Here is a 56,661-nt window from a genome sequence, read left to right as displayed (position 1 = left end):
GGTGACGCCCGAGCCCGGCGCCTGGACCATGCTGGAGGGCCAGCGGATCAAGCTCGAGCCGGTGCTGCCCGCGCCGGAAGCTTCCGCGCTCCCGCCCGGACAGCTGGCCCTGGACGGCAAACGCGTCGTGGTGGGCACGGGCTCGCACCCGGTGGAATTGACCCGGATCCAGCCTGCGGGCAAGAAAATGATGGCCGCCGCTGATTGGGCGCGCGGACAGGCAACACTTGAAAGCGTGGTATTCGAATGAGCGAGTCCGGAACCAGCGGCAGCGGCCGCGGCAGAGGCCACCAGCCCGGCTCCCAGCCAGGCGGCCAGGGTGGTGCCCGCGGCGGCAGCCGGCGGAACGCCCAAGGCCGGGAACGCAACCGCGGCCCGCAGCGCGGCTTCACCGAGAGTGCCCCCTCGCAGCGCACCCGCCGGGCCGATCCGGCGCGGCTAGTAGCCTTCGAAGTGCTCCGTGCCGTGGAAGCCGAGGACGCCTACGCGAACCTCGTGCTGCCCGCCCGGATCCGGCACCACGGACTGGATAAGCGCGACGCCGGTTTTGCCACCGAGCTCAGCTACGGCGCTCTCCGCGGCCAGGGTACCTACGACGCCATCCTGGCGCGCTGCGTCGACCGGCCGCTGGACCAGTTGGACCCGGCAATCCTGGATGCCCTGCGGATTGGCGCGCACCAGCTGCTCGCGATGCGGGTGCCCGCCCACGCCGCCCTGGACCAGACCGTGGGGCTGGCCCGCGCCGTGATCGGGGCCGGCCCGTCGGCCCTGATCAATGCGGTGCTGCGCAAGGTCTCGGCCCGCACGCTGGAAGAATGGCTCGACCTGCTGCTCAGTACCGAGACCGATCCCACCACGATCGCGTCCATCCGCTACGCCCACCCGGAGTGGATCGTGCGCGCACTGCGCCAATCGCTCGTGGCCCACGGCCGGCCGGCCGCTGAGATCGATGAGCTCCTCGAAGCCGACAACGCCGCGCCCGTGGTGAACCTCGTGGCGCTGCCCGGCGTCGGCAGCCTGGACGAGGCCCTGGAAGGCGGGGCCACCCCGGGCGAGCTCGTGGAGGGATCGGCGCTGTCCAGCGGCGGTGACCTCGGCCGGCTCGCCTCCGTGCGGGACGGGAGTACCCGCGTCCAGGACGTCGGTTCGCAGCTCGTGGCCCGCGCCATGGCCGCTGTCGATCTCGGCGCGGAAGCCGCGCCGGGTAGCGAAGGCGCGGGGGAGCGCTGGCTCGATCTGTGCGCCGGCCCCGGCGGCAAGGCTGCCCTTCTCGGTGCCCTCGCGCGGCAGCGGGGTGCCCACCTGCTGGCCAACGAATTTGCTCCGCACCGGGCCAAGCTGGTCCGCCAGGCCCTGTCTGCTGTGCCACGGGACGCCTGGGAGGTCAGGACCGGAGATGGCCGGGACCTCGGCACCGAGCAGCCGGAGTCCTTCGACCGGGTCCTCGTCGACGTCCCGTGCACCGGTCTGGGGGCCCTGCGCCGCCGCCCGGAGTCGCGATGGCGGCGCACGCCCAAGGACCTCGTGGACTTGGGCCCGCTGCAGCGCCAGCTGCTCAACTCCGCAATCGACGCCGTCAAGCCCGGCGGCGTGGTGGCGTACGTGACGTGTTCGCCGCACCCGGCGGAGACGACCGCCGTCGTCAGTGATGCCCTGCGTAAGCGGGAGGACCTCGAACTCCTCGACGCCGGCGCCGCGCTGGACAGCGTCAGCCTCACCGGCCACCTTGAGGCCGGGCACGAGCTCACCGCCCAGCTCTGGCCCCACGTGCACCACACAGACGCCATGTTCCTGGCCCTCATCCACAAGAAAGCCTGAACACGGGCGATACTTGCCCATAGCCCCGTTCCGCAGGACATGCCCGCTGGACTGAATTTTGGCAGGACCGATTTTCAGCAGAACGGCATGTCCGCACAGCGACTTTCCATCCGACCGATAGACCGACAAGGAATCCCGCATGACCAAGTGCTGCATCAACCCGAGCATCCTGTCCGCCGACTTCGCCAACCTCGAGGCGGAGCTGAGCCGGATCAGCAACGCGGATGCCGTGCACGTCGATGTCATGGACAACCACTTCGTGCCCAACCTCTCGCTGGGCCTGCCCGTGGTGCAGCGCCTGCAGGAAATCAGCCCCATCCCGCTGGACGCGCACCTGATGATCGAGCACGCCGACCGCTGGGCCCCGGCCTACGCCGACGCCGGCGTGGCGTCCGTGACGTTCCACGCCGAGGCCTCGATTGCCCCCATCAAGCTGGCGCGCGAACTGCGGGCACGCGGGTCCAAGGCGGGGCTTGCGCTCCGGCCGGGGACCGGCGTCGAACCGTTCCTGGACATGCTCGGCGAACTCGACATGCTGCTGATCATGACAGTGGAGCCGGGCTTCGGCGGCCAGGAGTTCTTGGACCTGACCCTGCCGAAAATCCGGCGTGCCAGGGCCGCGATCGACCGCTCGGGCCTCAAGGTGGCTTTGCAGGTGGACGGCGGCATCACCGCGGACACGATTTTCCGGGCCGCCGAGGCCGGCGCAGACGTCTTCGTGGCCGGCTCGGCCGTGTACGGCGCAACTGACCCCGCGGACGCAATTGAACGGCTCAGGGTTGCCGGCAGCCGCTGAGGACGGCGCGGGCCGGGCAGCGGCGCGGGGGCGGTACGGGGTCGGACTGCCGCAAAGATTACTCGGACCGTAATGTACGCGGCCGGGAATAGCCGGAGACCAGCCCGGGTTGTGTCAGAATAACAACACACATACGTGCTCCGGGGTCGGTGTAAGTCCGAACCGGCGGTGATAGTCCGCGACCCGCGCGCCAGTGCCTCTCTTCGGAAAGGTGCCGGCAGACGGTTGAATCGGTGAAATTCCGATACCGACAGTTAAAGTCTGGATGAGAGAAGCACGTACAGCTGTTACTGCGGCGCCCAGACGGCGCCGCATAATTGTGCTGTCGTATACCCCCGGAGCCATCGCGGTTCTAGAGGGAAGGAACGACACACATGAACTTTCTGCGATGGCTCTTCCAAGCACAGGTCCCGGTAATCGGATCTGTCCTGATTCTTTGTGAAGTGCCTGGCAACATCTCTGGGCTGGCCCCGGCCCTCGGCGGCATGCGCCGCCGGGTATGGGCAGCCTCTAAGATGACCGTCTCCACTGTGGCCGTCCCCGACGTGGGGGTGATGGCATGAGCGGCAGTCACCTGGCCACCACAGCTCCTTTGGGCGAGCCCGACGCCGGAGCCCCCTTCAGCGCCGCGGAACGTGCGGCCATGCAAGCTGCCCTCGCTGCCGCGGGGCAGGGTCCGCGGGGCGCCAACCCGCTCGTGGGCGCCGTCGTCCTCGGAACGGACGGGTCGCCTCTCGTCACCGGGTACCACCGCGGGGCAGGGACTGCCCACGCCGAAGCTGACGCGATTGCCCAGGCGCAGGCGGCGGGTTTGGATCTCCGCGGTGCTTCGATGGTGGTGACCCTGGAACCGTGCAACCACTGCGGACGCACCGGCCCCTGCGCCCGGGCGATCATCAACGCCGGCATCACCGACGTCATCTACGCCATCGATGACCCCCATGACCCGGCCGCCGGCGGCGCCGTGACGCTCCGCGCCGCGGGTGTCCGCGTCCGGTCCGGGCTGGCGGCCGACGCCGCGCTGGATTTAAACCGGCGCTGGTTCGACGCCGTCGCCGCCAAACGGCCCTTCGTCACGCTGCATATCGCACAGACCCTCGACAGCCGCATTGCTGCCGACGACGGCACCAGCCAGTGGATCTCCAGCCCGGAGTCCCTCGCCGACAACCATGCGCTCCGGGGCCGGATTGACGCCATCCTGGTCGGCACGCAGACGGTGCTGGTCGACAACCCCCGGCTCACGGCCCGGAATTCTGACGGCGAGGAGTCCGGCAAGCAGCCGCTGCGCGCCGTGATGGGCTACCGAGGCATACCCGAGGACGCGGCCATCCACGGCGCGGACGGCAACGTCCTGCATCTGGCGACCCGTGATCCGCGCGAGGCCCTGGACCAGCTGTTCCAGAGCGGCGTCCGGCACCTCATGGTGGAAGGCGGTTCCCGGATCCTGAGCGCATTCCTTACCGCCGGTCTGGTCGATGAACTCATCGTCTACCTGGCGCCGACGCTGCTCGGCTCCGGAACGCCCGCGCTCGACGACCTGGGCATCACCACCCTGGCCGATGCCCAACCGTGGGAATGGGACTCCGCGTCCGGGGGCGCCGTCCAGATGCTCGGCCGCGACCTCCGGCTGCATCTTCGCCCGGCGGGCCCCGCGAGCCCCGCCAGCGCGCCCGGCGTGGAGAGCCCGGCCGCCACCTCTACTTCATCCGATACAACCCCGCAACGCAATGGCGCGGACACCGCCGCAGGAGGCAATTGATGTTTACCGGAATTATCGCCGAGCAGGGAAAGGTGCTTTCCGTTGAGCGCAACGGCGACGTCAGCGCCACCGTTCGGCTCCACGCGCCCGGCACCACGGACGGCCTCGCCCTGGGTGGTTCCATCGCGGTCAACGGCGTCTGCCTCACGGCCACGCAAATCGACGGCAAAGACTTCAGCGTCGACGTCATGGGCGAAACCCTCAACCGCAGCACCATCGGTGAACTCACTGCCGGCGATCCCGTCAACCTGGAGCGCTGCGTCCCGGCCGGGGGACGGCTGGACGGTCACGTTGTCCAGGGGCATGTCGACGGCGTCGGGCAGCTTCTGGAACGCGAGGGCCTCGGCAACTGGGACCGGCTCCGGTTCGGTGTGCCGGCCGGACTGGCACGGTACATCGCCGAAAAGGGGTCCATCGCCGTCGACGGCGTCTCCCTCACGGTCACTGCCGTGAGCCCCGCGAACGATCCGGCGCCCTGGTTTGAAGTCGGGCTGATCCCCACGACCCTCACGGAGACCGGCCTGGGCGGCAAGCCCCTCGGCGGCCGGGTGAACCTTGAAGTTGACGTGCTGGCGAAATACACCGAACGCCTGCTGTCCTTTGCCAGCGGAACGTCGCCCGCAGCGCACCGGGCGTCCGCGGCGCCCGCCGAAGAAGCAGCCCAAGAAGCAGCACTCACGGACGGGGCAGCGAAATGAGCCGCGTCAAGGACCAGGCAGGCCATGTCCTGGCTGAAGAACTCCGCCCCGCCGCGGCGGACTCAGCCGCAGACTCACCTGCACACCCGGCTGCAGACCCCGTTGCAGACTCAGGCAGGACGGGCCTCGATCCGATCGAGGACGCCATTGCCGCCATGGCCGCCGGGCGTCCCGTCCTCGTAGTGGATAACGAGGACCGCGAGAACGAAGGCGACATCATTTTCGCCGCCCAGCACGCGACGCCGGCACTGATGGGCTGGACGGTCCGCTACAGCTCCGGCGTGATCTGCGTACCGCTGGCCGCCGACCGGGCCGACGCCCTCGCGCTGCCGCCGATGGTGGCCGTCAACGAAGACGCCAAGGGCACCGCCTACACCGTGTCCTGTGATGCCGCCGTCGGAGTCAGCACCGGAATTTCTGCCACGGACCGCGCCCTGACAGCCCGGATCCTGGCCGACCCGCAAAGCCAGCCGAAATCCCTGACGCGTCCCGGGCATGTTTTTCCCCTCCGCGCCGTTAAGGGGGGAGTACGGGAACGTCCCGGCCACACCGAAGCGGCCGTGGACCTGTGCCGGCTGGCGGGACTGGAACCCGTGGGAGTGATTGCAGAGCTGGTGTATGACAACGGAGAAATGATGCGGCTGGACGGACTACGCGGCTTCGCCATTGAGCATGGCTGCCCCCTGATTTCGATTGCGGATCTGGTGGCCTACCTCGAAGCAGGGCAGCACGACAGCTACGCAGCGGATCCCGTCTGATGGAGGAGAAATAGTGACGACTTCTAAGACACGAGAAGAAACGGCCATGGCAGGTCAGCCGCATCCGGTCAGCGCAGGACCCATCGTCCAACTGCCCACCGCATTTGGCGATTTCGTGGCCCAGGCCTGGACCGATCTGGCCACCGGCGCCGAACACCTGGCGGTCAGTTCACCGATGCAACCTGTGGATGGGATGGCCCCGCTGGTCCGCTTGCATTCGGAGTGCCTCACCGGGGACGTGTTCGGCTCCTACCGGTGCGACTGCGGCGAACAGCTGGCCTATGCCCTCGAGATGATCAACGAGTTCGGCGGTACGCTGCTCTACCTGCGCGGCCAGGAGGGCCGCGGGATCGGCTTGGCGAACAAGATGAAGGCCTATGCCCTGCAGGAGGCCGGATTCGACACTGTGGAGGCCAACGAGCAGCTCGGGTTGCCCGTCGATGCGCGCTGCTACAAGGCGGCGGCCCAGATCCTCGCCGATATGGGCCTCCACGAGATCCGGCTCCTGAGCAACAACCCGGACAAACAGGACCGGCTCGCCCAGGCAGGCGTCACGGTGGTGGAGATGGTCCCCACTGAGGTTCCTTCCAGGGAACAGAACATCCGCTACCTGCAGACGAAAAAGGACCGGATGGACCACCGCCTGGTTCTGGACGTTGAACCGGCTCCGGCCGGATTCGAGCACGACCAGGACTGACCCGGCGGCCCTCCGGGCCGTTCCGCCCCGCTTCACCCGCCAGCCCGCCGTGCCCGGCAGCCTAAGCTGCCCGGCAGGGCGGACTGGCGGCGGACCAACCACCAGACTCAACAGCAAGGAATTCCCATGAGTGGCCACGGCGCCCCCCAGATCGACCTCAGCACGTTCAAGCCGGAGGAAACCTCGCGGCTCAAACTGGCCATCGTGGCCGCGAGCTGGCACACCCAGATCATGGACGGGCTCCTTGACGGCGCCCTGCGTGCCGCGAAGGACGCCGGCATCAGCGAGCCGACCGTCCTGCGGGTGCCGGGCACGTTTGAGCTCCCCGTCGCGGCTGCCCGGCTGGCACCGCACTTCGACGCCGTCGTGGCGCTCGGCGTCGTCATCCGTGGCGGGACGCCGCACTTCGAATATGTCTGCGAGGCAGCCACCCTGGGCCTGACCGAGGTCAGCGTCCGCACCGGCGTCCCCGTGGGCTTCGGCGTGCTGACGTGCGATACCGAACAGCAGGGCATCGACCGGGCCGGCCTGCCGGGTTCCACCGAGGACAAGGGGCACGAGGCCGTCACCGCCGCCCTGGCCACGGCAGTGACCCTCAAGCAGTTCGGCTAAGTACCGCTTCACCCAGACAATTCGCTCCAGACAATTCGCCCCGGACAACCGGAGCCCGCACAACTGCAGCTCCAGGCGGGGCGGCCGGCAGCCCGCCGGCCGCCCCGCCTGTGATTGACATGGTGTGCAATGCCTCACATCCCGTTCGTCATGCAAGGGCCCGGCAGGCGTTCCCGCGCCGGGAGCAAGTAGGCTTGGGGGCGTGAAGAATTTCGAGTCGCTGTTCGCAGAACTGAGTGAAAAGGCAGCCGTCCGCCCGGAAGGCTCCCGCACCGTCGCCGAACTGGATTCCGGAGTCCATGGCATCGGCAAGAAGGTCGTGGAGGAAGCAGCCGAGGTCTGGATGGCTGCCGAGTATGAATCCGATGAAGCCGCCGCTGAGGAAATTTCGCAGCTGCTGTACCACCTGCAGGTTCTGATGCTCGCCAAAGGACTCACCCTGGAAGACGTCTACAAGCATCTGTAGCCGCGCCCGCACGGAAAACGCCAGGACTCATCCGGCGGAACCCGCGCACCGCGTGGCCGACGTGCCCAACAGAGACCTTCCACACCCAAGAGAGACTTTCCCATGCTTAGAGTTGCCGTCCCGAACAAGGGATCCCTGTCCGAAGCCGCCTCCGCCATGCTTGCTGAGGCTGGCTACCGCCAGCGCCGCGACACCCGCGAACTGGTCATGGTGGACCCGGACAACGACATTGAGTTCTTCTTCCTGCGTCCGCGCGACATCGCCGTGTACGTGGGCCAGGGAACACTCGACGTCGGCATCACCGGCCGTGACCTGCTGCTCGACGCCGAGGTCGAGGCCGAGGAACTGCTGCCGCTGGGCTTCGCCGCGTCCACCTTCCGCTTCGCCGGCCCCGTGGGCGACTTCACCACCATCGAACAGCTCGAGGGCAAGCGCCTCGCCACGAGCTATGACGGTCTGCTGCGCGGCTACCTGGCCGAGCGCGGCATCAAAGCGAAGGTGGTCCGCCTCGACGGCGCCGTAGAATCCTCCGTACGCCTCGGCGTCGCGGACGCAATTGCCGACGTCGTCGAGACCGGCACCACGCTCAAGGCCGCCGGCATGGAGATTTTCGGCGAGCCGATCCTGAACTCCGAGTCGGTGCTGATCGGCCGCAAGGGCGAGCAGAACCCGGCCACCGAGGTACTGATCCGCCGGCTTCAGGGCGTGCTCGTGGCCCGGCAGTACGTGCTGATGGACTACGACATCCGTAAGGAGCTCGTAGAGCAGGCCGCCGGACTCACCCCGGGCCTGGAGTCGCCGACCGTCTCGCCGCTGCGCGATTCGGACTGGGTGGCCGTCCGCTCGATGGTGCCCAAGCGGGAAACCAACCGGATCATGGACGAGCTCTACGACCTCGGCGCCCGCGCCATCCTGGTCAGCAGCATCCACGCCTGCCGCATCTGAGCGCCCACCTGCCGAGTCCCTCCAGCAAACATCAGGAGAAGTCATGACTGTTGCCGTGCGCGTCATCCCGTGCCTCGACGTCGATGCCGGCCGCGTGGTCAAAGGCATCAACTTTGAAGGGCTCCGCGACGCCGGTGACCCGGTGGAACTGGCGCACCGCTACGACAACAGCGGCGCCGACGAGCTGACCTTCCTTGACGTCACGGCGTCGTCCGGCAACCGGGAGACCACGTTCGACGTCGTCCGCCGCACCGCCGAGGAAGTTTTCATCCCGCTCACGGTCGGCGGCGGTGTCCGCGGCGTGGCCGAGGTGGACAAGCTCCTGCGCTGCGGCGCGGACAAAGCCGCCATCAACACTGCCGCCGTGGCCCGGCCGGACGTGATCGACGAGATCACCCGGCACTTTGGGTCCCAGGTCCTGGTGCTTTCCCTCGACGCCCGGCGCACCCGCCCGGGTTCGAAGCCCACCCCGTCCGGCTTCGAAGTCACCACCCACGGCGGACGCCAGGGGACCGGGATCGACGCCATCGCGTGGGCCCGGGAAGCTGCCGACCGCGGCGTTGGGGAGATCCTGCTCAACTCGATCGACGCCGACGGCACCAAGGACGGCTTTGACCTGGAATTGATCCGGCTCGCCCGTGCGGGGGTCAAGGTGCCGCTCATCGCCTCCGGCGGCGCCGGCAAACCCGAGCACTTCCCGCCGGCCGTGGCAGCGGGCGCCGACGCCGTTCTCGCGGCGTCGGTCTTCCACTTCGGGCCCCTCGACATGATCGCCCAGGTCAAGGCCGCGATCCGGCAGGCAGGCTTCGAGGTCCGCTAGTCCCCACCCGCCCCCTATCCTCGCAAGCTCGGACAGGGAACCCTGCGGGCGTGGGCCCACCGCCCGCCCCCTATCCTCGCAAGTCCACACCGGCTCCCTGCCCTCGCAAGCTCGGGCTGGGGCCCTCGCCGGAGCGGCTCCACGGACAGGGAACCCTGCGGGCGTCGGCCCACCGCCCGCTTACAACAACGCGGGGTCGCTTGTCGCCCATCCCGGAGGGGAATATGGGCGGTAGGTGACCCCGCGTTGCTTTGTTGTGGGGGAGTTAGAGGCCGACTTCGGCGGACTGCAGGAGCGCGACAGCATCCGGCTGGCCTTCGAAGGTCACGAGGGCGTGGCGTGTGCGGCCGTGGGCGTGCATGAGGAGTTCCCCGGGCTCGCCGACGATGGCCACCGACACGGGGGCTCGCTTGGCCACGTGCCGCGGGCCGGAAGGGCTCACCAGCACAATGCCCAGGTCCACGCCGCGGTACAGGATGGCCGCCCGCTTGACGAGTTCGTCCCACAGAGCGTCCGAGTAGGCCTCGTCCAGGGCCCGCGGTGCCCAGCGGTCCACGGCGCGGCGCACGTCTTCGGTGTGCACAAAGTATTCGATCAGGTTGGAGCTCTCGTCCAGTGCCTTGATCCGCAGCGGCGACAGCGCCGGGGGACCGGCCCGGAAGGCGTTGACCAATTTGGCGTAGTCCTCGTGGGTCTTCAGCGTGCCGGCGAGTTCGGCCGTGGCCTGGTCCGAGGCCTTGGAAAGGCGTTTGATCAGCAGGCCAAGTCCGACGGCGATTTTCCGCTCGCGCAGGTATAGGTGCGCGGCAAGGTCGCGGGTGAGCCACCCCGTGCAGAGCGTGGCGGCATCAGGGCCGGCTGCCAGCAGGGTTTCGGCCAGGACTTCTCGGGACGGTTCGACGAAATGCATCACTTGTGAAACTAGCACGAGACGGCCGCGCGTGGGCACAGGAATCGCCGCCGCAGGGGTGCGTGACGGCTTCATCCGGTGGGGGAGCGGCGGGGGAACGCGGAAGGCGCGTCGAAGAGCGGCCAAGTGTTAGGCGGGAGTGTTAAGCGACGGCGTGGACCCGCAGGCCAGCGGCCTGCCCGGAGGCACTAGACTTGATCTGATGTCTGAGCAGCCCGCCCCCGCCACCAGCCCCGCCAACGCTGTCCCCGGCGACGCCGTCGACACCGACGCCGTCGTATCCGGCGACGCCGCATCCAATGCAGCGCCGTCGGCCCCGGATTCCGCGGCCAGCCCCCTGCCGGCCGGACTGGCGGACGCCCTGAAGCGCGACAGCGCCGGCCTGGTGGCCGCGATCGTCCAGCAGTTCGACACCCACGAGGTGCTCATGCTGGGCTGGATGGACGACGAGGCGTTGCACCGCACCATGACGAGCGGCCGTGTGACTTTCTATTCACGGTCCCGCCAGGAGTATTGGCGCAAGGGCGACACCTCCGGGCACGTCCAATGGGTCAAGTCGCTCGCGATGGACTGCGACGGCGATGCCCTGCTGGTGCGGGTCGACCAGGTGGGCGCGGCCTGCCACACCGGAACCCGGACCTGCTTCGATGGCCGCGAGATCGACGCCGTCGTCGGCCATGGCGGCTAAGCGCCCCCGGCGCGGAAACCCGGCACAGCACTCCGGCACCCCCACAGCTTCACTGACCGGACCACCGGCAGGATCCCACGACCGGATCCGCTACGGGTCCCACTAAAGAACAGGCGGAAAGCACAGCCATGCAGGACCTTGGAATCATCAGCCCTGGCCTTGAAGAGTTCCGTGAACTCGCAGGCCACAGCCGCGTCATCCCCGTCCGGCTCAAGGTGCTCGCTGACGCCGAAACTCCCATCGGGCTCTACCGCAAGCTCGCCCACGGCCAGCCCGGAACGTTCCTGATGGAATCGGCGGCGGTCGGCGGATCCTGGTCCCGCTACTCCTTCATCGGCTCCCGCTCCCGCGCCACCCTGACCACCAAGGACGGCCAGGCGTACTGGCTCGGCGAGCCCCCGGTCGGCGTGCCGCTGGACGGCAACCCCGTGGACGCCATCCGCGACACGGTGGCGGCGCTCCGCACCGACCGTTTCGACGGCCTCCCGCCGTTCACCTCCGGCCTGGTCGGATTCCTGGGCTGGGAAACCGTCCGGCACTGGGAGAAACTGACCAGCCCTCCGGAGGACGACCTCGAACTGCCGGAGCTGGCCCTCAACCTCGTCACGGACATGGCGGTCCACGACAACATGGACGGCACAGTCCTGCTGATCGCCAACGCCATCAACTTCGACAACAGCTCCGAGCGCGTCGACGACGCCTGGCATGACGCCGTCGCCCGCGTAAAGGCCTTGCTGGAAAAGATCAGCAGCCCCGTCAAGCAGCCCGTCTCCGTCCTGGAAACCGCCGCGCTCGACTTTGCCTCGAGCGTGCAGGAACGCTGGGACGAGGCCGACTACCTCGCCGCCCTGGACCGCGGCAAGGAGGCGATCGTGGACGGGGAGGTCTTCCAGGTGGTGATCTCGCGCCGCTTCGAAATGGAATGCGGCGCGGACCCCCTCGATGTGTACCGGGTCCTGCGGAACACCAATCCCAGCCCGTACATGTACCTCTTCAGCTTCGAAGATGCCGCGGGCCGCGAGTACACGATCGTCGGCTCCTCGCCGGAGGCCCTCGTCACCGTGACCGGGGACGAGGTCATCACCCACCCGATCGCCGGATCACGCCCGCGGGGCAAAACGGTGGAAGCGGACAAGGCGCTGGCCGAAGAACTGCTGGCGGACCAGAAAGAGCGTGCCGAGCACCTGATGCTGGTCGACCTGTCCCGCAATGACCTCTCCAAGGTCTGCGTTGCAGGATCGGTCGATGTCACGCAGTTCATGGAAGTGGAACGCTTCAGCCACATCATGCACCTCGTGTCCACGGTGGTCGGCAAGCTGGCTCCGGAGGCCAAGGCCTACGACGTCCTCAAGGCCACGTTCCCGGCAGGCACCCTCTCCGGGGCCCCGAAGCCGCGGGCACTGCGCCTCCTGGACGAGCTCGAACCGCACCGGCGCGGAATCTACGGCGGCGTGGTGGGGTACCTGGACTTCGCCGGCGACATGGACATGGCGATCGCGATCCGTTCGGCCCTGCTCCGGGAAGGCCGCGCGTACGTCCAGGCCGGTGGCGGGATCGTTGCCGATTCGGTGAACCCCACCGAGGCCCAGGAAACCGTCAACAAGGCCGCCGCGCCGCTGCGCGCCGTCCACACCGCCGGTTCGCTGCACAACATCACCGCCGACCAGGTGCCCGACGCCGCTGCTGTGACCGACGCCGCGTCTGTGACCGACGCCGGGGCGGACAACTGATGGGGGAGCCGGGAGCCATCGTCAAGACCACCGCAAGGCCGGCCGTTCCTCGCTGGGCCCGCAAGTCCACCCTTGTCCTGGTGATCGCCGCCCTGGCGCTGGCCGTCTTCGGGACCACCACGCAGACCTGGCTGACGGTGCACCTCGATCCCGCCCAGCTCGGCGGCGCCGTGGCCAGCCAGAACGGCCTGCAGGTCCAGGGCAGCAAGGCCGCCACGACCGTCACGGCCCTGGCCCTCGTTGCCCTCGCCGGGGGTCTCGCGGCCTCCATCGCCGGGCGCGTGGCGCGCTGGGTCATCACGGTCATCATCGTCCTGGCCGCCGCGGGCATCGTCGCCGCGGCTGCCGTCGTCCTGGCGGACCCGCTGGCCGCGGCCCAGGGATCCATCGCGGCCGCCACCGGAATCAGCGGCAGTAACGTCCAGGTGGACGTCACCGTCTTCCCCGTCCTGGCCGTCGTCGCCGGGTCCCTGCTGGGGATCTGCGCCCTCGCGATCGTGCCGGCCGGCCGGTACTGGAAGAGCCGCACCAAATATGACGCGGCAGCCGCCACGCGCGCCGACGGCGGGACCGCAGTTGGTGGTACTACCGCCGCAGCGCCCGCGGACGAGATTGACAGCTGGGACCGGTTGTCCCGAGGTGACGACCCCACCTGAGCCGATGCCGCGGGCGCGCCCAGCAGCGCCGCCAGTAACGCGACCAGCAAGGCGGCCAAAACACACAGCCAAAAAATGGCAGAATGTAAGCAGTATTCATCCTGAGGAGATTTCAATGAGCAAAGCCACTGTTTCCGCATCCACGTCCGCTGCTTCGAAGGGCGTCTACGACGACGTCGATCACAGCGAAGCGCCGGGGCACGGCAACAGCCCGGCCGCGTGGACCTGCGTGATCGTGATGCTGATCGGCGCCCTCATTGCGTCCATCGCCTTCGTCATCGCCAACACGCCCGTCTTTATTGCCGGCGCCGTCGTCATGGTGATCGGCCTGCTGGCCGGCTGGGTCATGCGCAAGGCCGGCTACGGCGTCGGCGGCAGCAAGCTGAAGAACTCCGGCCACTGAGCGTGAGCGTTCTCGACGACATCAATGCCGGTGTCAGGGAGGATATGGAGACGCGCCAGCGCCTCGTCACGCTCGCGGAACTGAGGGAGCGCGCCGCAGCGGCGCCACCTGCCCGCGATGCCTGGGCAGCCCTGGGCGGGAACTCAAGCCCGCGGGACCAGCTCAAAGTGATTGCCGAGGTCAAGCGCCGGAGCCCGTCCAAGGGCCGGCTCGCGGAAATTGCCGATCCCGCTGCCCTCGCCGCGCAATACGCAGACGGCGGGGCCGCCGTCATCAGCGTCCTGACCGAGGAACGCCGCTTCGGCGGCTCGCTGGCCGACCTCGACGCCGTCCGGGCGGCCGTGGACATTCCGCTGCTGCGCAAGGACTTCATGCTCGACGAGTACCAGATCTGGGAAGCCCGTGCCCACGGCGCCGACCTGATCCTGCTGATCGTGGCCTCGCTCTCGGACGCCCAGCTGCGCGAGTTTACGGCCCTCAGCCGCGAACTCGGCATGAACGTGTTGGTGGAGACCCACACGGCTGAGGAAATCGAGCGCGCCGTGGCCGCCGAGGCCCGGATCATCGGCGTCAACGTGCGCAACCTCAAGACGCTCGACGTCGACCGTTCCGTCTTCGCGGAGCTGGCCGGCGGGATTCCCGCCGGTGCGCTCGTGATCGCCGAGTCCGGGGTGCGCGATGTCCAGGACGTCAGCCACTACGCAGCCCGCGGCGCCAACGCGGTCCTGGTGGGCGAGGCGCTGGTCAGCGACACGACCCCCCGCGAACGGATCGCAGAATTCATGGCCGCCGGCGCAACGGCAATCGCCGCCCGCGCCTGAGGCAGGCCGGTCCGGGCGTTTGCGTCCGGGCCGCGAGCGGTTCCGGGCCCGCAGTTGCCCGGACAACGAGCGGATCTCATGTGCAGATCCCCGAAGCTAGCAGTGGAACAGGATGGTGAGACTGATGGTCGATGCGCCAGCAACCGGCTCAGACGAAAGTGCCGTGGACGCGTTCCTGCAGGGCGACCGCCCCCAGGAACATCCCACGCAGGGCGAACCGTCCCTGCGGCACGCCCCGGGACCCTACTTCGGGAACTACGGCGGCCGATGGATGCCGGAGTCGCTCATCGCAGCCCTGGACGAACTCGAGGACACCTTCGAGAAGGCCAAGGCCGATCCTGAGTTCACCGCCCAGATCGCGGACCTGAACAAGAACTACTCGGGCCGGCCCTCACTGCTGACCGAGGCCAAGCGCTTCGCCGAGCACGCCGGCGGAGTCCGGATTTTCCTCAAGCGCGAAGACCTCAACCACACGGGCTCGCACAAGATCAACAACGTCCTGGGCCAGGCGCTGCTGGCCAAGCGGATGGGCAAGACCCGCGTCATCGCCGAAACCGGCGCCGGGCAGCACGGCGTGGCCAGCGCCACCGCGGCAGCCCTGCTGGGCTTGGAATGCGTTGTCTACATGGGCGCCGAGGACTGCCGCAGGCAGTCCCTCAACGTGGCCCGCATGGAGCTCCTGGGCGCGACGGTCATTCCGGTGACCAACGGCTCCCAGACCCTCAAGGACGCCATCAACGAGGCCCTGCGCGACTGGGTCGCGAACGTGGGCACCACCCACTACCTGCTGGGGACCGCCGCCGGCGCGCACCCGTTCCCGGCGATGGTCCGCTACTTCCACGAAGTCATCGGCGAGGAAGCCCGGGCCCAGATCCTGGACCAGACGGGCCGGCTTCCGGACGCCGTCTGTGCCTGCATCGGCGGCGGCTCCAATGCCATCGGCATCTTCCACGGCTTCCTCGATGACCCCTCGGTCAAGATCTACGGCTTCGAAGCCGGGGGCGAGGGCGTCGAAACCGGACGCCACGCAGCCACCATCACCCTCGGCAAGCCGGGCGTGCTGCACGGCGCACGGTCCTACCTCATGCAGGACGACGACGGCCAGACCATCGAATCGCACTCCATCTCGGCGGGCCTGGACTACCCCGGGGTCGGCCCCGAGCACTCCTACCTGGCCGACATCGGGCGGGTCAGCTACGAGCCCATCACGGACAGCGAAGCCATGGAGGCCTTCCGGCTCCTCTGCCGCACCGAGGGCATCATCCCCGCCATCGAGTCCGCGCACGCCCTCGCCGGCGCCATCAAGGTGGGCCAGCGGCTCGCGGCCGAGGCCGGCCCCGAGGGCAAAGCAACAGACAAGATCGTGATCGTCAACCTCTCCGGCCGCGGCGACAAGGACGTGGCCACCGCCGCGGAATGGTTCGACCTGCTGGACAAGGACTCACCCGAAGCCGAAATCGCCAAAGAGGGGGAACAGCTGTGAGCACCATCCACGACGGCGCCAACCAGGCCGCCGCACAGCACGCCAGCAAGTCGGCGGCCGCCATTGACCGCGCCCGGGCCCAGGGCCGGGCAGCTCTGATCGGCTACCTGCCGGCCGGCTACCCGAGCGTCGAAGACACCATTGCCGCCGGCATCGCCCTGGCCGAGAACGGCGCCGACCTCATCGAAATCGGCATCCCGTACTCGGATCCGGTCATGGACGGCCAGGTCATCCAGGCGGCCACCACGGAGGCCCTCGCGAAGGGCTTCCACGTCCGGCAGGTCTTCGACGTCGTCCGCGGCATCACGAGCAAGACTGACGCCGCCGTCCTGGTCATGACCTACTGGAACCCCGTGGTCCGGATGGGCGTGGACGAGTTCTCCCGCAGCCTTGCCGAGGCCGGGGGAGCCGGACTCATCACTCCGGACCTGATCCCCGACGAAGCCTCCGAATGGATGGCGGCTTCGGACAAGTACGGACTGGACCGCGTGTTCCTCGTGGCGCCCTCGTCCTCCCCGGAACGCATGAAGCGTACCGTCGAGGCCAGCCGCGGCTTCGTATACGCCGTCTCCATCATGGGCGTCACTGGCGCCCGGACCTCGGTCAGCTCCGCGGCCAAGGACGTTGTGGCCGCCGCGCACGCCGCGGGCGCCGAACGCGTCTGCGTGGGCCTGGGCGTCTCCAATGCGGACCACGTCCGCGAGATCGCCGAGTACGCCGACGGCGTGATCGTGGGCACCGCCCTCGTCGCGGCCATCCGGGACGGCGGCGTGGATGCGGTAGCCGCCTTGACGAAAGACCTCAGCACTGGCCTTACCAAGGAAGAAGCGTAAGCAATGCAGTCAGTCCTCCACGCGGCGGCGATGATTCCCGCGAGCATTCCGAGCCCTAGCTGGTCCGGATTCGACATCCCGCTGCCGTGGGGGTCACTGCGCATCCACGCCTACGCCCTCTGCATCCTCGCCGGCATCGTTGCCGGCCTCTGGCTCACCTCCGTCCGCTGGGCGCGCCGCGGCGCGCCTGAGGGCAGCGTGTGGGACATCGCCATCTGGGCCATTCCGTTCGGCATCATCGGCGGACGGCTCTACCACGTGTTCTCCTCACCGGATGCCTACTTCGGCCCCGGCTTCAACGGCACCGGAGACCTCTCCCTGATTCCGCAGATCCAGCGCGGCGGCCTGGGCATCTGGGGCGCCGTCGTCCTCGGCGCGGTGGGCGCCTGGATCGGGTGCCGGCGGGCCGGGGTGAAGCTGAGCGCCTTCATGGATGCCGCGGCCCCCGGGCTTCTGCTGGCCCAGGCAATTGGCCGGTGGGGGAACTACTTCAACCAGGAGCTCTTCGGCGGCCCCACCACGCTGCCGTGGGGGCTCCAGATCGACCCCAACAGCCCTAATTTCCCGGCCGGTATGCCCGCCGACACACTCTTCCACCCAACGTTCCTCTACGAGTCCCTGTGGAACCTGGCCGGCGTCGTGATCCTGCTGGCCCTGGACCGGAGGTTCAACTTCCGCCGCGGCCGTCTCTTCTGCCTCTACGCCGTCTACTACACCCTGGGCCGGGTGTGGATCGAAGCCATGCGGATCGACGACGCCGAGCAGATCAGCCTGTTCGGCATTACCACCCGGCTCAACGTCTGGACCAGCATCTTCGTCCTCATCGGTGCCCTGATCGCCTTCATCCTCCTCGGGCTGCGCAAGCCCTCAGGACCGGACACCCCGTTCCTCCCGGGCCGGGAACCGGCAGCCGAAACCGCCGACGTCGAAACCGCCGGGACGGCCGGGAAGCCTGACGCCGAAGCGGTTCCCGCGGCGGTCTCCGCCGTCGAAACCGGTGCTGCCGCCACTGCCGATAAAGGCACTGCTGACGCTGTTCCCACCGGCGCAACATCTATCCGCCATGCGGACACACTTGTCTCAGATAGTGAATCCCGTGGTAATCTCCGAGATAACCAAAGCGGACCAGGTCCCGCACCCGCGTCTGTCTCCGCACCTGCGGACGAAGATGCTGGCGCGAGCAAGGACTCCACCGGCGGCACCAAGCCCGCCACCGGAGATCCGGCAGCCGGAGTATCCGGCCGCCAGGCAACCGAAACCGCGCCGGAGGCCGAGGGCACCAAGTAACTCGGCACCGGCAACTCGGGTTGCGGAGCCACCGCTCGCAGGACCCGACACCACAGCGTCGTGGCAAGAGGGAATGTTGTGGACAGCAGATAGGCGCTGTCCACGCAAGCCCTGGCCAGTACCTGCGTAACTGTTACTACAGAAGGCCGGGCTGGCCTACAATTCCAGTTAGAAAAACACTCTGTTGCGCCCATCACACCGGCGTGCCGAGTGGGGCCAATGTTGTCCCTCCCATACGCACGATCAGGAGGAAGGACGTCTCCAATGACCCAAACTCTTCACAGCCCCAGCTGGTCCGATCCGGACCAGCCGACGGCCGCAACGTCACCCTTCGCCCGTTTTGCGTCGATGCCGGCCGCGGCCGGGCTCTACAACCCGGAGAACGAGAAGGACGCCTGCGGCCTGGCCATCATCGCCACGCTGCGCGGTGAGCCGGGCTACGACATCGTCGACGCGGCCCTGACCGCCCTGCGCAACCTTGAGCACCGCGGCGCCGTGGGCGCCGATGAGGGCACCGGCGACGGCGCCGGCCTCCTCATGCAGGTCCCGGACGAATTCTTCCGCGCAGTCACCGACTTCGAGCTTCCCGCCCCCGGCCAGTACGTCGTGGGAACCGCCTTCCTGCCGGCCGAGCAGCGCGAATCCGACGCCGCCCGGGCCGGAATCGAAAGCCTCGCCGCCGATGAGGGCCTGACGGTCCTCGGCTGGCGCGAAGTCCCGATCGTGGCGGACCTCGTCGGGGCGATGGCCCGGGCCTGCATGCCGCACTTCTCCCAGCCGTTCTTCGCCTCCAGCACCGGGGAAACCCTCGAACGCAACGAGCTCGATTCCCGCGCTTGGCGGATCCGCAAGCGCGCCCAGAACAAGTTCGGCGTGTACTTCCCGTCGCTGTCCTCGCGGACGATCGTCTACAAGGGCATGCTCACCACCGCGCAGCTGGAACCGTTCTACCCGGACCTTTCGGACAAGCGCTTCAAGACCAAGCTCGCGATCGTCCACTCGCGCTTCTCCACCAACACGTTCCCTTCCTGGCCGCTGGCCCAGCCGTTCCGCACGATCGCGCACAACGGCGAGATCAACACCGTCAAGGGCAACCGCAACTGGATGCGGGCGCGGCAGTCGCAGCTCGCCAGCCCGCTGCTGGGCGACTCGCCCGAAGAGCTGTTCCCGATCTGCACCCCCGGCGCCTCGGACTCCGCCTCCTTTGACGAGGTTGCGGAGCTGCTCTGGCTCTCCGGCCGGCCCATCACCCACTCGATCATGATGATGATCCCGGAGGCGTGGGAGAACCACGCCACCATGGATCCGGCGCGCCGCGCCTTCTACGAGTACCACTCCATGCTCATGGAGCCGTGGGACGGCCCCGCCGCTGTTTCCTTCACGGACGGCAACCTGGTCGGCGCCACGCTGGACCGCAACGGGCTGCGCCCGGGCCGGTACTGGATCACCGAAGACGGACTCATCGTCTTCGCCTCCGAAGTCGGCGTGATCGACGTCGAACCCTCCAAAGTGGTCAAGAAGGGCCGCGTCTCACCAGGCAAGATGTTCCTGGTGGACACCGGGGCCGGACGGATCATTGACGACGCCGAGGTCAAGGCCGAGGTCGCCGCGGCGAACCCCTGGGCCGAATGGCTCAAGGACAACCTGATCGACCTCAAGAACCTCCCCGAGCGCGAGCACGTTGTCCACACGGCCGCGTCGGTCAACATCCGCCAGCGGACCTTCGGCTACACCACCGAGGAACTGAAGATCCTGCTCGGCCCGATGGCGCGCACCGGCGCCGAACCGCTGGGTGCCATGGGCTCCGACACCCCCGTGGCCGTGCTGTCCAAGCGCCCGCGGCTGCTCTTCGACTACTTCGTACAGTCCTTCGCGCAGGTCACCAACCCGCCGCTGGATGCCATCCGTGAAGAGCTCGTCACGTCCCTGACGTGCGCGATCGGCCCGAACGGCAACCTGCTGGACACCAAGCAGGTCCGGCAGCCGCAGGTCTCGCTGCCGTTCCCCGTGATCAACAATGACCAGCTCGCCAAGATCGCGAACATCGAGAGCGCCGACGGCGACAAGGTCGCCATGAAGGTCCGCGGACTCTACCGCCCCGAAGGCGGCGAGCACGCCCTCCGCGCCCGCCTCACCGAAATCTGCGAGCAGGTCTCCGGCGCGATCAACCGCGGCGTCCAGTACGTGGTGCTCTCGGACCGCGACTCGAACGCCCAGTGGGCGCCGATCCCGTCGCTGCTGCTTGTCAGCGCCGTGCACCACCACCTGCTGCGCAGCGCCAACCGCACCAAGACCGCCCTCGTGGTGGAGGCCGGAGACGTCCGCGAGACGCACCACGTCGCCGTGCTCATCGGCTACGGCGCCTCGGCCGTGAACCCCTACCTGGCCATGGAATCCGTGGAACAGCTCATCGCCTCTGGCGACGTCGTCGGCGTCACCCCGCAGGACGGCGTGTACAACCTGATCAAGGGCCTCGGCAAGGGCGTCCTGAAGATCATGTCCAAGATGGGCATCTCCACTGTGGCCTCCTACACCGGTGCCCAGACCTTCGAAGCGCTCGGCCTCGGCCAGGATCTGGTGGACGAGTACTTCTCCGGCACGCATTCCCAGCTCGGCGGCGTGGGCCTCGATGTCATCGCCGCCGAAGTCCTGGCGCGCCACCGGATGGCCTACCCCGAGAACGGGATCGAACTGCCGCACCAGCCGCTGCTCGGCGGCGGCGAATACCAGTGGCGCCGCGACGGCGAACCCCACCTGTTCAACCCGGAGACCGTCTTCCGGCTGCAGCACGCCACGCGTGAACGCCGCTACGACATCTTCAAGGCCTACACCCGCGGCGTGGACGACCAGTCCGAGAACCTCATGACCCTGCGCGGCCTGCTGAAGTTCAAGGCCGGCCTCCGTCCCGCGGTGCCGCTTGAAGAAGTGGAGCCCGTCTCCAGCGTCGTCAAGCGGTTCTCCACCGGTGCCATGAGCTACGGCTCCATCTCCCAGGAAGCCCACGAGACCCTCGCGATCGCCATGAACCGGCTGGGCGGCAAGTCCAACACCGGTGAGGGCGGGGAGGACGTGGACCGCCTGCTCGATCCCACCCGCCGTTCCGCTGTCAAGCAGATCGCCTCCGGACGCTTCGGCGTCACGAGCCTGTACCTGTCCAACGCGGACGACATCCAGATCAAGATGGCGCAGGGTGCCAAGCCCGGCGAAGGCGGCCAGCTGATGGCGCAGAAGGTCTACCCCTGGGTGGCCCGGACGCGGCACTCGACGCCCGGCGTCGGCCTCATCTCGCCGCCCCCGCACCACGACATCTACTCGATCGAGGACCTCGCACAGCTGATCTACGATGCCAAGCGCGCCAACCCCTCGGCCCGCGTGCACGTCAAGCTCGTCTCCGAGGTCGGGATCGGCACCGTGGCGGCCGGCGTCACCAAGGCGAAGGCCGACGTCGTGCTCGTATCCGGACACGACGGCGGTACCGGCGCCTCGCCGCTGAACTCGCTCAAGCACGCCGGTGTCCCGTGGGAACTCGGCCTGGCCGAGACACAGCAGACGCTCATGCTCAACGGCCTGCGCGACCGCGTGGTGGTGCAGGTGGACGGTCAGCTCAAGACCGGCCGCGACGTCGTGATCGCCGCGCTGCTTGGCGGCGAGGAGTTCGGCTTTGCCACCGCCCCGCTGGTGGTTTCCGGCTGCATCATGATGCGCGTCTGCCACCTGGACACCTGCCCGGTGGGCGTCGCGACCCAGAACCCCGAGCTCCGCTCACGGTTCAGCGGCAAGCCGGAATTCGTGGTGAACTTCTTCGAATTCCTGGCCGAGGAGGTCCGTGAAATTCTCGCGGAGCTCGGTTTCCGCAGCATCGAGGAGGCCATCGGCCACGCCGAGATGCTCGACTCCCGCGACGCGATCAACCACTGGAAGGCCGAAGGGCTGGACCTGGATCCGATCCTGCACGGCCTCGAGTTCGACGACGACGCCCCGCTGCGGAACCTCACCGGACAGAACCACGAGCTCGACAAGCACTTCGACCAGCGCCTGATCGCCATGGCGGCCGAAGCCCTCAGCGACCGCACCCCGGTGAAGATCTCGGTGAACGTCATCAACACGGACCGCTCGGTCGGCACCATGCTCGGCCACGTGGTCACGAAGACGTTCAGCACCGACGTGCTGGCGACCGACACCATTGACATCACGCTCAACGGCACCGCTGGCCAGTCCCTCGGGGCCTTCCTGCCGGCCGGCATCACGCTGCGCATGTTCGGCGACTCGAACGACTACGTCGGCAAGGGTCTTTCCGGCGGCCGCATCATCGTCCGGCCGGACCGCACCAACGTGTTCCCGGCCGAACGCAACGTGATCGCGGGCAACGTGATCGGCTACGGCGCCACGAGCGGCGAGATGTTCCTGCGCGGCCAGGTGGGCGAACGCTTCCTGGTCCGCAACTCCGGCGCCACCGCGGTGGTCGAAGGAATCGGCGACCACGGCTGCGAGTACATGACCGGTGGCCAGACGCTGATCATCGGCCGCACCGGGCGCAACTTCGGCGCCGGCATGTCCGGCGGTACGGCCTACGTGCTGGACCTGCAGACCGAACGCGTCAACAAGCAGGCCCTCGAGTCCGGCGAGCTGCAGCTGCGTGAGCTCGACGCCGAGGACCGTGACATTGTCCATGGACTGCTGGTCAAGCACGTCGAGGAAACAGAATCGCTCAACGCGGCCCGGCTCCTCGAGAACTTCGACGACACCGCAGCCCGCATTACCAAGGTGCTGCCGCGCGACTACGCGGCCGTCCTGCAAACCCGTCTTGACGCCATCGAAGAGGGCCTTGACCCCGATGGCGAAGAAGTTTGGTCTCGAATCCTGGAGGTGACCGGTGGCTGATCCACGCGGATTTCTGAAAGTACGTCAGCGTGAAACCCAGCCGCGCCGTCCCGTTCCGGTCCGCATCATGGACTGGAAAGAGGTCTACGAAGCCCAGGAGAAGGGCGTCCTGAAGGCCCAGGCCGGCCGCTGCATGGACTGCGGCGTGCCGTTCTGCCACCAGGGCTGCCCGCTGGGCAACCTCATCCCGGAATGGAACGACCTCATCTGGCGGGACAAGGGCGAGGAAGCGATGGAGCGGCTGCACGCCACCAACAACTTCCCCGAGTTCACCGGCCGGCTCTGCCCGGCCCCCTGCGAGGCGTCGTGCGTGCTGGGCATCAACCAGCCCGCGGTGACCATCAAGCAGGTCGAGGTATCGATCGTGGACCAGGCCTTCGAGAACGGCTGGGTCAACCCGCTGCCGCCGGCCCGACTGACCGGCAAGACGGTCGCCGTCGTCGGCTCCGGCCCGGCCGGACTCGCCGTCGCGCAGCAGCTGACCCGCGTGGGCCACACCGTTGCTGTGTACGAGCGTGACGACAAGATCGGCGGGCTCCTGCGCTACGGCATCCCCGACTTCAAGATGGAAAAAGAGCAGGTGGACCGCCGGCTGGAGCAGATGAAGGCCGAGGGCACCCGGTTCCGCACCGGCGTGGCCGTCGGCACCGACGTCACGTGGGAGCAGCTGCGCCGCCGGTACGACGCCGTCGTGATCGCCACCGGCGCCACCGTCCCGCGTGACCTGCCGATCCCGGGCCGCGAGCTCGAGGGCGTGCACTTCGCCATGGACTACCTTGTCCCGGCCAACCGGGTGGTGGCGGGGGAGACCGTGGAGAACCAGATCAACGCCGCCGGCAAACACGTGGTGATCCTGGGCGGCGGCGACACCGGCGCGGACTGCCTCGGCACCGCGCACCGGCACCAGGCCGCCTCCGTGACCACCCTGGCCATCGGCAAGCAGCCGCCCCTCGAGCGTGCCGGCCACCAGCCGTGGCCGACGTTCCCCACCCTGTTCGAGGTCGCCAGCGCGCACGAGGAAGGCGGCGAACGCACCTACCTCGCCTCCACCGTCGAGTTCGTCGGGGAAAACGGCAAGCTCACGGGCGTCAAGGTCGCGGAGACCGAATTCGTGGACGGCAAGCGCCTCCCGAAGGCCGGCACCGAGCGGATCATTCCGGCGGACCTCGTCTTCCTGTCCCTCGGCTTCACGGGGGCCGAGCCGGCGGGGATCACCGAGCAGGTCAGCGCCGACTTCGACGGCCGCGGCAACGTGGCCCGCGACGGCTACTACATGACCAACACCGAGGGCATCTTCGTTGCCGGGGACGCCGGCCGCGGGCAGTCGCTCATCGTCTGGGCCATCGCCGAGGGGCGCGCCTGCGCCGCCGCGGTGGACAAGTTCCTGATGGGCAGCACCATCCTGCCGGCCCCGGTGGCACCGACCGACAGGGCGATGGCCGTCCTGTAGCCCTTCCGGTCACTGGATTTCGGTCATCAGGGATTCACACTCGCTTCAACTTCATCCATGCAACAGACCACTAGGGTAGGTATATGAGACGCGCTAAAATCGTGGCCACGTTCGGACCGGCAATCGCAAGCTTCGAGAACACGCTTGCCGTGCTGGAAGCCGGCGTCGACGTGGCACGCATGAACATGAGCCACGGTGATTACTCCGTGCACGACAACACCTACGAGAACGTCCGCAAGGCTGCCGGGCAGCTGGGCAAGGCCGTGGGCATCATGGCCGACCTGCAGGGCCCGAAGATCCGCCTGGGCCGCTTCGTGGACGGACCGCACCTCCTGGAGGTCGGTGACACGTTCACGATCACCACCGAGGACGTTCCGGGCACCAAGGACATCTGCTCCACGACGCTCAAGAGCCTCACCGAGGACGTCCAGCCGGGCGATGCCCTGCTGATCGACGACGGCAAGGTTGCCCTGCGCGCCATCGAGGTCGACGCCGTCAAGGTCGTTGCCCAGGTGGTTGTCGGCGGCTGGGTTTCGAACAACAAGGGCATCAACCTGCCCGGCGTGGCCGTCAACGTGCCGGCGCTGAGCGAAAAGGACGAGGACGATCTGCGCTGGGCGATGCGCCGTGGCGTGGACATGGTTGCCCTGTCCTTCGTTCGCGATGCCTCGGACATCGTCCGGGTCCACGAGATCATGGACGAGGAAGGCCGCCGCGTGCCGGTCATCGCCAAGATCGAGAAGCCGCAGGCCGTGGAGCAGCTGCCCGAGATCATCGACGCCTTCGACGCCATCATGGTGGCCCGTGGCGACCTCGGTGTGGAGCTTCCGCTGGAGGAAGTGCCGATCGTCCAGAAGCGCGCCGTAGAACTGGCCCGCCGCTGGGCTAAGCCGGTCATCGTGGCCACCCAGGTCCTCGAGTCCATGATCGACAACCCGCGCCCGACCCGCGCCGAGGCCTCCGACTGCGCCAACGCAGTGCTCGACGGCGCCGACGCGGTGATGCTCTCCGGCGAGACCAGCGTGGGCAAGTACCCGATCGAGACCGTTAAGGTCATGGCCCGGATCATCGAATCCACCGAGGTCCACGGCCTGGAGCGCGTCCCCCCGCTGGGTACCAAGCCCAGGACCCGCGGCGGCGCCATCACCCGTGCCGCCGTCGAGATCGCCGACCAGCTGGAAGCGAAGTACATCTGTACCTTCACCCAGTCCGGCGACTCCGCCCGCCGCCTCTCCCGGCTGCGCCCGATCCGGCCGGTCTTCGCCTTCACTCCGGTGGAGCACGTCTGGAACCAGCTCGCGCTGACCTGGGGCATCCAGCCGGTCCTGGTCCCGATGGTGGGCCACACCGACGAGATGACCGCCCAGGTTGACCGCAGCCTTCTGGAACTGGGCTTGGTGGAGGACGGTGACATGGTGGTTATCGCCGCCGGTTCGCCTCCCGGAAAGGCCGGTTCCACGAACCTGCTGAAGGTCCATAAGGTGGGCGACCTCGCCGACGCCGGCAGCCACGGTGCAGCGGCCGTGACCAAGGACAAGCTCGGCCCCTGGCCGGAAAAGAAGAAGAAGAACCGCGGCCAGGGCTAGTCCTGAACGCTTGAGCGCAAAAGGGAGGATCCCCGCCGGTTGGCGGGGATCCTCCCTTTTTGGTGCTTTGTAGATTCGCAGCTTGCGGCCGCGGTTGTGCGGCCGGGCTGCGGCTAGTTGACCTGGTTGATGATGGTTTCGGCGACCTCGCGCATGCTCAGGCGGCGGTCCATCGAGGTCTTCTGGATCCAGCGGAAGGCTTCAGGCTCCGTCAAGCCCATCTTGGTGGTCAGGAGGCTCTTGGCGCGCTCCACGAGCTTGCGGGTGGCGAACTGCTCCTGCAGGTCGGTGACTTCGCTTTCGAGGGCCTTGATCTCCTCGTGGCGGGAGAGCGCGATCTCCAGCGCCGGGATGAGGTCCGCCGGGGTGAACGGCTTGACCACGTAGGCCATGGCGCCGGCGTCACGGGCCCGCTCCACAAGTTCCTTCTGGCTGAACGCGGTGAGCAGGACCACGGGGGCGATCCGGGCCTTGACGATCTTCTCTGCGGCCGAGATGCCGTCCATGACAGGCATCTTGACGTCCATCAGGACGAGGTCGGGCTTGAGCTCCTCGGCAAGTTGCACGGCCTTTTCGCCGTTGTCTGCCTCGCCGACGACGTCGTAGCCTTCACCGCGCAGGATCTCGATGATGTCCAGGCGGATGAGAGTCTCATCCTCGGCGACAACAACGCGGCGCGCCGGCTGGGAAGTGGGTGTTGACTCCGTCTGTTCTGACACGGGAACTCCTTGGAAAGGTACGGCGGGAACTACACCATCATAGGTTTCGTCCGCCGATGTACTTGGACCGGATTGGTTCGATGCGGCGTCACTGGCGCGATTCCGGAATTCAGCCTATCTGCATGTAGAGTAATTTCGCGCACTGGAAGCGATCGCGTTGCTCACAGCACTGTGGTTGAGTGATTGTTACACTGGTGTACTCCGCGCCCGAGTGGCGGAATTGGCAGACGCGCCGCACTCAAAATGCGGTATCGAAAGGTGTGTGGGTTCGAGTCCCACCTCGGGCACAGTGTTTCCTCAGGTCAAAGGCCTGTTTTCGCTTTGGGTGTTGACAAAACCGCCCAAAGTGTTGACGGCGGCGTACCGTTTTTTGTGTGGCAAGCATTCGAAAACGCACCAAAAAGGACGGTACGTCGTCCTACATGGTGCTCTGGCGGGACCCGAAGAGCCGCGAACAGCAGGGCCTGACCGTCGCCACTCTCGTCGAAGCTGAGACTCTGAAGAGGCTTCTGGACGCCAACGGACAATCCTTCGAGATTGCGCAGCATGCCATCCTCTCCAATGCCAAGCGCACACCGACCGTTGCTGAAGTCATCCAGGAGCACATCGATCTTCTGATCCGACCATCCAGTGGAACCACCAAGACGTACCAGACCATGTTGGATCTCCATGTGCGTAATGTCATCGGCCATGTTCCGGTGGACAAGCTCGATTATCGCCTCCTCGCCCATTGGGTGAAGTCGATGGCTGCGAAGGGGCTTGCGCCGAAGACGATCCATAACATCCATGGCCTGATCTCGGCAGCAATGAACACGGCAGAGATGCTGGGCTACATTTCACGCAATCCCTGCCGGGGCGTGCAGCTGCCGGCGATGGAGAAGGCCGAGGACGAGGCCATGTTCCTTACCCATGCTGAGTTCAGCCTCATCATGGAAGGGATGGGGGAGCGGTACAAGCCCTTCACCAATTTCCTGGTCATGACCGGTACACGGTTCGGAAAGGCCACTGCGCTCACTGTGGCGGACGTGGACCTGCTTTCCAAGCCGCCGACAGCGCGGATCAACAAGGCCTGGAAGCGGGACGGGCAGTCGAAGTTCTACGTGGGTGCCACGAAGACAGGTGCCGGCAAGCGCACCATCGGGCTTAACCCGGCGCTCGTGGAGCTGCTGATCCCGCTGGTCGCCAGCAGGCCGGGAAAGGACCTTGTGTTTACGACGCCCAAAGGCGGGCGCATCATTCACAAGCTCTACTGGCACCACTACTGGGTCCCAGCCGTTCGCACTGCCCAGGCAATCGGCCTGAAGAAAAACCCGCGGATCCACGACCTCCGTCACACTCACGCCTCCTGGCTGATTCAGGACGGCGTGCCCTTGTTCACCATCTCGCGGCGGCTGGGGCACGCCTCTACAAGGACTACTGAGCAGGTCTACGGGCATTTGATGCCGGAGGCCCTCCAAGCTGGTGCCGACGCCACGGAGCGCTCTGTGACGGCTTTTCACCAGTGAGGGTGATCGGCGGATGGCTGGTTGACGTCACTGTCAGGTGATGGCGTTGTTGTCGCGTTATGCCGTGGCTGCTTCCGGTCATGTCGGCGAGTCTTTCTGCCGGCATGAAACTGGAAACCAGCTTCTTCCTGATGGAGGTTTCCATGGACATCGAATTCTTCGAGCCGGCCGAAGCTGCGGCCCTCATGCGCTGCACGGAGTCATGGCTGCGCGATGGCGCGACCAGCGGCCGCTTCCCCCATGCCTGCTGGGGAAAAGGGAAGATCATTTTCACTTCCGAGCACATTCTGGAAATCGCGAAGTTGAGTGAGATCCTTCCGGGAAGCACAGGCACGCCCCTCTCTGCCGGCCATCGCCCGGCGGCTAAAGAACGGCTTATCGGTAGCCGAGCAAAAGTCAGGCTCGCCCCAGCCAACTGAGCCGAGGTGACGTTTCCCGTCCGTGCCACGATTTGAACGGTTGAGCCCGGGAGTGGCGTCCGGAGCAGCGGCGAGGCCACCGCGTCCCATCGCGAGGGCCTCTAGGTGTAACCAACGTCCTGGCCGAGTACATCTAGGTGGGGCATCCCCGGATTTCTCCGCCCCTAGACTGGGGTCTAATCGATCCCACCAAGGAGAGCCGTGATGAGCGACAACAAACCCGGTACGTTTCGCATTGGCGACGCCTTCCCAGTTGATTTGGTCAACGAAGCTGACTGCCCTGCTGTTGATTCCCGCCAGGCCTTCCGTGCGTTTTGCGTACTCGACAAGGGGCACGGCGGCCAGCATGTCGCGGTCGGCGCTGAGGGGAAAGTCGTCCAGGTCTGGCGCTAGCCTGTTGCCCTAGGATGGGGGCCATGACTGTCGTACCCACAAACGAGTACATTAAGGCCGCTGAGGCTTACGCCGATACCCTACGCAACTGGGCGAAAGTTCACCTGGCTTGGAGTAACGGAGAAGCGACTATCGAGCAGGACCGCGAGGCCTATGCCCAGCGCCAGGCTGCGTTTGAGGCGTTCAAGCGCGCTGAAGCAAAGCTGAGCCCCCGGGCTGATGAGCGAGAAATTAACCGAGCGGTCAACGACTATGCCTATGACATCGACGCGTTGGCTGACGAACCTAACCACTAATCCGGCAGTACCCAAGGGGCGCCCAGCAGGCCAGGCTGGGTGTCTTTTCGGTGCCTTTGCCACGTGGGGATCTTTCTTGAGCAGTAGACGCAGCCTGCCGGTGCGTCATGAGATTTGGTGAAGGGTCCACCGCCGTCGATACGGGCATTTGCCGTAGCTGCTAAGGCAAGGTTCGAAGGTCTGTATGACTCAGTCCCCGGAGCTGACGGCAAGAATCGCGCTTCGTCTGGACATGTCCAGAGCAGAAGCGTTCAATTGACGGTGCGGCGCCCGAGGCGCCACGGTGACGGTCATTGTTGGCAGTCACGCTTGCTGTTAGCTGCAAGGAGGGGGCGGTATGGACCGGCAAACAATTGACGGATCGGGGCCAGCGCGCATAGCGGCGGAGGCTTTTCAGACGCTGCACCTACCCAGCCATCTGACCTTGGCTGGACTCATTGCGATAGTTGCAGCCCGACGCCGTCGACGTATTGAGATAGAAGCCACGACCATCCTCAATGGCACGTCTGTGTGCGGCCTGTGGCTGTCGACGGATACCCGGGAAATCATTCTGCACGCCGTTACAGACTCGGTGTTGCACAAGCAGCAGTTTGTCCTTCACGAGCTTGGACACATGATCCTGCGTCACGATGAGTTGGGTATCTCCTCAGCCTATGCTGGGAGCCTCTTCCCAAATCTCGACGGCGAGATGGTGTCACGCGCGTTAGCCAGAAGCAGCTTCGTGGACGACTTGGAGGTTGCCGCAGAGACTCTGGCAGATCTTCTGGCCGACGCAATACGTGAGAGCACCATGGAGCCCAGATCATTTGAACAGGTTTTCGGGTGATCCAGACCGTCGCAGCTTCGGTCATCTGGGGCCTTGTACTGTGCCTCCTGCCCGGGGCCCGCACCAGAAAAGACCACAGCATTCTTGTCGCTGCCGTGGCGATAGCAACCGCGCTTCCTTGAATGTCGACCCGATTTACATCCCGGGTGATGCAGCCATCGGCGGTCGCAATCTCCTGGACCTTTGCGCGAACATCCTGATGGTCGTGGGAATCTACTTCCTTTCCCAAGCAATCCTCCGGGCGGCGGAGCTCAACGATGCACCTGTGCGAAGGGATCGCCTTGGCCTCCTAATCCTTGGCCTTGTCTCCGTGGGACTAGCTCTTGCCTTTCTGCGGATCGAAGCACTGCGCCCGGAAGCACTTCCCAGACGGGTGCAGCGCCGTCAGCCGACGGGTAGCTGGTAACAAGCCGCCCCGTAAGTTCACGCTCGCCGATGAGGACGGCAGCGATTGCGTTACCACCTTCCTGCCCGGGGAGCCCTGCGATAACCACCGCGTCAACCTCCTGCAACCACGGCATAAGGATAGGGGTGGCGGCGTTTGCGACTTCTACGGTCCGTGCTGCTGCTGCGGCAACCCGGTGCACAAGCTCGTCCTGTCGTCCCGGCAGGGAGAGCGTTTCTTTGTCCGCAGCCTCACTCTCCTGTTCCTCTGTTAGGCCGACGACGACAGCGGTCTGGGCGGATCGGGCCACCTCTTCCGCTTTGTGGAGCAGGTCGTCGTCGTGTAGGGGGGCGGGAGCGGCCACGAGTGCAACCTGACCCATCCCACCGATGTTCAGCAGGTGACTCTCCTCGCTCAGGCGCAGGGCTGGGTCCTCCAGGAGGCGTTCCCGCTCGTTGGCGGCGTTGAGGACCACGGTGGCGGTCACTGTGCTGCCGGACGGCAGGTGCACTGCATCGGATGGCGCTCCCAACCGGGAATAGGAGCTCCTGCCGCCATGTTGGTTGGTGGTGTGAAGAAAATCGGATTCCTGTCCTTCGGCCATTGGACCGACCACCCGGAGTCCGGCACGCGCAACGCGTCGGATGCGCTGTTGCAGGCGATCGACCTCGCGGTGGCGGCCGAGGAGCTGGGGGCGGACGGCGCCTACTTCCGCGTCCACCACTTCGCGCATCAACATGCCTCCCCGTTCCCGCTGCTCGCTGCGATCGGTGCACGGACCAGCCGCATCGAGATCGGTACCGCCGTGATCGACATGCGCTACGAGAACCCGCTCTACATGGCGGAGGACGCCGGCGCGGCCGACCTGATCTCGGGCGGACGGCTGCAGCTGGGCATCAGTAGGGGTTCACCCGAGCAGGTCATCGACGGGTGGCGTCACTTCGGCTTCGCCCCCGGCGAGGGCGAGTCGGACGCCGACATGGGCCGCAGGCATACTGAACGTCTGCTCGAGGTACTCACCGGCGAGGGCTTCGCGGCGCCGAGCCCCCGCCCGATGTTCCCGAACCCTCCGGGACTGCTGCGCGTGGAGCCGTACTCGGAGGGCCTGCGCGAGCGCATCTGGTGGGGTTCCGGTTCGAACGCCACGGCTATCTGGGCGGCGAAGCTCGGCATGAACCTGCAGAGCTCCACGCTCAAGGATGACGAGAGCGGCAAGCCCTTCCACGTCCAGCAGGCCGAGCAGATCGAGCTCTACCGCCAGGCCTGGAAGGAGGCGGGGCACGAGCGGGAGCCGCGCGTCTCGGTCAGCCGCAGCATCTTCGCACTGACGGACGAGCGCGACTGGCAATATTTCGGCCGCGACCGCCACAGCTCCGACCAGGTGGGCAACATCGACGAGAAAACGCGCGCGGTCTTTGGCCGGTCCTACGCGGGTGCCCCGGATGAGCTGGCCGCGAAGCTGGCGGAGGACGAGGCGATCGCCAGCGCAGATACCCTACTGCTCACGGTCCCCAACCAGCTCGGTGTCGACTACAACGCCCACGTCATCGAGTCGATCCTGAAGTATGTGGCGCCGCAGCTCGGCTGGCGCTGACCCCGCATGGCAGATTCCCCCTAGGAGACTGCTGAATTAGGGGCTTGGTTGGCCAATGCATGGGCGGCTAAGGCATGTCGGGATAGGTTTAGCCTTCTTCCACCGGCGATCCGGAATCCGGTGCCACCGTGTCGTCGGCCAGACCACCGGATCTTTGCCCGGACGGGGAAGGGCCCCGGAGATATTGGGGGAGATCTCCGGGGCCCTTCCAGCACAATGATACCCTATGGGGTATTCATTCGCGAGTCAGTTCCGGGCGGCCGCACCCTGAACTTATCGTGACGCCCCCGGGCTGACGCCGATGCCTGTAACCCGGCACCTTGTGCCGGCTCGTTCGCCTTAACGCCCCTGTGGCCGCCATCTCCAAAAGAGCGCGGCCATCGCCCCGTTCAGCCCCGCAATAAATCCATCGCCGGCCGCTGCCCTGCCGACGGCCAGGTCAACGACGGCCAGGACCACCGAACCCAAGGCGGCGGCGGAAAAGACCACGGCAAGAACCGGCAGAACCTTCCGGGGCAGCACCGTCCGGTCCGGCCGCGCAGTGCGTCCATTGATCGGGATGGGCCTGCGGCCGAGTGCATGCCGAGTTCAATCTCCGCACTAGCGCAGTGGCCGTGTTGGGCCGGCCGCGCACCCGGGGCCGGGCTTGCGGCGGGTGCTTCCCGGCGAGGGACGTGTGTACCCCGGCCGGGTGGCTCGAACGCGGTCGGTCAGTGTCCGCACCTGACGGTCAGTGCGCAGCGCGAAGGGCCTCATAGTCGAGCAGCGATTGCCGGGCGTAGCTGAACGACCAGTCGACAACAGCTTCGGTGGCGGCCTCGGATTTGCCCAGGTAGCCGAGGATCTGGCCTGCCGCGGGGCTTTGCGCGTGGGCGCGTGCGAGCAGGAGTGCGCATGTGCGGACGTAGTCGAAGAACGGGACAAAGTCGAGTCCCGCCAGGTCGATCGATCCTTTCATGTCATGGAACTGGCGCACGTAGTAGTCGCGTTCGTCGTTCTGCAGATGGCCTAGGAACGGATCCGACACTGCCTGCAACACCCGTTGGAACTGGACCACGCGGGTACCCTGACCATGTGCTGCCACATCCTGCGCGCTGCTGCTCGGCTGCGGGATGCCGCCGTAACGTTGCAACACTGACTGCCCGGCCTCCTTCACCTGGAGCAGCAGCGCATCCCCATCGGGGGACTGCAGCAACTGCAGGAAGCAACGGGTCCCGACGCTCCCGACGCCGACCACACGGCGGGCGAGATCGGTGGGGGTGTACTGGGCCAGAACGGTGCGGACGTCGAGACTGACCGTGCGGCGGTATTCGGCGAACAGGCGCGCTACCACTTCGGTGTTCTGCGCGGGCGCAGTCGTCATTGCCGGAGGCCGTTCAACGAAACGCAGGCGACCGTCGTGGTCTATCTGCGTGGTGCGACGCACGGCCCGCTGGTTGGTGCGCTTCCTGGCCGTCCTGATCGCGTGGTGCAGCACCTTCTGGGCGTCCGCGCTCAGGAGGCTGCGGGCGAATTTGATGTTGCTATGCATGTAGTAGCGCTCGTACGGGTTTCGTTCCAGCATCGTGGTCAGTGCGCTGCGGTACGCCCTTACGGTCCCTTGTGCTGCCTTGCGCACCTCGCGTTCCGTGTACTCGGCGTGCATTCCACCGACCACCACGCTCGTGACGAGCCGTTTGAGGTCCCAGTCCCACGGGGCTGCGCCGGCCTCGTCGAAGTCGTTGAGGTCGAAGACGAGTTTGCGTTCCGGGGAGGCATAGAAGCCGAAGTTGCTGATGTGCGCGTCACCGCATGCCGCGACCACGATCCCCGAGTGCGCGTCGCGGGCGAGGTCCATGGCCATCAGCCCGGCCGTCCCTCGGTAGAACGCGAAGGGGTTCTCGAGCATGCGCTCCATCCGCAGGGGCACCAGTTCCTGGTTGCGGTCTTCGTTCTGTTCGCGGATATGAGCGACGGCGTCACGATGTGCCGTGCTCCGCTCGGCGAGTGCACTACGCGGCGTGGTCCGGCGCAGTTGGCGGCCGCGGGCATACGCATCGGCACGGCTCAACTGCAGCTCTTCGCGAACCGGTGCGGAGTAGGACTCGGCAGGCATGAGGTCATTGTGGACGCCCGCACCCGGTTCCGCAACTACCCAGAGCGAGGTGGCGATCAGCCAGCCCTTGTTGAACGCGTACGCATCCAGGACCACTCCGTGTGGCCGAACTGTCTGCGGCTGCGCCGCGTCCCCAGCGCCATGGGCTTAGCCTACCGATGCGCAAAGGCTTCCCGCCCGTGCCAAGGGTGCGGCCGTCCGATAGGAGATCCCCTTCCAGGCTGCACCATGCGCCAAATAGCGCTGTGAAAACGCCGCCATTTAACGCCGAAAGCCACAGACCATCGTTGTCTCAAAACCCGTCCATCAACGGATAGTCTCACAACGGCAAATTGCTCGGCTTTAAGAGAATGCGGGGATGTCCATGGCGAGTATCGGGTATGCGAGGGTTTCCACCGGTGAACAGAACCTTGATCTGCAGCTCACGGCACTCCAGGCCGCCGGGGCACCCGGGCCGGCCTTCCGCCGCGGCCAACAACCGCCACGGCGGAAGGTCCCGCAAGGTCGACGACGCTGCCGCTGCCCGGGCCAGGGAGCTCAAGGGCAAGTCATCAGTGCCTCCGACATCGGCCTTCTACCGCCCTTGGCCTTGGCGACATGCATGCCTTCGCGGGTGCGGGCGCGGATATGGGTCCGGCTTTCGCGGCGCTAGATGTCCCGTGGGGTTAGTGCGCCGATCCTTTACCGCACCCCAGGTCAACTCGTAGGGCGGGCGTCTCTGCTGATTTGTGCCGCTCATTCCGGCTTTCCCAAGAGCATTCGGCGGCGGCTCCAGGGAATCAACGGCTCGCCTACGCAAAACGCTCGACTGGGGTACCCCGGCCGAGCGCCTGCGTAATCTAAAACGACTGCCCATCGATCAGCAGTGTTGCAACGACCGCTGGAAACCTCCTTCCCGCTGTCGTCGCTCCGTGCTGGATGTTTCGCAGGGCAGCTCCGCGATCAGTTGACGGGGTTGCCGAGTTCGCGCAGCGGGGTCTTGCTGGTTTCGCGGGCCCATGCGGCGCCGGCGACGGCCAAGAGTGAGGAGGCGGCGACGATCCAGGCGGCCGGGCCCCAGTTGGCTTTGTCCCCACCGACCAGCGCGGTGCCGAGCAGCGGGGTGAAGCCGGCACAGAGGATGCCGATCTGCAGGCCGATCGCCATTCCGGAGTAACGGACCTTGACGTTGAACAGCTCGGAGAACCAGGCGGGGTAGACGGCGTTCGAGGCGGCGTAGGTGCCGGCGGTGATCAGCGTGCTGGCCACGAAGATCATGGGGACGTTGCCGGTGGAGATCACGGAGAAGTAGACGAAGATCATCAGCCCGGACCCGATGACGCCGGTGATGAAGACCGGGCGGCGTCCGAACCGGTCGGAGAGGCGGGCCGCGAGCGGTTGCGTGACGACGGCGATCACGTTGCCGAGGATGCTGACCGTCAGCATGGTCGATGCACTCACCCCGACGGACACGGCGTAGGCCAGGCCGAAGGACTGCATGAAGGTGTTGGTCACCACTTGGAAGGACATGAGAGCGACCTGGAAGAACTGCGCCGGGTGCGTCTTGAACATCTTGGCGAAGGGCAGCTTCACGAGTTCGCCGTGGTCGTGCTTTTCTTCGAAGACCTCCGGTTCTTCCAGCGTGCGGCGGACGAGGAACGCGACGATCAGGACGAAGATGGAGAGCCAGAACGGGATGCGCCAGCCCCAGGCGAGGCGGTCGGCTTCGCTCATGGCGGCAACCGGCAGGAACGCCAGCGAGGCCAGCACGATGCCGAAGGAGATGCCGCTCATTGCGAAGCTCGCGAAGAAGCCACGGCGGCCGGTGGGGGCCTCTTCCATGGTCAGTGCGGAGGCTCCGGCGGTTTCGGCGCCGGCGGAGAGGCCCTGCATGAGGCGCAGCAGCACCAGCAGGGCCGGTGCCCAGTATCCGGCGGTGCTGAAGTCGGGCAGCATGCCGATGAGGAAGGTTGCCGCGCCCATCATGACCAGGGTCAGGACCAGCGTGGACTTGCGGCCGATTTTGTCGCCGAGGTGGCCGAAGAGCACCGCGCCGAAGGGCCGTGCCACGTAGGCGACGCCGAAGGTCGCGAAGGATGCCAGCAGGGCAGCCGTGGGGTCGCCGGGCGGGAAGAAGATCTTGGAGAAGATCAGCGATGCCGCGGTGGCGTAGATGAAGAAGTCGTAGTACTCGAGGGCGCCGCCCAGAAACGCGGCCAGGGCAGCCTTCTTGGCTCGCTTGAGCTTGCGCTCCTCCTCGACGACCGTGGGGCTGGTTGCGAGTTTGGTCATGGTGCTGGTCCTTCCGCACTGAAAGACGGGGATTTGGAGATGGGAGATTTTTTAGTGTGTGCGCATACCGAGCAGCTGTGCGGTATGCGATTATGGAATAGCATACCGCAGCGTGAGGTGCCTCACAACGACTGATTGCTTCGCCCGGCGGCTTCCCCTCCCTGAAAGGCGGCACCATGGACAACCAGACACCAGCCTCCCGGCTGTTCCTCATCGGCTCAGAAGCCTCGCAGGCCATGTCGCCGGGGCTGTGGAATCCCGTCCTCGAACAACTCGGCAGTAGCTGGGGCTATGAGGCCTGGGACGTGCCTCGCGACGTGCCCATGGCCGGGGTCCGCGCCCGGCTGCTGGAATCCGACGTCGTCGCCGCCAATGTCACGATGCCCCACAAGCAGTGGGCCGCGCAGGCCGCCGACGTTGCGACCGAAGCGGTCCGGCTGAGCGGCGCCTCCAACTTGCTCATCCGGGACGGGCAGGGGCTGGCCGCGCACAACACCGACGTTGCCGCCGTCGCCGAACTGCTCGGTGGCCGGCACCAGCGGCATGCGGTCATGCTGGGGGCCGGCGGGGCCGCCCGGGCAGCGCTTGTGGCGCTCAAGGGGCTGACCGGGCGGGTCACGATCTCCGACCGGGACCCGGACGCCGCGGGGGAGTTGCGGGTACTCGCCGGAAGCCTGGGCATGGACGCGGAGACGGCCTCGTGGGCGGAGGCGCAGGAACAGGCGTCCCGGGCCTCGCTGATCGTCAACGCGACGCCGGTCGGCAAAGGGAGCGACGACGCGCCTGTCTGGGGCGGGGGCCGGCTGGCCGGGGACGCGTTCGTCTACGACTTCGTCTACGCCGGACACGTGACCGGCACAATAGCCTCCGCGAGGGACCAAGGACTGTGCTGTGCCGACGGCTGGGACCACCTCCGAGCCCAGGCGGCCGCGATGATCCCGCTCCTGGACCTGGCGCCGCAGGCGGACGCCCTGATACAGCGCACGCTCGCCGCCATCCGGACGAAGGGCTGACAGACAGCCGACGCCGGAACGCGTGCGCCGCCGTCGTTGTCCCGGGCCTTATATGATCGTAAAAGCCTGCGGCCTTTCGGTATCTGCCGGCCCTAGTGCAGGTTCAAGAAGACAGGGAGTCCATGGAGGAGCAACCGGCGTATTTTGTGAAGTCGGTGGAAAAGGCCTTCGACGTCCTGCTCGCCTTTACCGCGGAGTCTCCACGGCTGACCGTTTCCCAGGTCGCCGTCAAAGCGGACATGACCCGGGCCTCCGCGCGGCGGTTCCTGCTGACCCTGACGGATCTGGGCTACCTCCGCGCCGACGGCCCGCACTTCGAGCTGACGCCACGCTCGCTGGACATCGGCCAGTCATTCCTGGCGAACCTGACGCTCCCCAGGGTGGCGGAGCCGCACCTGAAGTCCCTGGCAGCGCGGCTCAACGAAACAACCTCGCTGTGCATCCTGGACGGCACCGACGTCGTCTACGTGGCTTGCGTGCCCTCTCCGCGGCTGCTCAGCGTCTCCATCAGTGTGGGCACTCGGTTCCCAGCTTGGGCGACGTCGATGGGGCGCGTCCTCCTGGCGGCGCTATCCGAACCGGAACTGCAGGCCTACTTCGACTCGGTCCATCTGCAGCGCTTCACCGAGCGTTCCATCGGAAGCGTCGACCAGCTCCGGGCAGAAATAGACTCGGCCCGCGTCAAGGGCTGGTCGATGGTGTCACAGGAACTGGAGGAGGGCCTGCGCGGCGTGGCCGTGCCCGTGTGGCGCGGCAACGACGTCGTCGCGGCCATCAACGTCTCCTTGCAGACGCACCGGGCCCCCGCGGAAGCCATCGAGAAAACGGTCGTTCCGCTCCTGCAGGACGCCGCGCGGCAGATCGGCAACGACTTCGGCGGCCGGCAGGCAGGATTGTCCAAGGCTGCCGGGCAACGATAGTGCAGACCTGGTGGACGGAGGCGACCTTGTTGCGGACCAGCGATCTGGACTCGTCGCACGCTCGCAAGTGACGCCTAACAAGCCGTAGCCCCAGGGCTGGCGGCACCGGTTCACTGACGAGCTGCAGCCGGCGCCTCGGTAGGTCCTGCTTGAGCCTTTCCAGGTTCCTGTCTCCACAGGGCGACCGGTTCAGTGGGAGTGGATGGTGGGTGCGGTCCAGCTGGCGAGGATTCGCATGGCGTCGGCGGTCGCGGATCCGGGTTCGACGGTGTAGACGAGCATGACCAGGCCTGGGTCTGTGGAGAGTTCGAATGATTCGTAGCCGAATTCGAGGTCGCCGACGGCCGAGTGGGTGAGCATTTTGGCTCCGGACCGGTAGCGGAAGACGTCGTGGGAGGCCCAGAGCGAGCGGAACTCATCGCTTTGGGTCGAGAGGGTGCCGATGATCTCGATCAGTTCCTTGTCGTAGGGGTCCTTGGCCGTTGCGGCGTGCAGGAGCGCGACGACGTTGTGTTTGGCGGTGTCGAAGTCGCGGTGGAACCGTTGGGCTCGTGAGTCCAGGAACAGGTAGTGCGCGTAGTTGAAGCGGTCGCGGGATCCGTCGTCAGGCAGTGAGTAGAGTGCCCGGCCGATTCTGTTGGAGGCGAGGCGGTCAAGTCGGGCGTTCTGCACGAAGGCGGGGGCATCGATGGAGTCCAGGACACTCTGGATACCTGGCCTGACGGTGCTGCGGTTGGAGGGTTTCCGTCGCGGCGCGCGCCGTTGGGTGATCCGGGTGAGGTCGAGCAGGTGGTCGCGTTCGTCTTCGTCGAGCTGGAGGGCGCGGGCGATGGCTTCAATGACTTCGCGGGACGCGCCGGAGATTTTTCCGCGTTCGAGACGGGCGTAGTAGTCGACGCTGACGCCAGCCAGATATGCGACTTCCTCACGGCGCAGGCCGGGGACGCGGCGGGCTCCGCTGTAGAGCGGGACACCTGCCTGCTCGGGCGTGAGTTTGGCGCGTCGGGAGGTGAGGAAGCTGCTGATCTCGGAGCGGGAATCCATAGCTCCAAGGGTAGGCCTGCCGCCTTGGGTGCTGACAGGACCTGTCAGGTCCCCCCAACGCTCAGCTGCGTTCATCGCCGGGGCAGGCGGGTGGCGAGGGCTGCCATTGCCAGGGCGAGACCGGCCGCTATCAGCAGGCTGGTGGAGAAGCCTTGAAGGAAGGTGGTGGAGCGGGCGAGCAGGGAGCCGAACACCGCAACCGCCAAGGCCCCGCCAATCTGACGGCTGGTGTTGAAGATGCCGCTCACGGTGCCCGCACGTTGTGAATCGAAGCTGTTCAGCAGGACGGCGGTGATCGTCGGGATGACCAGGGGGCCGGCGAGACCCACAAGGATCATCTCAGCGGCCAGTACCCCGACCGGTGCGGCGGCTGGGAGGAGGGCGATAAGGGTGAGTCCTGTGGCCATCAGGCCCATCCCGGCGGCAATGAGTGTCCGTGCGCCACAGCGCTGGGACAGTCCGGCGATGAATGGCGTGAGGATCGCGCCGGCGAGCATCATGGGAACGAAGACCGCTCCGGTTTCCACCGGTGAGAGCCCGCGTTCCTGCTGCAAGTAGAGGCTCATGACGAACGGCAGGCCGAAGTAGCCCACCATGTAGGAAAAGCCAATGCCCGTGGACACGGCCAGGGTCCGGTTGCCCAGCAGCGGCAGCGGCACCATGGGGTGCGCTCCGCGGCGCTGCGAAACGACGAAGCCTGCAGCTGCAAGGACGAATAAGCCAAACGCAACGATCGTTGGCGGTGCCGTGATGCCGGCAGCTCCGGCTTCGATGGCACCGTAGGTGAGGGCACCCATGGCGGTGATCGCAGTCACCTGTCCGGCCCAGTCGACAGGGACAGGCCGTTGGGGCGAGCGTGGAACGCGCCGGAGCAGCAACAATGCCCCCGCCCCGACTGGAAAGTTGATCAGGAAAATCAACCGCCAGTCGACGAGCGAAAGCAACCCGCCCAGCACGGGTCCGGAGATTGAAGCCAGTGCCCCTCCCATGGCCCACATCCCGACGGCGCGTGCCCGCTTCGCGGGGTCGGGGAAAGCTTCGCCGATCAACGCCATCGACGCGGGAAGCATCACTGCCGCCGCAGTTCCCTGCAGGATCCTCGCCACGATCAGCACAGTGACGGTGGGCGCGAGTCCGCATCCCAGCGAGGTGACCACGAACGCGGTCATGCCGATTGCGTAAGCACGCCTGGCTCCGACCCGGTCAGAAAACGCTCCGGCCGATAACAAGCACGAGGCGAACAACAACGTGTATCCGTCAACGATCCACTGCAAACCGGTGATCGTCGCCCCGAGGTCGAGGCTGATTTGGCGCAAAGCAACGTTGACCACCACGGCATCGAGCGTGATGACGAAAAATCCGGTGACGGCGGCGAGCAGCGCTGCCCTTGAATGGCGGACTCCCGCTGGGGTGAGTGTGGTGGTGGTGTTCAAAGACATTCCTTCTCAAGGGGTCGGCGTTCTCGAATGGGCCGCCTTGCTGACGTTACGAGGAACGGAAGAGACGAAACAGGACCTGCCAGACCATGTCTCAACAGGGCCTTCTCCGCGCAGGGCAGGTACGGGATCGTCGAAGGGACGGAACTTGTCGGTTCCGGCCTCCACTCCACCGAAAGAAGTTTTGCGCGTATGACGACATCCACTACTCCGGCAGTGCCGACCCGGCAACGGCTCCCGTTCGTCGTGCCCCTGATCTTCGTCGTCTTCGGCCTCGGCGCCATCATCGGAACCAACCTTGCCGGACGGTACGCCGACAAGCGCCCGGTCACCACCTTCATCACGGCCACCGCAGGCACTGTGGTGCTGATGGGGTTGCTCGTCCCGTTCTCAGCGAACGCCTATGCCATGTTTGTTCTCATGTTCCTGCTGGGCATTGCCGGTATGGGCATACCGCCGGTCGGAACCGGCCTCGCTGTCCGCTGTGCCCACGGTGCGCCAACATTGGCTGCCGCAGTATCCGTATCTGCGTTCAACGGTGGAACGGCAATCGGCACATGGTTTGGCGCGTCGGCGCTCGAATCGACTCTGGGCGTCCTCGGCCCGCTGACCATCGCGATCATCATGGGGGTCCTCGGTCTACTGACGCTCCCGGTCCTGGCCCAGACTCGGGCAACGTCCCAACAGGACGCCGAAGCCAGCCTCTAAGTCCGTCCACGATTCAGACAGGGAAAACATTGCGGATGATTTCCAGCCAACACCGACTAGAAGGACAACCCTTGGAGTCAATAACTGCGCCGGTACCGGCACGAATCAACCAAGCCATGATCCTGCTCTTTGCGGTCGCGGGTGGAGCAGCCGTGGCCAACCTGTACTGGGCACAACCGCTGCTTGAGGAGATAGCGTCCTCGTTCGGAACGTCACTTGGGACCGCCGGGTTGCTGGTCACGACCGCGCAGGTCGGATACGCCGTCGGCACCTTCCTGATCGTTCCGTTAGGTGATGTCGTGGACCGTCGACGTCTCCTGCCACTGATGATGCTCCTCTGCGCCGCCGCCCTTACTGCCGCTGCGGTAGCTCCGACTTTTGAGGTGTTGCTCATCGCACTGGTCCTGGTTGGCCTCACAACAGTGTCGGGGCCCCTGCTGACGCCCCTTGCCGGTGACCTTGCCCAGCCCGGCCAGCGCGGTCACGTGATCGGAACCGTCGCTTCAGGGTTGATGATCGGAGTTCTTGCTTCCCGCACGATCAGTGGCTTTCTCGCCGAAGCGTTCGGGTGGCGGGCGCCGTACGCCGTAGCTGCCGCCCTGGCCCTTGCCTCGGCGGTCCTTCTACGACGGACCATTCCACCGATGGCTCCGCGGGCCAGGCTGGGTTACGCAGCCCTGCTCGGCTCTACCTTCGGCGTGATCAAACGGCACCCCTCCGTTCGCATGTCACTGTTCGTCGCTGGAACTGCCTTCGGCGTGCTCACCCTCTTCTGGACGGCGTTGACGTTTCTGCTCGCATCCCCACCGTTCTCGTACTCCGTCACCACGATCGGCCTGGTCGGGCTGGCGGGAATCGCCGGCGCCGTCGCGGCACAACGATCCGGGCGCCTGCACGATCGAGGCTTGTCCACGCCCGCCATCAGCGCAGCTCTGGTGCTGACCCTGGTGTGCCTTTTCCTCGCCTGGATCTGGGCCACATCCATCATCGTGCTGCTCGCAGTGATCATTCTTTTGGACATTGCGGTGCGGGCGGTCTCGACCTTGACTCAGGCCCGTGTTCTTGCCGTCGACCATGGGGCACGCAGCCGTCTCAATACGGCGTATGTGGTGAGCAACTTCATCGGCGGGGCCGCCGGTTCGACGCTCGCGACCGCTCTCTGGCAGCTCGGAGGATGGACAGCGATCATGATGGGCGGGGCTGTCGCGACAGCCATCGCGCTAGTCCTGTGGGTCGTTCCTGCAAGCAGAAGGCGTGACAACGCGGAACACCCGATATCGGCACAAACGACCAGCCAAGAAACAGAGTGAACTGCTGTTCTGACGGGTCAGATGACCACATCCTAGCGGCCGAGGACGCGGGGTAGTGGTTATCGCTGAGGAGTTCTAGGGCGGTCATGACAGCCAATCCGTCACAGCGAGACTTCAGGGCGCGCCAAAACTGTGCAAGGACTTGATGGACGCCGCGAGGTCGGAGCGGAAGAAGGCCAACAGCTCCGCAGCGCCCGCCGCGTTGCTGGAGGATGTCGCGACAGCACCCGCGAAGACCGTGCTGATCGCACAGTCGGCGGGGAGGACGCCGAGGATGCGCACGCCGGGCTGCCCGACCAACTCGCTGAGCTGCTGCAGGCCGAGATCGACCTCGCCCTCGGCGAGCAGGCGCGCCACGGGCACGCCTGGACGGGCCTGTACCAGCCGGTCGCGGACCTCATCGGTCATGCCCCAGTGGTCGATCATTAGCAACAGTTCGGTTCCGCTCGGACCGGTGGAGTATCCGATGCGGGATGCCCTGCGCAGGGCGCTGCGAAGCTCATCGGCATTCGCAAAGGCCGTGCCTTCGGGACGTTTGGCTGCATCGGGGCTGCGTGTGGGCACGCCTACGGCTACCTCCGACAGGACGATCGGGGCGATGGAGGCCGGATCGACGTGCCCCTCGGCAGCGAGGCGTTGGAGAGCGTCCACAGCGAGGAACACAAGGTCGAACGGCTCGCCGGCGGCAACCCGCCGGGCGGCGTCCACTCCGCCGACGGATTCGATCTGTAGAAGCGGTAGCCCCGCCGCGGCGGCAGCTTCAGCGAGGTCGGCGAGAACGTGGCGGGTGGCCATCGACGAGATCGCCCTCATGCGGCATCCTCGAAGGTCTCGGCGTCGACTTCGGCGGCAGATGCTGGTGAATAGCGCGCGCCAGAGATGGTGGCCGTGCCAATCAGCTCACCGGCCCGCGCCAGCAGCGCGCCGTCGACAGAGATGCCGACCGCCGCCATGTTCTCACGCAGGTGCGCGATGCTCGTTGTTCCCGGGATCGGCAGAACGTGATCGCCGCGGGAGAGCAGCCAGGCCAGCGCGAGCTGTGCGGGCGTGCACCCGGCCTCCGCGGCCAGCTCTCGCCAGGAGTCCAGCAGCGCAGCATTCGCACCCCAGTGCTCGGGCTGGAAGCGCGGCATGCTGCAGCGGATGTCGTTCGGGGCCATCTCGCCCGGGTCCTTGATAGCATCGGCCAGGAAGCCCCGTGCGACCGGCGAAAACGCAACCAGAGTCACGCCGTCCTCGCGAGTGGCGTCGAGCATGCCAAGCTCGGCATTGCGACTCCACAGCGAGTACTCGTTCTGCACGGCCGCGATAGGGGCGATTGCCTGCGCCTCGCGCAGCCGCGCCACCGACACCTCGGACAGGCCGATTGCGCCGATCTTGCCCGCGGCGACCATCTCGGCCAGCGCGCCGACGCTGTCGCCGATCGGCACCTTCTTGTCCCACCGGTGCAGGTAGTACAGGTCGATGTAGTCGACACCGAGCCGGCTCAGCGAAGCATCGACCTGTGCGCGCAGCGTATCGGGGCGTCCATCGATGACTTTCACGCCGTCGACGGATGCCATCCCGCATTTGCTCGCCAGGAACACCTCGTCGCGGCGCCCCGCGATCGCGGCACCGACAAGTTCCTCGTTGCGGCCGCCACCGTAGAGCGTCGCCGTGTCGAGCATCCCGATGCCTTCATCAAGAGCCGCGCGCAGCATCGCCAGCCCCTCGTCACGCGACGGGGGGACGCCGTACGCGTGGCTCAGGGACATGCAGCCGAGCCCGGTGGAGGGCAGCCTCACGCCAGCTGCTTCTCAAGCGAGCCGAGCACGCGGTAGCAGTCGATCACCTGGCGAAGCGACGAGTTCGGCTCGCGTCCCTCGCGGATAGCCGAGATGAACTCACGATCCTGCAGCTCGATACCGTTCATGCTGACGGCGACGTGCGACACGTCGATCGACTCCTCACGGCCGTTGTAGAGCTCGTCGTAGCGCGCGATGTAGGTCTCGGTGTCGCCGATGTAGCGGAAGAACGTGCCGAACGGCCCGTTGTTGTTGAACGACAGCGACAGCGTGCAGATCGCGCCCGACTCGCTCTTGAGCTGGATCGACATGTCCATCGCGATGCCGAGTTCGGGGTGGACCGGGCCCTGGATCGCGTTCGCCTGCACGATCCTGCCCGCCTGGTAGGCGAACAAGTCGACGGTGTGCGCGGCGTGGTGCCACAGCAGGTGGTCGGTCCAGGACCGGGCCTCGCCCTTCGCGTTCGTGTTGGTGCGGCGGAAGAAGTACGTCTGCACGTCCATTTGCTGCACGCTGAACTCGCCCGCGGCGATCCGGTTGTGCACCAACTGGTGCGAGGGGTTGAAGCGGCGGGTGTGGCCGACCATTGCGACGCGATCGGATGACTCAGCTGCCTCAAGCGCTGCCTCGGCGTCGGCGAGCGAGTCGGCCAGCGGAATCTCGACCTGCACGTGCTTGCCGGCGGCGAGCACCGCCTGGGTCTGAGACGCGTGGAGTCCCGTGGGCGTCGCAAGGATCACCGCATCGACGTCGTCGCGCTCGAGCACGGCGTCCAAGCCGACGACGGCGTTGGCGACGCCGTATTTCTCGGCGACCGCCTGGGTCGGTTCGAGCCGCGTGCCGCTGACGACGGTCACCTCGGCATCGGGGATGTTCATTAGGCCGTCGAGATGTTTCATGCCGAAGGCGCCTGCGGCGCCGACGACGGCCACACGGATCTTCTCAGTCATGGGGGGCTCCTTTGTCGCGGATGCGGTCAGTCGGTCGGGTTCGTGAGAACAAGGTGGCCGACGGCGGTGTTCGACGCGGGCACGTGATAAAAGCGGTGGTTCACCTCGGGGCTCTCGCCTCCGAACTGATCATCCATCGCACCGCGCGCGATGAGCCAGTCGACGAGCTCGATGCCCTCGGACCCGGCCTCGTCGACGTACTCCATGTGCTGCCACTCGGTGAGGCCCACGGGGTCGGCGATGAGGTGGTCCAGGAACGCGTTGTCCCACTCCTCGTTAATGAGGCCAGCGCGCGGGCCCTGCAACTGGTGGCTCATGCCGCCGGTTCCCCAAATTTGCACGTTGAGCGGCTCACCGTCCCACTTGTCGAGCGCACGGCGGAGCGCACGCCCGAGTTCGTAGCAGCGACGTCCGGACGGCACAGGGTACTGCACCACGTTGACGGCGAGGGGGATGACCTTGACGGGCCACTCCTCGACATCGCCATACACGAGCGACAGCGGCACCGTGAGGCCATGGTCGACGACCATCTCGTTGACGAGCGTGAGGTCGAAGTCGTCCTGGATCACGGACTGGGCGATGTGTGCGGCCAGCTCGGGATAGCCTTTGACGGCGGGCACCGGGCGGGGGCCGTAGCCCTCGTCGGCGACCGGGTACTCCGCGCCGGTGCCGAGCACGAAGGTCGGGATGATAGAGGCGTCGAAGGCCGTGGCGTGGTCGTTATACACCAGGATGACGACGTCGGGCAGGTTTTCCCTGGCCCACTTTCGCGTCCACTCATAGCCGGAGAACACCTTCTTCCAGTACGGCTCCTCGGTCTTGCCGAGGTCCATCGCCGCGCCGATCGCCGGCACGTGCGAGGTGAAGAGCGCCGAGGTGTACTTCGCCGGAGCATCCGGCCGCATCGTCTCGGCCTTCTCGCCGGGCAACGGAGGCGTCCATCCGTCGAGATCCTTGAGGCGGTTTCCCTCCGGGCGGCGCCCACCGCCGAGCATCATGTCTCGGTAGGCGGCCTCAGACATGCCGGTCATCGAGCCGGCCATCTGCTGGAAGCTCAGGCCGTGAGTGGCGCCGATCTTGCTCAGGAAGTAAATGTTCCCGCCCTCGGCCATCATGGCGTTGAGGTCCATGTCCAGCACGGCCTGGCGTTGCTTCGGCGAAAGGGGCCACTCGTCGAGGTAGGCTCCGCGGTCGGCCAGGTACCGCTCGCGGTTCTCCGGTTTCATCAGCGACATCGAGAACTGGTTGAGGTGGTAGCCCTTCCGGGCCATCTCAGCGTCGAAGATAATCGTGCCGGGAACGTCTTTGTACGGTTTGTCGAGTGTCATGTCATGCTCCTTCGGGCCAGTAGAGGCGGCGAGGATTGTCGACAAGCAGCTGCTGCTGCAGTTCCGACGTCACCGCGATCTGCGGGATGTAGTCGACCAGAAGCCCGTCGTCGGGCATGTGGTCCTTGAGGTTGGGGTGCGGCCAGTCGGTTCCCCAGAGGACGCGGTCGGGGAACTCTTCGACCACGCGGCGGGCGAAGGGCACGACGTCGCGATAGGCGTGCTGCTCGCCGTCGAGAGCGCGAGGTCCGGTGACGGACAGACGCTCGGGGCAGGAGACCTTGGTCCACACGTTGGTGTTCTCACGCATGAACCGCAGGAACAGCTCGAACTCGGGACCGTCCGGGTCCTTGGTCACGTCGGGCCGTCCCATGTGATCGACGACCACGTCGGTCGGGATCGACGAGAAGAAGTCGTACAGCTCGGGCAGGTCCTCGGCCTCGAAGTAGATCACAACGTGCCATCCGAGTGGCGCGATCTTGGCCACGATCTCCTCGAGCGAGTCGGTGGGCACGCGGTCGACCAGGCGTTTGACGAAGTTGAACCGGACGCCCCGTACCCCGGCCTCATGCAGCTCGGCGAGTTGCTCGTCGGTCACGTCACGGCGGACGGTCGCAACGCCGCGGGCGCGACCTGCGCTGCGCTGCAATGCGTCGACCAGGGCTCGGTTGTCGGAACCGTGGCATGTCGCTTGCACGATGACGTTGCGGTCGAAGCCCAGATGGTCTCGCAAGGCGAACAGCTGGTCCGCCGAGGCGTCGCACGGGGTGTACTTGCGCTGAGGGGCGTAGGGGAACTGCCCGCCCGGCCCAAACACGTGGCAGTGGGCGTCTACAGAGCCCTCTGGTAGCCGGAACGTCGGGGTGCTCGGCCCGTCGTACCAGTCGAGCCAGCCCTCCGACTTCTCGAAATCTCCGGTGGTGTCGCCGTGTGTCATCTTCAGTTCTCCACGTATTCCAGGCCGGCCTTGGCGAGAGGCTCGCGCATGCCGTAGATGTCCAGGCCCAAGACGCCCTCGCGGAACTTTACGCGTTTGGCTTCCTCGTTATCCTCGCGCTTCTGGCTAGCGTCTGCCACCGCTCCGACCAGCTCGCGCGGGACAACCACGACGCCGTCGACGTCGGCCACGACCACATCGCCCGGGTTCACCACGGCGTTCGCGACCACTACGGGGATGTTCACCGATCCGAGGGTGGCTTTGACCGTGCCCTTGGCGTTGACAGCGCGGGAGAACACCGGGAAGTCCATCTTCTCCAGATCGGCGACGTCGCGGACACCGCCGTCGATCACCAGGCCCTTGCAGCCGCGGGCGGTCAGCGAGGTGGCGAGCAGCTCGCCGAAGAAGCCGTCCTCGCTTTCGGTGGTGCAGCCGGCGACGATCACATCGCCCTCCTGCACCTGCTCGGCCGCGACGTGGAACATCCAGTTGTCACCGGGCTGCAGCAGCACGGTCACTGCCGGACCACAGAGCTTGGCGCCGGTGTAGGCCGGCCTGATGTAGGGACGCAGGAGCCCGACTCGACCCATCGCCTCGTGGATGGTGGCGACGCCGAACTGCGAAAGCCGTTCGACGTCCCTGGGATCCGGCCGTTCGATGTTGGTGCGGACGATGCCGAGGTTGTTCAGTCGCATGGATGGTCCTCTCAGAGTCCGCGCGCAGTGAGGGCGCGGTCAAGCCGTGGGTAGACACGGCGGGCGTTGGCTTCGAACACCTGCGCGCGCTGCGCGTCGTTCAGGTTCGTGGTGGCGTCGACGTACCGCTTGGTGTCGTCGAAGTAGTGTCCGCTGCGCGGGTCGATGTCGCGCACGGCGCCGATCATTTCGCTCGCGAAGAGGATGTTCTCGGTCGGGACGACGTTGGTGAGAAGGTCGATGCCCGGCTGGTGGTACACGCAGGTGTCGAAGAACACGTTGTCCAGCAGGTGCTCCTCGAGCGCAGGCTTGCCCAGCGCCATTGCGAGTCCGCGGAAGCGCCCCCAGTGGTAGGGAACGGCGCCGCCGCCGTGGGGGATTACCAGCTTAAGCTCGGGGAAGTCGCGGAACAGGTCGCCCTGGAGCAGTTGCATGAACGCGGTGGTGTCGGCGTTGAGGTAGTGCGCTCCGGTCGTGTGGAAGGCCGGGTTGCACGATGTACTGACGTGCACCATGGCCGGGATCTCGTACTCGACGAGTTTCTCGTATATCGGGTACCACGAGCGATCGGTCAGCGGCGGGGACGTCCAGTTGCCGCCGGACGGGTCGGGGTTGAGGTTCACGGTGACCGCACCGAGTTCCTCGACGGCGCGAGTAAGCTCGGCAACGCTCGTCGCGGGATCCGCACCGGGGGACTGGGGGAGCATCGCCCCCATCAGGAAGCGTTCGGGGTAGAGCTCGCTGACGCGGGCGCACAGGTCGTTGCAGATCCGGGCCCAGGTCTCGCTCACGGCGAGGTCTCCGATGTGGTGCGCCATGAACGAGGCACGAGGGCTGAATACGGTGACGTCGCTGCCGCGCTCGTTCATGAGCTTGAGCTGGTTGGCCTCGATGGTCTCACGGATGTCGTCATCGCTGATGCGCAGGGTCGCGGGGTCAGGAGCGTCCGCGCGTCCTTCAGTAAAAGCGATCTGCAGGTCACGCCAGGCTCCGAGCTGTGCTGGAGCTGTGGTGTAGTGGCCGTGGATGTCGATAATCACGCGTGTCGTCCTTGTCACTGAGTGTAAGCGGTGCGAGAGCAGCTGCACGTTGTTGAATCGGTGCTGCCTAAAACTGACTTTAGGGGATGCGGGCCACTGTGATCCAATAGATATGCAAAGACAGAGCCATAGATGGGATCTATGAGATGACGTTCACCGACCTGAACCTGATCCGGACATTCGTCACGCTGTACGAGCTGCGCAGCGTCACGGCCGCCGCCGGCCGGCTGCACGTAACACAGCCCACGGTCAGCTACTCCCTGAAGCGGCTCAGGGAACGGTTCGGCGACGAGCTCTTCCGTCGGGAGGGGAACGACATGGTGCCGACCGCGAAGGCGACGCAACTGTTTGGGCCCCTACACAACGCCCTGGCACAGATAGACGCGACCGTCATCGGATCGGAGGTGTTCGAGCCGACCGGATTCAGCGGCGAACTCGTCCTCGGACTCACCTCGATCGGCGAGCAGACCTTCCTCCCGCCGATCATGACCGCCCTCAGTCGGGTCGGCGCCGATCCGCGGCTTCAGGTGGAACGTCTCGATTCGGACGAGGTCGAGGGCGGTCTGATCCGCGGAACCGTCGATCTGGCACTGACAGTGTCGCGGATCACCACGCCGCGGCTGTGGCGGACGCACGTGCGTTCGGTCGAATACGTGGCGCTGTCGTCCGGGGCGCATCCGCTGCCCGCGACAGGGCCTGACATGTTCGCGGGGCGGCGCTTTGTGCGGGTCTCCGCCCGTGGCGGGCACGTGTATCCCGTGCAGACGCTGACCGAACACGACCTGATGTCCCAGGTCGTGCTGACCATGGAGGAATACGGCACCGTGCCCGCCGTGCTCGAGGCGACGGATCTGGTCGTGCTGCTGCCTCGCCATGTAGCGGGGGTGTTCTGCGGCTGGTTCCCCCGCCTTCGCATCGCCGAGCTGCCCTGGTCCGGTCAGAGCACACCGGTGGAGTTGTACACGCGGCGCGAGGCCAGTCTCTCGCAGGCGCAGCGATGGTTCCGCTCGCTGGTGCTTGATGCGGTTGCGGCGGATGAATACAAGTCGTAGCCGCTACTGTCTGCGGTCGTCTCAAGATCGGACGGGCCCCTCATGCTGCATCGGTTCGGCTGAAGAGGTCTCTGGGGACGGTGCGACCCGGCGTCGCCAGTCGACCTCGAGATTGTGAGGTTCTTTTTGATGAAGGCAGCTGCTATCCGCGGCACGGGCAGCATGACCTGGGAGGAGGATGCCACCACCCGCTCTTGAGAATCGGCTGGGCTCTAGGCCATCTCATCGACACTGCACAGGCAGAGTAAGTCAGGGCTCCCATCGCCGGCGGGCTCAAGCGGGAGGCTAGCGTTTCGTCCTGTTCCAGCTGGCCTTACCCGGAGCGAACGGGCTACGCACGTGGATGGACCATGACGAGTGCGGGTGGATCGTCAGAATCGCGTGCTCCCACCAGGCGCGGGCTTCGTCTGAGAGCATCGGTAGCACCGCATCCTTGTCGGCGTCGTCCTCCGGGCGGGGACGCAGCGCCTTCCAGACCAGCTGCACCTCGGGCGCCCCGGTCGGGATCCCGTCGACGTCGATCACGGCACGATCCCACGGCAGCTGCAGTCGCGGATCTCGGCGGTACACCCAGACGCGGTCCGTGCCGTCCTCGACGTCGATCTGCAGTACCCATGCGCCCGTCGCGTCGTCGTGGATACGGACCGGCTGCAGATCGGCATCCATATCGGCCTTTGCCCAGGGGATCACGCCGTCGCCTGACGGAACCCAAGCGCTAAACGGCGCCGGAATGTCGTGCACCAGCCGGGGCAGGTCGGCAGCCGTCGTGCTGACATCGGTATTGTGGTGCTCGCGAGTGCTCGTGCCGAGCCAGTGGTCAAGCGCCACCCCGCCGGAGAGCCACCAGCGCGCCGATGACAGACCGAGCAGCTCGGCAGCGGCGCGCGGGGTCAGCGGATCCCAGCGCGTCGCGAGGGTGGGTGCGGATGAGGCCATGAACCAAGGCTACCCGCCGACGGCGGCGGTTTGTCGAGGTGGTAATGGGATCGAGACCGCAGGAGTGCGCATAACGCCGACGAGGTCAGACCCATCGAGTCCCGCACCGGCCGTGCCGCGGTCCTCGGCCAATGTCCGGGCAGATGCGTTCGAGCCCAGCAGGTTTCCCGTGTGCCGGGCTGGTGGCATACTGGCACGAATCGTTGAAGGCAACCCAGCGGGGGACTCCATGACCGAAATGCCGCAGTTGAAGTTATCCGGAATCGTCCTGGATTCCCCCGATGCGGTGGAACTCTCGGCCTTCTACCAGCGGCTGCTGGGCTGGGCCGTTGATCAGGACGAGCCGGAGTGGGTGACGCTAGTCTCTCCAGCCGGGGGAGCGGGTCTGTCCTTCCAGAGCAACAGCGCCTACGTTCGTCCGGTCTGGCCTGCGCCGCCCGGGGCCCAGCAACCGATGATGCACCTGGACATCGCCGTCCAGGACCTGGACGCGGCGACCGCCCACGCTAAGGCTGCCGGCGCGGTGCTGGCCGGCTACCAGCCGCAGGACGATGTGCGGGTGCATCTGGACCCGGCCGGACACCCCTTCTGCATGTTCTTGGCCAGCTAACCCGGGCTGCGCCAGGACCGCAAACGGGCACCTTTCGCAAGTCGAGAACTATGTCGCCACTTGGTGCGTAGGTGCCGCGTTCGACGTTGGGATCAACGCAGAAGAGACGGCGGCCGCCTTCGCCAGCACCGCGGCTTGATCCGGAGCCGATCATGAGGCCGGTGAGCCTGGCCAGTCGGTTGGCGGGCTGGCTTCGAGGGCGGGTTGTAGGAATTGGTAGGCCTTGCTGCCACAGTCTTCCCACCTCTTAACCCGCCGCCGCAGCCATTATTTTCGCCGTCATCGCCGTCTGCATTTTCGGCGCGCGACCCGGTACGGTTCACACCGTCATCGAGCGGGTGGTTAGGGTGGGTGGATGGCGACAGTTATTCTCGTGCGGCACGGCCGCACCACAGCCAATGCCACTGGACTGCTGGCCGGTCGGGCCGTCGGCGTCAGCCTGGACCAGATCGGGCGGGACCAGGCGGCTCTGACCGGAGACCGGCTCGCGGCCGTGCCCGTGGTCGGGGTGGTGTCGAGCCCTCTTGAGCGTTGTCAGCAGACCGCCCAGCTCATCCTCGATCGCCAGGCCGGCACGCCGTACGCGCCGGTCGATCCCGATCTCACCGAGTGCGATTACGGCCAGTGGCAGGGCCGCAGGCTCAGTGATCTCGCGACCGAGGATTTGTGGCCGGTTGTGCAGTCGCAACCGTCCGCCGTCGTCTTTCCCGGCGGCGAATCCATGGCCGCGATGCAGGCTCGGTCGGTGGCAGCGATTCGACGCCACGATGCGGCCTTCGAAGCCGAGTACGGGCCAGGGGCCGTGTGGGTGGCGGTGAGTCACGGTGACATCATCAAGTCAATCCTCGCCGACGCGCTCGGCATGCACCTTGACCTGTTCCAGCGTATTAACGTGGGCCCCGCCTCCGTATCGATCGTGCGCTACGGCGCCAGTCGGCCGAGCGTCTACGCGACCAACACCGACGCGGGTGATCTGTCGTGGCTCTCGAACGGCATCCACTCTGGCGACGCGCCGGTGGGCGGCGGTGCAGGGCAGAAGGCGCCATGAACCCCATGTGCCTAAAATACTGACATGCCTACACGTGTTCACGAGTTTGCCTGGCCTGATCGGGTCGTCGTTGGCACCATTGGCCTTCCGGGGGCGCGCACGTTCTACCTGCAGGTGCGCGCAGGGACGCAGATGGTGAGTATTGCCCTGGAGAAGCAGCAGTCGGCTCTGCTCGCGGAGAAGATCGACGACATTCTCGACCAGCTCATCACCGTCGAGGGCAACCCCTTCAGCGTTCCCACGAGTACTCCCATTGAACTTGTCGACAATGACCAGCTCGAGGCCGTTCAGGAGCAGTTTCGCACCGGCGCCATGAGCTTAGGTTGGGACCCAACCACGGCCCAGGTCGTAATAGAGGCCTACCCCATCGCCGATGTCGATGCTGATGCTGATGACGAATCGCTCGATGAGGACGGCGCTAACGAGCCCGACGAAATGCTGCTGGTGCGAATGCCGGTCGGGACCGCCCGCGCCTTCGCCAAGCGCACCCGTGAGATCGTGGGCGCCGGGCGTCCGACGTGCCCGCTCTGCGGTTACCCAATAGACGCCGACGGGCACACCTGCACCCTGCCCGAGCTCTGATGCCAGCGCCGGACCTAGTGACCGCCGCTCTGACGCTCACCGGCCGTATTACGACGGCTTCAAACGCGACATTTCTGGGCAGCATCGGCGACGTGGTGGTCGTCTATAAGCCGATAGCAGGCGAAAGTCCGCTGTGGGATTTTCCCGATGGCAGTCTGGCTTACCGGGAGGTGGCCGCCTACCTGGTCTCGCAGGTCTTCGGCTGGGACGTCGTGCCGCACACCTGGCTGCGCGATGGTCCGATGGGTGAAGGAATGGTGCAGCTCTGGCAGGAGCAGGACCCGGCCCAGAATGCTGTGGACCTGGTCGCGACGGACCACGTGCCCGAGACGGGCTGGAAACAGGTTCTCGAGGGACTGGATGAGAACGGACGGATGGTCGCTCTCGTTCACGAAGACTCGCCAGCGCTCAGACGCATGGCGGTGTTCGACCTGGTCGTCAACAATGCCGACCGCAAAGGCGACCACATTCTTGCCATGACGGACGGGCACCGGCATGGCGTGGACCATGGGCTCACCTTTCACCGTGACCACAAGCTGCGCACGGTGCTGTGGGGATGGCTGGGAGATTCTCTGAACTCCGAGGAACGCGACGGCATAGATCGTGTGAGCGAGGGACTGCACGGTGGGCTGGGCCGAGACCTGGCGGAGTTGCTCAGCGCCGAGGAAATTGCATCGCTCGCCGCGCGCTGCGCCCGGTTGCGCTTGGCAGGGCGGTTTCCGGCTCCGAGCGGTGAGATGCCGGCGGTGCCATGGCCGCTGTTCTAAGGGAATTACGGCTACGGGCTTCGCAGGCTGTGTCACGTTGATGGCATGGAGCTTAAGGTAGCGACGGAGCTCATCATTCCTGAGCGCGAGCTCGGCTGGCGAACTTCCTAAGAGCCAGGCCCCCGGCCGGCAACCCTCTGTTCCGAAGGTTTGGGCGACGGGAGTGACATCAACTGTCACCGGGAATTCGCTGCCCAAACGCCGATATCAGCGCCTATGTATCCCGCGTTGTTGGTCCACCGGTCCGGTGCTCGGGTCGGTCACCGCCGGACTTCCACCGTTCCCATCATGCCCATGTAGTCGTGGAGGGCGCAGATGTAGTCGAACTCGCCAGCCTGGGCAAAGGTCACGGTGAAACTGCTAGCCAGGGCGGCCAGGCCGTCATTAGTGGCAGCACCCTCCAGAGTGGAGGGTGCTGCAGCTGCGCCGGGGGAGCGCAGGGCTACAACCTGGACGTCCTAGGTTCACATTGCCCTACATTTGCGGACGGCCCGATCCTTCTCGGCCTGGAGGCTGGTGTCGGATTCGACGGCGAACTCATCGATCGCGTCCAGCTCATCGGCCGTGAACTCCAGGTTGTTGATCGCGGCCAGGGTGTCCTCGAGCTGCCGGACGCTGGACGCGCCAACCAGTGCGGACGTGACGGACGATCCGTTGCCCTGTTCCCGCAGGATCCAGGCGATGGCCATCTGCGCGAGTGTCTGCCCGCGGCCCTCGGCGATCCTGTTGAGGCCGCGCACGCGGTCCAGCTTGTCCGTGGTGATCATGGATTCATCCAGGGACTTGTCCTGGGCGGCACGGGAGTCGGCCGGGATGCCCGTGAGGTAGCGGTCGGTGAGCATGCCTTGGGCCAGGGGCGAGAACGCGATGGAACCCGCGCCCACCTGCTCCAGCGCCTCGAAGAGGTTGGGGCTGCCGTTCTCGGTCCAGCGGTTCAGCATGGAGTAGCTGGGCTGGTGGATCAGCAGCGGGGTGCCCAGCTCCTTCAGGATCCGCGCCGCCTCAAGGGTCTGTTCCGGGGTGTAGGAGGAAATGCCGGCGTAGAGTGCCCTGCCGGAACGCACGGCCTGGTCCAGGGCGCCCATGGTCTCCTCCATCGGCGTCTCCGGGTCCGGGCGGTGGCTGTAGAAAATGTCCACGTAGTCCAGGCCCATCCGGCCCAGCGACTGATCCAGGCTGGCCAGCAGGTACTTGCGGGAGCCGAAGTTACCGTAGGGACCGGGCCACATGTCGTAGCCGGCCTTGCTCGAGATGATCAGCTCGTCCCGGTACGGGGCGAAATCGTCCTTGAAGTGCCGGCCGAAGTTGGTCTCGGCACTGCCATAGGGCGGCCCGTAGTTGTTGGCGAGGTCGAAGTGGGTGACGCCGAGGTCGAAGGCGCGGCGCAGGATGGCCCGCTGGATCTCGAACGGCTTGTCGTCGCCGAAGTTGTGCCACAAGCCCAGGGAGATGGCCGGAAGTTTCAGGCCGCTGCGCCCCACGCGGCGGTAAGGCATGGAGTCATAGCGGGTATCAGCTGCCAAATATGTCATGGGTGCCTTTCTGCCTGCCGCTGGAAGAAGCCGGGTTGGCACACGGGTGAGGAGTCGAAATAGGCAGGAACGAGCCGGCCGGAAGGGTCACTGCGGGAGGTCTCTAGCGGCTGCGTCAGGGCCGCAACACAGTCCCTGGGAGGTCCATATATCGCGTTCATCTGTGACGCCGTAGGGGACGCTGGCATCGCAGGCGACGGTGTATGTGCCGGGACCCAGCCGGGTGATGAGGATGCCCTGCCGGGCGTCGCGGGCTCGTTGGCGCAGCAGCACCACCGCGGCGCTCAGTTCGTCCTCGATGTTGCTGGCGCTGCTTCCGGTGACGTGCAAGGTCTGTCCTGGTTCGAGTGGCGTGATCATATGGTTCCC

The 56,661-nt window shown here is 66.4% G+C and carries 55 protein-coding genes, 1 tRNA gene, 1 pseudogene and 1 riboswitch (1 of these 58 only partly in view); of the genes and pseudogenes, 39 read left to right on the top strand and 18 right to left on the bottom strand.

All coding sequences use genetic code 11. The features are described from left to right. The 12 genes and pseudogenes from fmt to hisF all read left to right on the top strand — a co-directional run. Window positions 1-250, top strand: the 3' end of a protein-coding gene (gene fmt / locus C9424_RS14330) for a methionyl-tRNA formyltransferase (protein WP_116767473.1). 671 nt of this gene lie to the left of the window's left edge; the window shows 250 of its 921 coding nt (coding positions 672-921); its start codon lies off the left edge, out of view; it ends in the stop codon at window positions 248-250. Beyond that, the gene (locus C9424_RS14325) at window positions 247-1,818 is read left to right on the top strand and encodes an RsmB/NOP family class I SAM-dependent RNA methyltransferase (protein WP_116767472.1); all 1,572 of its coding nucleotides are present in this window, start codon (window positions 247-249) and stop codon (window positions 1,816-1,818) included. The genes fmt and C9424_RS14325 overlap by 4 nt, the downstream gene beginning before the upstream one ends. 139 nt (window positions 1,819-1,957) lie before the next feature. After that, the gene (gene rpe / locus C9424_RS14320; RefSeq protein ID WP_116767471.1) at window positions 1,958-2,614 is read left to right on the top strand and encodes a ribulose-phosphate 3-epimerase; all 657 of its coding nucleotides are present in this window, start codon (window positions 1,958-1,960) and stop codon (window positions 2,612-2,614) included. 131 nt (window positions 2,615-2,745) lie between these two features. Further along, window positions 2,746-2,896: riboswitch (FMN riboswitch) on the top strand. Between the two features lie 92 nt (window positions 2,897-2,988). Then, window positions 2,989-3,120: pseudogene (locus C9424_RS14315) on the top strand (nicotinamide riboside transporter PnuC); the annotation flags it as partial. 53 nt (window positions 3,121-3,173) lie between these two features. Next, entirely contained in the window at window positions 3,174-4,373 is a 1,200-nt protein-coding gene (gene ribD, locus C9424_RS14310) for a bifunctional diaminohydroxyphosphoribosylaminopyrimidine deaminase/5-amino-6-(5-phosphoribosylamino)uracil reductase RibD (RefSeq protein WP_116767470.1), read from the top strand. Next, window positions 4,373-5,071 carry a riboflavin synthase gene (locus tag C9424_RS14305; protein WP_116767469.1) on the top strand — a complete coding sequence of 233 codons (699 nt, stop codon included), beginning with the start codon at window positions 4,373-4,375 and terminating at the stop codon, window positions 5,069-5,071. Before ribD ends, C9424_RS14305 begins: the two co-directional genes overlap by 1 nt. Then, complete coding sequence (ribB, locus tag C9424_RS14300; protein WP_116767468.1) at window positions 5,068-5,829, top strand: 3,4-dihydroxy-2-butanone-4-phosphate synthase; 762 nt, start codon at window positions 5,068-5,070, stop codon at window positions 5,827-5,829. Before C9424_RS14305 ends, ribB begins: the two co-directional genes overlap by 4 nt. Window positions 5,830-5,875: 46 nt before the next feature. Further along, window positions 5,876-6,526, top strand: a complete 651-nt coding sequence (gene ribA, locus C9424_RS14295; RefSeq protein ID WP_116767467.1) for a GTP cyclohydrolase II — start codon at window positions 5,876-5,878, stop codon at window positions 6,524-6,526. A gap of 126 nt (window positions 6,527-6,652) precedes the next feature. Next, window positions 6,653-7,138 (top strand): 6,7-dimethyl-8-ribityllumazine synthase, encoded by a 486-nt coding sequence (gene ribH / locus C9424_RS14290; RefSeq protein WP_090581814.1) that lies wholly within the window; start codon window positions 6,653-6,655, stop codon window positions 7,136-7,138. A gap of 202 nt (window positions 7,139-7,340) precedes the next feature. Then, window positions 7,341-7,604 carry a phosphoribosyl-ATP diphosphatase gene (locus C9424_RS14285; protein WP_018772463.1) on the top strand — a complete coding sequence of 88 codons (264 nt, stop codon included), beginning with the start codon at window positions 7,341-7,343 and terminating at the stop codon, window positions 7,602-7,604. A gap of 102 nt (window positions 7,605-7,706) precedes the next feature. Next, window positions 7,707-8,549, top strand: coding sequence for an ATP phosphoribosyltransferase (gene hisG, locus C9424_RS14280; protein WP_091252891.1), 843 nt, complete (start codon window positions 7,707-7,709; stop codon window positions 8,547-8,549). A gap of 43 nt (window positions 8,550-8,592) precedes the next feature. Continuing rightward, complete coding sequence (hisF, locus tag C9424_RS14275) at window positions 8,593-9,369, top strand: imidazole glycerol phosphate synthase subunit HisF (RefSeq protein WP_116767466.1); 777 nt, start codon at window positions 8,593-8,595, stop codon at window positions 9,367-9,369. A 265-nt stretch (window positions 9,370-9,634) separates the two neighbouring features. On the opposite strand, the gene C9424_RS14270 is transcribed toward hisF, so the two are convergent. After that, window positions 9,635-10,279, bottom strand: coding sequence for a TIGR03085 family metal-binding protein (locus C9424_RS14270; RefSeq protein ID WP_116767465.1), 645 nt, complete (start codon window positions 10,277-10,279; stop codon window positions 9,635-9,637). 202 nt (window positions 10,280-10,481) lie between these two features. Here C9424_RS14270 and hisI point away from each other — a divergent pair, with 202 nt between their 5' ends. The 11 genes from hisI (at window position 10,482) to pyk (ending at window position 26,097) form a co-directional block, all read left to right on the top strand. Then, the gene (gene hisI / locus C9424_RS14265; protein ID WP_116767464.1) at window positions 10,482-10,967 is read left to right on the top strand and encodes a phosphoribosyl-AMP cyclohydrolase; all 486 of its coding nucleotides are present in this window, start codon (window positions 10,482-10,484) and stop codon (window positions 10,965-10,967) included. Between the two features lie 128 nt (window positions 10,968-11,095). Next, entirely contained in the window at window positions 11,096-12,697 is a 1,602-nt protein-coding gene (locus C9424_RS14260; protein ID WP_116767463.1) for an anthranilate synthase component I, read from the top strand. Then, complete coding sequence (locus C9424_RS14255) at window positions 12,697-13,353, top strand: Trp biosynthesis-associated membrane protein (RefSeq protein WP_116767462.1); 657 nt, start codon at window positions 12,697-12,699, stop codon at window positions 13,351-13,353. Before C9424_RS14260 ends, C9424_RS14255 begins: the two co-directional genes overlap by 1 nt. Window positions 13,354-13,468: 115 nt before the next feature. Then, window positions 13,469-13,756 carry an HGxxPAAW family protein gene (locus tag C9424_RS14250; protein ID WP_116767461.1) on the top strand — a complete coding sequence of 96 codons (288 nt, stop codon included), beginning with the start codon at window positions 13,469-13,471 and terminating at the stop codon, window positions 13,754-13,756. Window positions 13,757-13,758: 2 nt separating this feature from the next. After that, window positions 13,759-14,577 (top strand): indole-3-glycerol phosphate synthase TrpC, encoded by an 819-nt coding sequence (gene trpC / locus C9424_RS14245; protein WP_116767460.1) that lies wholly within the window; start codon window positions 13,759-13,761, stop codon window positions 14,575-14,577. 124 nt (window positions 14,578-14,701) lie between these two features. Next, entirely contained in the window at window positions 14,702-16,060 is a 1,359-nt protein-coding gene (trpB, locus tag C9424_RS14240) for a tryptophan synthase subunit beta (protein ID WP_116767459.1), read from the top strand. Beyond that, the gene (trpA, locus tag C9424_RS14235; RefSeq protein WP_116767458.1) at window positions 16,057-16,893 is read left to right on the top strand and encodes a tryptophan synthase subunit alpha; all 837 of its coding nucleotides are present in this window, start codon (window positions 16,057-16,059) and stop codon (window positions 16,891-16,893) included. Before trpB ends, trpA begins: the two co-directional genes overlap by 4 nt. Window positions 16,894-16,896: 3 nt before the next feature. Further along, complete coding sequence (gene lgt / locus C9424_RS14230; RefSeq protein WP_116767457.1) at window positions 16,897-18,180, top strand: prolipoprotein diacylglyceryl transferase; 1,284 nt, start codon at window positions 16,897-16,899, stop codon at window positions 18,178-18,180. Window positions 18,181-18,444: 264 nt separating this feature from the next. After that, on the top strand, window positions 18,445-23,061 hold the full coding sequence (gene gltB, locus C9424_RS14225) for a glutamate synthase large subunit (protein ID WP_116767456.1): 4,617 nt from the start codon (window positions 18,445-18,447) through the stop codon (window positions 23,059-23,061). Then, the gene (locus C9424_RS14220; RefSeq protein ID WP_116767455.1) at window positions 23,054-24,511 is read left to right on the top strand and encodes a glutamate synthase subunit beta; all 1,458 of its coding nucleotides are present in this window, start codon (window positions 23,054-23,056) and stop codon (window positions 24,509-24,511) included. Before gltB ends, C9424_RS14220 begins: the two co-directional genes overlap by 8 nt. Before the next feature lie 83 nt (window positions 24,512-24,594). Next, entirely contained in the window at window positions 24,595-26,097 is a 1,503-nt protein-coding gene (gene pyk / locus C9424_RS14215; protein ID WP_116767454.1) for a pyruvate kinase, read from the top strand. A gap of 113 nt (window positions 26,098-26,210) precedes the next feature. Here pyk and C9424_RS14210 read toward each other — a convergent pair whose 3' ends face one another. After that, a complete protein-coding gene (locus tag C9424_RS14210) occupies window positions 26,211-26,816 on the bottom strand; it encodes an ANTAR domain-containing response regulator (RefSeq protein ID WP_018772478.1) in 606 nt (201 codons plus the stop codon). 205 nt (window positions 26,817-27,021) lie between these two features. Between C9424_RS14210 and C9424_RS14205 the strand changes: the two genes are divergently transcribed. The 6 genes from C9424_RS14205 to C9424_RS14180 all read left to right on the top strand — a co-directional run bounded on the left by C9424_RS14205 (window position 27,022) and on the right by C9424_RS14180 (window position 30,255). Further along, window positions 27,022-27,103, top strand: a tRNA-Leu gene (locus C9424_RS14205). An 87-nt stretch (window positions 27,104-27,190) separates the two neighbouring features. After that, window positions 27,191-28,321: a tyrosine-type recombinase/integrase gene (locus C9424_RS14200; protein ID WP_116767453.1), complete on the top strand. Its 1,131-nt coding sequence runs from the start codon at window positions 27,191-27,193 to the stop codon at window positions 28,319-28,321. A gap of 104 nt (window positions 28,322-28,425) precedes the next feature. Further along, on the top strand, window positions 28,426-28,740 hold the full coding sequence (locus C9424_RS14195; protein ID WP_133247524.1) for a hypothetical protein: 315 nt from the start codon (window positions 28,426-28,428) through the stop codon (window positions 28,738-28,740). 204 nt (window positions 28,741-28,944) lie between these two features. Next, on the top strand, window positions 28,945-29,133 hold the full coding sequence (locus C9424_RS14190) for a hypothetical protein (protein ID WP_116767451.1): 189 nt from the start codon (window positions 28,945-28,947) through the stop codon (window positions 29,131-29,133). 23 nt (window positions 29,134-29,156) lie between these two features. After that, the gene (locus C9424_RS14185) at window positions 29,157-29,429 is read left to right on the top strand and encodes a hypothetical protein (protein WP_116767450.1); all 273 of its coding nucleotides are present in this window, start codon (window positions 29,157-29,159) and stop codon (window positions 29,427-29,429) included. Between the two features lie 337 nt (window positions 29,430-29,766). Beyond that, entirely contained in the window at window positions 29,767-30,255 is a 489-nt protein-coding gene (locus C9424_RS14180) for a hypothetical protein (RefSeq protein ID WP_116767449.1), read from the top strand. Window positions 30,256-30,506: 251 nt separating this feature from the next. On the opposite strand, the gene C9424_RS14175 is transcribed toward C9424_RS14180, so the two are convergent. Next, a complete protein-coding gene (locus C9424_RS14175) occupies window positions 30,507-31,244 on the bottom strand; it encodes a glycoside hydrolase family 3 protein (RefSeq protein WP_116767483.1) in 738 nt (245 codons plus the stop codon). Between C9424_RS14175 and C9424_RS14170 the strand changes: the two genes are divergently transcribed. Beyond that, complete coding sequence (locus tag C9424_RS14170; RefSeq protein WP_237563468.1) at window positions 31,197-32,234, top strand: LLM class flavin-dependent oxidoreductase; 1,038 nt, start codon at window positions 31,197-31,199, stop codon at window positions 32,232-32,234. The genes C9424_RS14175 and C9424_RS14170 overlap by 48 nt on opposite strands. A gap of 730 nt (window positions 32,235-32,964) precedes the next feature. Here the strand turns inward: C9424_RS14170 and C9424_RS14160 are convergent. Then, window positions 32,965-34,425, bottom strand: a complete 1,461-nt coding sequence (locus C9424_RS14160; protein WP_237563467.1) for a DUF2252 domain-containing protein — start codon at window positions 34,423-34,425, stop codon at window positions 32,965-32,967. An 846-nt stretch (window positions 34,426-35,271) separates the two neighbouring features. Continuing rightward, window positions 35,272-36,600, bottom strand: coding sequence for an MFS transporter (locus C9424_RS14145; RefSeq protein ID WP_116767446.1), 1,329 nt, complete (start codon window positions 36,598-36,600; stop codon window positions 35,272-35,274). 176 nt (window positions 36,601-36,776) lie between these two features. On the opposite strand from C9424_RS14145, the gene C9424_RS14140 reads away from it, so the two are divergent. Continuing rightward, window positions 36,777-37,613 (top strand): shikimate dehydrogenase family protein, encoded by an 837-nt coding sequence (locus C9424_RS14140; RefSeq protein WP_116767445.1) that lies wholly within the window; start codon window positions 36,777-36,779, stop codon window positions 37,611-37,613. A gap of 122 nt (window positions 37,614-37,735) precedes the next feature. Then, complete coding sequence (locus C9424_RS14135) at window positions 37,736-38,533, top strand: IclR family transcriptional regulator domain-containing protein (protein ID WP_116767444.1); 798 nt, start codon at window positions 37,736-37,738, stop codon at window positions 38,531-38,533. Window positions 38,534-38,722: 189 nt separating this feature from the next. Here C9424_RS14135 and C9424_RS14130 read toward each other — a convergent pair whose 3' ends face one another. After that, entirely contained in the window at window positions 38,723-39,577 is an 855-nt protein-coding gene (locus tag C9424_RS14130; RefSeq protein WP_116767443.1) for a helix-turn-helix transcriptional regulator, read from the bottom strand. Between the two features lie 71 nt (window positions 39,578-39,648). Further along, entirely contained in the window at window positions 39,649-41,010 is a 1,362-nt protein-coding gene (locus C9424_RS14125) for an MFS transporter (protein ID WP_202615880.1), read from the bottom strand. Window positions 41,011-41,205: 195 nt separating this feature from the next. On the opposite strand from C9424_RS14125, the gene C9424_RS14120 reads away from it, so the two are divergent. Together C9424_RS14120 and C9424_RS14115 are read left to right on the top strand one after the other, a co-directional pair. Then, window positions 41,206-41,721 (top strand): MFS transporter, encoded by a 516-nt coding sequence (locus tag C9424_RS14120; RefSeq protein ID WP_133247523.1) that lies wholly within the window; start codon window positions 41,206-41,208, stop codon window positions 41,719-41,721. Between the two features lie 71 nt (window positions 41,722-41,792). After that, window positions 41,793-43,031, top strand: coding sequence for an MFS transporter (locus tag C9424_RS14115; RefSeq protein WP_237563466.1), 1,239 nt, complete (start codon window positions 41,793-41,795; stop codon window positions 43,029-43,031). A gap of 114 nt (window positions 43,032-43,145) precedes the next feature. Here C9424_RS14115 and C9424_RS14110 read toward each other — a convergent pair whose 3' ends face one another. The 7 genes from C9424_RS14110 to C9424_RS14080 are packed head-to-tail and all read right to left on the bottom strand — an operon-like array spanning window position 43,146 to window position 49,765. Continuing rightward, window positions 43,146-43,844, bottom strand: coding sequence for a substrate-binding domain-containing protein (locus C9424_RS14110; protein WP_116767439.1), 699 nt, complete (start codon window positions 43,842-43,844; stop codon window positions 43,146-43,148). Beyond that, complete coding sequence (locus tag C9424_RS14105; protein WP_237563465.1) at window positions 43,841-44,815, bottom strand: aldo/keto reductase; 975 nt, start codon at window positions 44,813-44,815, stop codon at window positions 43,841-43,843. Before C9424_RS14105 ends, C9424_RS14110 begins: the two co-directional genes overlap by 4 nt. Then, window positions 44,812-45,765, bottom strand: a complete 954-nt coding sequence (locus C9424_RS14100; RefSeq protein WP_202615879.1) for a Gfo/Idh/MocA family oxidoreductase — start codon at window positions 45,763-45,765, stop codon at window positions 44,812-44,814. The genes C9424_RS14105 and C9424_RS14100 overlap by 4 nt, the downstream gene beginning before the upstream one ends. A 26-nt stretch (window positions 45,766-45,791) precedes the next feature. Beyond that, window positions 45,792-47,093, bottom strand: coding sequence for a protocatechuate 4,5-dioxygenase subunit alpha/beta (locus tag C9424_RS14095; RefSeq protein ID WP_116767438.1), 1,302 nt, complete (start codon window positions 47,091-47,093; stop codon window positions 45,792-45,794). 1 nt (window position 47,094) lies between these two features. Next, the gene (locus C9424_RS14090; RefSeq protein WP_116767437.1) at window positions 47,095-48,030 is read right to left on the bottom strand and encodes an amidohydrolase family protein; all 936 of its coding nucleotides are present in this window, start codon (window positions 48,028-48,030) and stop codon (window positions 47,095-47,097) included. Between the two features lie 2 nt (window positions 48,031-48,032). Beyond that, complete coding sequence (gene ligK, locus C9424_RS14085; protein WP_116767436.1) at window positions 48,033-48,725, bottom strand: 4-carboxy-4-hydroxy-2-oxoadipate aldolase/oxaloacetate decarboxylase; 693 nt, start codon at window positions 48,723-48,725, stop codon at window positions 48,033-48,035. Between the two features lie 11 nt (window positions 48,726-48,736). Next, on the bottom strand, window positions 48,737-49,765 hold the full coding sequence (locus C9424_RS14080) for an amidohydrolase family protein (protein ID WP_116767435.1): 1,029 nt from the start codon (window positions 49,763-49,765) through the stop codon (window positions 48,737-48,739). A gap of 146 nt (window positions 49,766-49,911) precedes the next feature. Between C9424_RS14080 and C9424_RS14075 the strand changes: the two genes are divergently transcribed. Continuing rightward, on the top strand, window positions 49,912-50,817 hold the full coding sequence (locus C9424_RS14075; protein WP_116767434.1) for a LysR family transcriptional regulator: 906 nt from the start codon (window positions 49,912-49,914) through the stop codon (window positions 50,815-50,817). Between the two features lie 285 nt (window positions 50,818-51,102). Here the strand turns inward: C9424_RS14075 and C9424_RS14070 are convergent, their stop codons facing one another. After that, complete coding sequence (locus tag C9424_RS14070) at window positions 51,103-51,753, bottom strand: nucleotidyltransferase domain-containing protein (RefSeq protein ID WP_116767433.1); 651 nt, start codon at window positions 51,751-51,753, stop codon at window positions 51,103-51,105. 229 nt (window positions 51,754-51,982) lie between these two features. Here C9424_RS14070 and C9424_RS14065 point away from each other — a divergent pair, with 229 nt between their 5' ends. The 4 genes from C9424_RS14065 to C9424_RS14050 all read left to right on the top strand — a co-directional run bounded on the left by C9424_RS14065 (window position 51,983) and on the right by C9424_RS14050 (window position 54,760). Then, window positions 51,983-52,363: a VOC family protein gene (locus C9424_RS14065; protein WP_116767432.1), complete on the top strand. Its 381-nt coding sequence runs from the start codon at window positions 51,983-51,985 to the stop codon at window positions 52,361-52,363. Window positions 52,364-52,718: 355 nt separating this feature from the next. Further along, on the top strand, window positions 52,719-53,411 hold the full coding sequence (locus C9424_RS14060; RefSeq protein ID WP_116767431.1) for a histidine phosphatase family protein: 693 nt from the start codon (window positions 52,719-52,721) through the stop codon (window positions 53,409-53,411). A 24-nt stretch (window positions 53,412-53,435) separates the two neighbouring features. Then, window positions 53,436-53,993: a DUF3090 domain-containing protein gene (locus tag C9424_RS14055; RefSeq protein WP_116767430.1), complete on the top strand. Its 558-nt coding sequence runs from the start codon at window positions 53,436-53,438 to the stop codon at window positions 53,991-53,993. Further along, complete coding sequence (locus C9424_RS14050) at window positions 53,993-54,760, top strand: SCO1664 family protein (RefSeq protein WP_116767429.1); 768 nt, start codon at window positions 53,993-53,995, stop codon at window positions 54,758-54,760. Before C9424_RS14055 ends, C9424_RS14050 begins: the two co-directional genes overlap by 1 nt. 260 nt (window positions 54,761-55,020) lie before the next feature. Here C9424_RS14050 and C9424_RS14045 read toward each other — a convergent pair whose 3' ends face one another. The 3 genes from C9424_RS14045 to C9424_RS14035 form a co-directional block, all read right to left on the bottom strand. Then, window positions 55,021-55,137: a plastocyanin/azurin family copper-binding protein gene (locus C9424_RS14045; protein ID WP_272914150.1), complete on the bottom strand. Its 117-nt coding sequence runs from the start codon at window positions 55,135-55,137 to the stop codon at window positions 55,021-55,023. Window positions 55,138-55,224: 87 nt separating this feature from the next. Then, on the bottom strand, window positions 55,225-56,292 hold the full coding sequence (gene mgrA / locus C9424_RS14040) for an L-glyceraldehyde 3-phosphate reductase (RefSeq protein WP_116767428.1): 1,068 nt from the start codon (window positions 56,290-56,292) through the stop codon (window positions 55,225-55,227). A gap of 87 nt (window positions 56,293-56,379) precedes the next feature. Then, window positions 56,380-56,652, bottom strand: coding sequence for a hypothetical protein (locus C9424_RS14035; protein ID WP_116767427.1), 273 nt, complete (start codon window positions 56,650-56,652; stop codon window positions 56,380-56,382). Between the last annotated feature and the right edge of the window lie 9 nt (window positions 56,653-56,661).

Origin of the sequence: Arthrobacter sp. H-02-3, assembly GCF_003097355.1 — a bacterium.
In the GTDB taxonomy this organism is placed as follows: Bacteria; Actinomycetota; Actinomycetes; order Actinomycetales; family Micrococcaceae; genus Arthrobacter; species Arthrobacter humicola.
The sequence above is the reverse complement of the archived record's forward strand: the minus strand, read 5'-3'. Positions and strand labels throughout refer to the sequence as shown.

Bases quoted from the DNA above. Each gene is read 5' to 3' on its own strand.
- C9424_RS14325 (WP_116767472.1), top strand. From the start codon at position 247: ATGAGCGAGTCCGGAACCAGCGGCAGCGGCCGCGGCAGAGGCCACCAG.
- rpe (WP_116767471.1), top strand. From the start codon at position 1,958: ATGACCAAGTGCTGCATCAACCCGAGCATCCTGTCCGCCGACTTCGCC.
- ribD (WP_116767470.1), top strand. From the start codon at position 3,174: ATGAGCGGCAGTCACCTGGCCACCACAGCTCCTTTGGGCGAGCCCGAC.
- C9424_RS14305 (WP_116767469.1), top strand. From the start codon at position 4,373: ATGTTTACCGGAATTATCGCCGAGCAGGGAAAGGTGCTTTCCGTTGAG.
- ribB (WP_116767468.1), top strand. From the start codon at position 5,068: ATGAGCCGCGTCAAGGACCAGGCAGGCCATGTCCTGGCTGAAGAACTC.
- ribA (WP_116767467.1), top strand. From the start codon at position 5,876: ATGGCAGGTCAGCCGCATCCGGTCAGCGCAGGACCCATCGTCCAACTG.
- ribH (WP_090581814.1), top strand. From the start codon at position 6,653: ATGAGTGGCCACGGCGCCCCCCAGATCGACCTCAGCACGTTCAAGCCG.
- hisG (WP_091252891.1), top strand. From the start codon at position 7,707: ATGCTTAGAGTTGCCGTCCCGAACAAGGGATCCCTGTCCGAAGCCGCC.
- hisF (WP_116767466.1), top strand. From the start codon at position 8,593: ATGACTGTTGCCGTGCGCGTCATCCCGTGCCTCGACGTCGATGCCGGC.
- C9424_RS14270 (WP_116767465.1), bottom strand. From the start codon at position 10,279: ATGCATTTCGTCGAACCGTCCCGAGAAGTCCTGGCCGAAACCCTGCTG.
- hisI (WP_116767464.1), top strand. From the start codon at position 10,482: ATGTCTGAGCAGCCCGCCCCCGCCACCAGCCCCGCCAACGCTGTCCCC.
- C9424_RS14260 (WP_116767463.1), top strand. From the start codon at position 11,096: ATGCAGGACCTTGGAATCATCAGCCCTGGCCTTGAAGAGTTCCGTGAA.
- C9424_RS14255 (WP_116767462.1), top strand. From the start codon at position 12,697: ATGGGGGAGCCGGGAGCCATCGTCAAGACCACCGCAAGGCCGGCCGTT.
- C9424_RS14250 (WP_116767461.1), top strand. From the start codon at position 13,469: ATGAGCAAAGCCACTGTTTCCGCATCCACGTCCGCTGCTTCGAAGGGC.
- trpB (WP_116767459.1), top strand. From the start codon at position 14,702: ATGGTCGATGCGCCAGCAACCGGCTCAGACGAAAGTGCCGTGGACGCG.
- lgt (WP_116767457.1), top strand. From the start codon at position 16,897: ATGCAGTCAGTCCTCCACGCGGCGGCGATGATTCCCGCGAGCATTCCG.
- gltB (WP_116767456.1), top strand. From the start codon at position 18,445: ATGACCCAAACTCTTCACAGCCCCAGCTGGTCCGATCCGGACCAGCCG.
- pyk (WP_116767454.1), top strand. From the start codon at position 24,595: ATGAGACGCGCTAAAATCGTGGCCACGTTCGGACCGGCAATCGCAAGC.
- C9424_RS14195 (WP_133247524.1), top strand. From the start codon at position 28,426: ATGAAACTGGAAACCAGCTTCTTCCTGATGGAGGTTTCCATGGACATC.
- C9424_RS14190 (WP_116767451.1), top strand. From the start codon at position 28,945: ATGAGCGACAACAAACCCGGTACGTTTCGCATTGGCGACGCCTTCCCA.
- C9424_RS14185 (WP_116767450.1), top strand. From the start codon at position 29,157: ATGACTGTCGTACCCACAAACGAGTACATTAAGGCCGCTGAGGCTTAC.
- C9424_RS14180 (WP_116767449.1), top strand. From the start codon at position 29,767: ATGGACCGGCAAACAATTGACGGATCGGGGCCAGCGCGCATAGCGGCG.
- C9424_RS14170 (WP_237563468.1), top strand. From the start codon at position 31,197: ATGTTGGTTGGTGGTGTGAAGAAAATCGGATTCCTGTCCTTCGGCCAT.
- C9424_RS14175 (WP_116767483.1), bottom strand. From the start codon at position 31,244: ATGGCCGAAGGACAGGAATCCGATTTTCTTCACACCACCAACCAACAT.
- C9424_RS14145 (WP_116767446.1), bottom strand. From the start codon at position 36,600: ATGACCAAACTCGCAACCAGCCCCACGGTCGTCGAGGAGGAGCGCAAG.
- C9424_RS14140 (WP_116767445.1), top strand. From the start codon at position 36,777: ATGGACAACCAGACACCAGCCTCCCGGCTGTTCCTCATCGGCTCAGAA.
- C9424_RS14135 (WP_116767444.1), top strand. From the start codon at position 37,736: ATGGAGGAGCAACCGGCGTATTTTGTGAAGTCGGTGGAAAAGGCCTTC.
- C9424_RS14130 (WP_116767443.1), bottom strand. From the start codon at position 39,577: ATGGATTCCCGCTCCGAGATCAGCAGCTTCCTCACCTCCCGACGCGCC.
- C9424_RS14120 (WP_133247523.1), top strand. From the start codon at position 41,206: ATGACGACATCCACTACTCCGGCAGTGCCGACCCGGCAACGGCTCCCG.
- C9424_RS14110 (WP_116767439.1), bottom strand. From the start codon at position 43,844: ATGAGGGCGATCTCGTCGATGGCCACCCGCCACGTTCTCGCCGACCTC.
- C9424_RS14100 (WP_202615879.1), bottom strand. From the start codon at position 45,765: ATGACTGAGAAGATCCGTGTGGCCGTCGTCGGCGCCGCAGGCGCCTTC.
- C9424_RS14095 (WP_116767438.1), bottom strand. From the start codon at position 47,093: ATGACACTCGACAAACCGTACAAAGACGTTCCCGGCACGATTATCTTC.
- C9424_RS14090 (WP_116767437.1), bottom strand. From the start codon at position 48,030: ATGACACACGGCGACACCACCGGAGATTTCGAGAAGTCGGAGGGCTGG.
- ligK (WP_116767436.1), bottom strand. From the start codon at position 48,725: ATGCGACTGAACAACCTCGGCATCGTCCGCACCAACATCGAACGGCCG.
- C9424_RS14075 (WP_116767434.1), top strand. From the start codon at position 49,912: ATGACGTTCACCGACCTGAACCTGATCCGGACATTCGTCACGCTGTAC.
- C9424_RS14070 (WP_116767433.1), bottom strand. From the start codon at position 51,753: ATGGCCTCATCCGCACCCACCCTCGCGACGCGCTGGGATCCGCTGACC.
- C9424_RS14065 (WP_116767432.1), top strand. From the start codon at position 51,983: ATGACCGAAATGCCGCAGTTGAAGTTATCCGGAATCGTCCTGGATTCC.
- C9424_RS14060 (WP_116767431.1), top strand. From the start codon at position 52,719: ATGGCGACAGTTATTCTCGTGCGGCACGGCCGCACCACAGCCAATGCC.
- C9424_RS14055 (WP_116767430.1), top strand. From the start codon at position 53,436: ATGCCTACACGTGTTCACGAGTTTGCCTGGCCTGATCGGGTCGTCGTT.
- C9424_RS14050 (WP_116767429.1), top strand. From the start codon at position 53,993: ATGCCAGCGCCGGACCTAGTGACCGCCGCTCTGACGCTCACCGGCCGT.
- mgrA (WP_116767428.1), bottom strand. From the start codon at position 56,292: ATGACATATTTGGCAGCTGATACCCGCTATGACTCCATGCCTTACCGC.
- C9424_RS14035 (WP_116767427.1), bottom strand. From the start codon at position 56,652: ATGATCACGCCACTCGAACCAGGACAGACCTTGCACGTCACCGGAAGC.